The following is a 57671-nucleotide window of genomic DNA, read 5'->3' on the forward strand; positions in this document are numbered from 1 at the left end:
TCTCAGTCCCAGTGTGGCTGATCGTCCTCTCAGACCAGCTACTGATCGTCGCCTTGGTGGGCTTTTACCCCACCAACAAGCTAATCAGATATCGGCCGCTCTAATCGCGCGAGGCCTTACGGTCCCCCGCTTTCCCCCTCAGGGCGTATGCGGTATTAGCGCAGCTTTCGCTGCGTTATCCCCCACGATAAGGTACGTTCCGATATATTACTCACCCGTTCGCCACTCGCCACCAGGTGCAAGCACCCGTGCTGCCGTTCGACTTGCATGTGTAAGGCATGCCGCCAGCGTTCAATCTGAGCCAGGATCAAACTCTTCAGTTTAATCACTGTGAACCTTGCGGTTCGTCGCACTCATATTAGAAATTGACTTGGTTATAAAACCAAATCTTTTTACTGACATTGAGTACTGTTTATTTACATCTGTCCCGAAGGACTGGATGCGTTCACTCAGTACCCACAATTATCGATTGACTATTTTTTAAAGAGGGCCGAAACGCTTTAAATAAAAATGTTTCAGCAGAGAGGTGAGACTATGCCATGACTGTAGGAGGCTGTCAACATCTTTCGCACTCTTTTTCCTACTATTTCCGTGTTTTTTTGCAGGTTTATAGAAATACACATATAAATCAATAAGTTAAGAATTATAGATTTTTTGCAGAATTTTTAAAATTCTTCTTTCTTCTTACGCCATACAAATAAACTAGGGAAAACCCTGATTTATCTCCAGCATTCTGCTAGAGTGATCTGATCATGAAGCCCATCTCATCTGCTCCCGCCCGCAGTACAAGGCCGGCAGCCTATCTGGCGGCCCCAGTGCGCGAACTTGACGACACCAATCGTGCAGCCGTACTGTTGCATTTTTTGGCCCTAGGCGTCGACGATCGCCACCTGCGCTTTGGTTCGCCCACTTCGGATGCGGTCATCGAGCGCTATGTGGCAAATCTGGACTTCGGCCGCGATGCCTTGTTTGGTGTTTTCAATGACGCCCTGGATCTTGTCGGAATTGCGCATCTTGCATATGTACCAACCACCAAAGAAAATCCACGCACTGCAGAGTTTGGTGTTTCTGTATTGCACGACAGCCGCCATCGCGGTCTTGGCGCAGCGCTCTTAGCCCGAGCTGCTGTTCACGCACGCAATACGCACATCGATACTTTGTTTGTGCATTGTTTAGCGAATAACAAAGCGATGATGCACCTCGCACAGAAGCTTGGTATGCGTGTCGAATTTGCTTACGGCGATGCAGATGCATTTTTAATTTTGCCGCCAGCGACCGCGCAAAGTATTTTGTATGAAGCATCGCAAGAACACATAGCCGACCTCGATTACGCACTCAAGGCGAACCTAAAACAATCCAAACAAATTTGGCGCTGGTTTTATGGCATGCACAGCCAGTTATAAAAAAAATGCCCATGCATGCATGGGCATTGAGCTTACTAAACTACATTCAGCTTAATTGTTAACGTTGGTGTTAGGCTGCGATCTATCTGCTTTACCTTCTTGCTCAAGACGCAACCTTTCCGCATTGGAGATGATGTCAAAATATACGAACACTTGTTTTACGCCACTCGTATTGCTCGCCACTTTTTTAGCGAGCTCTGCCTCTTCTTTGGTGAGGATGCCCATCAAGTAAACATTGCTTGCCTCGACCACAATATTCATGGAATTGGATGGAAGGTCGCTCGTAAAGATCATTTGTGTTTTGATGCGTGAGGCAAGGTAAGCATCATTTGCGCGCGCCGTAAATGAACTATTGGGCCCAATGACAATTTCATTAAACACAGAGCGAACGTTTTTTAAGCTCTGCACATAGGCGCCTGCGCCACCCTTGATATCAGCGTCTTTTGCTTCGCCCGTCAACAAAACTTTTTGATTAAATGATGTAACTGTAATGTGTGCATTATCACCATAGCGCTTGATGAGCTGATTGCCCGCCTCTAACTGAATACCAACATCTATGGCCTGCACTCCGGGTGATCTGCGATCAGCAAGAATGGTAGTTGTGCCGGTGACCGCGCCCACCGCCAAAATTCCGCATCCGCTAAGCAGCGCTGCTGCCATAAACCCAAGAGACCACTTCAGCATGCTCGTCATGTGATTTCCTTTTTAATCCAATAGTAGATGATCTACACCATCGCACAGGCTATGCAGCAAAACCAAATGCGTTTCTTGAATGCGCGCGGTGCGTGTAGAAGGGGCGCACAAATGGACGTCGCGCTCTCCTAAAAGTTGTGCAATTTTTCCGCCACCGTTGCCGGTAAGCGCAATGATATGCATGCCAATTTTTTTGGCGGCCTCAATGGCTGCAAGAACATTTTTTGAATTTCCTGATGTCGATATTGCCAACAAGATGTCATCTTTTTTTCCAAGGCCGCGTACCTGTTTACTAAAAATCTCATCGTAGTGATAGTCATTGGCGATTGCCGTCAAAATCGACGAATCGGTGGTGAGCGCTATCGCCGCCAGCTCTCTGCGCTCTCGCTCAAAGCGGCCGACTAATTCTGCTGCAAAATGCTGCGCGTCTGCCGCAGACCCGCCATTGCCACAAGCCAATATTTTTCCACCCGACTGCAAGCAATTAGCCATGGCTACAACGCCTTTAGCAACCTGCTCTGGTAGCAACCTTAGGGCCTCTTGTTTTACAGCAATGCTCTCTACAAAATGTGCGGATGCGCGCTCGCTTAGCCGATTCAGTGTTTTTGTATCCATAGCAATATTATGCGCCAAACAAAGGCTTTCTTATCGGCTTTATGGCGACCTGCTATGTGCCATGAATTCCTTCTGCCTGCTGGCTTTTTTCTGCATAATCAGTCTCATGGTTAATACTCGCATGCCCAATACGTGGTCGACTGATTTTCTCAATCAACAAGACTTACCAACATCGACTTTGTATATGGTCGCAACCCCCATTGGGAACCTAGGGGACATTACATTGCGCGCGCTGCATGTACTAAATGCGGTAGATGGGATTGCGTGCGAGGATACGCGCCACAGCGCACCCTTGCTCAATCACTTTGGCATTCATAAAAAATGCGTAGCCTTGCATGCCCATAATGAAGCCGCTGCATCCGACGTCCTGATTGGGGGACTGCAACAGGGTGAACGCTGGGCCTATATATCGGACGCGGGCACGCCCGGCGTCTCTGACCCAGGAGCCCGCCTTGCCTGTGCTGTTGGCTTGGCTGGCTTTCGGGTTATCCCAATACCGGGAGCGAGTGCTGTTTCTTGCGCCGTATCGGTGGGCGGTTCGGCACTGCTTCCTTCGGACGGGCAGTTTCAGTTTCTTGGCTTTTGGCCTCATAAATTACGCGATCAGGAAGAATGGCTTCTGCAAATTGAGCATTGCAATAAGGCAACGGTCTTTTTTGAATCCCCGCATCAGATTTCAAATACCCTACTAAAGCTAGCGGCCTGCCTTGACGATAGTCGGATCGTGATGGTTGGGCGGGAGCTGACCAAAAAATTTGAGCAAGTGGTGCACCTAAAACCCAGTCAGCTCTCGAACTGGTTAAGCACGACCGAAAGCCTAAAAGGCGAATTTATCGTTGTTATTTCGGCGCATGAGCAAAGCAGCAATTCACCAGCTAGTCACGCAGAGATGTTGCGCTGGGTGGCGGCGCTGAAACCCTTCTTGGGCAGTAAAGAAGTGGCGAATGTCATCGCTACTATTGCTGGTATATCGAAAAAAGAGGCCTATCAGCTGGCACTGGAGGGGAAATAAAAAAGCCGGCGATTAAGCCGGCTTTTTTATTTGTAAACGCTTATTTTGCTGCAGCCTCGGCTGGGGCAACAGCGGGCGCCTTAGGCTCTGGAAACTTACCGCCAGCGGAGGCGGTCAAATAAACCACGGACAGGCCTAGCTCATAGTCGCTAATGTCGGCAGGGTTTGCGCCGCCACGTGCTGGCATGGCGCCCTTGCCTTTAATGACTGAAGTTAAAAGCGCATCGTAGCCTTTGCCAAGCCTGCCAGACCAGTCGCCCGCATTATTGAAACGGGGTGCTCCAGCGGCGCCATTGGCATGGCAAGAGGCACACGCCGCTTTATAAACTGCGGCTCCTGTCTTCATTTCCCGAGGGGCATTGGCATCGCGAAAATCCAGCTGTGCCACCGGCTTAATCAACAGGCTGGCCGATTTAGCGGACTCTTCGGCATCCCCGCCAGTTCGTTTGCTGTTATCAACATAAACCATTAATAACAAAATCACTATTAACGGTACAAAAAAGCTAACAAACACCATGATGATGAGTTGTTTGGGCGATTTGATCAGACTGCCGTGGTCGTTGCTCATGTTGGAGTGGACTTAATGGTTGGGGGTTAAAAAATAGACTAATGCGATTATAGCGAGTGGTTTTTGATGCAGCCACTTACAATAGAGTCCAGTTTCCACATTCTTGGCGCCCGTAGCTCAGTGGATAGAGTATTGGCCTCCGAAGCCAAGGGTCGCAGGTTCGATTCCTGCCGGGCGCGCCAGCTGATTTGGGGTTTTGCTCCAGTGTATGCAGAATAATGTGAAAACCTCTATTATTCATAGGTCTAACTACTGCTAATTACTGCTAACTACTGTGTCTACACACCTAAACTCCACGCTCACTGATCCGTCGATTGTGGCGCCTTTAGCGCCAACCGAGCCCTTGCCACACCGCAAAATCATTCGGAGCTGGCTCATTCCTATGGCGGAGGGTCAGACGGGCAGGGCATTATTCCTACTGCTGATCGATGCAGCCCTTTGGCTGGGAGCGATTGCGGCCACCATTTTTGTCGAAAGCATTCTCCTCAAAATCGTATTCGGTGTAATTGCTGGTTTTGTTACAGGTCGCATTTTCATCTTGGGGCACGACGCCTGCCACCAAAGCTTTACGCCAAACCGCGAGCTCAACAAGGTTTTGGGTCGCATTGCCTTTTTGCCCTCACTAACACCCTATAGCCTTTGGGACGTTGGCCACAACGTCGTTCACCATGGACAAACCAATTTAAAAGGCTTTGATTTTGTATGGGCACCCCTTTCGAAAGCGGAGTTCGATGCCTTGCCAAGATGGCGTAAAAGCCTTGAGCGCCTTTACCGTAGCGGCTGGGGGCCGGTTTTCTATTATTTGATCGAGATTTGGTGGAGACGTGAGTACTTCCCCAATGCGCAGAATAAGCCGGGCGACCGTCCGATTTTTCTCAAAGATAATTTGCTGGTCACCGGCTTTGCAATTATTTGGATTGCGTGCCTCATCGCTGGAGCCCTCGCAACCGGCCAGTCCATTTGGATTGGCCTCTTAACTGGATTTGTGCTGCCGTTCTTGTTTTGGAACGGCATGATCGGTTTTGTTGTGTATGTGCACCATACCCATCCATCCGTCTCTTGGTATGACAAAAAGTCAGAGTGGTTGCGCGCGCAACCCTTTGTGTCGACTACTGTACACCTGACGTTTGGCTTTTACTGGGGCGCTTTAATGCACCACATCATGGAGCATACCGCCCACCACGTCGACATGAGCGTGCCCCTATATCGCCTCCAAGAGGCCCAAAATACCCTCGAAACACTGCTACCAGAGCGTATTTTCATTCAAAAATTCTCATGGAAGTGGTATTTCGATACCGCCCGCAAATGCAAGCTCTATGACTTTGAAAATAAGGCTTGGCTGGACTTTGATGGCAACAAAACAGCGGATTCAGTGCGTGTGATGTTAACCCCTGCTCCCGTAGGGCAAACAGGGTAAAATAGAGCTTTAGTAGATTAGTTGGCCAGCTTACCCATGACTACCACCGCACCTGAATCAACGCAAGATACATCCCAGAGCTTAAAGTTTTGCTCTTCTTGCAGTCGAGAAAAGCGCCTCGAAGGCGGAACCTGGATCCCAACGAGCAACCGTAAGCAACGCTGGATTTGCGCAAGCTGCCTGTACAACCGAACCCACCGCACAGGCTCAGCCAAAACCTAAGTTTTGTTTTTCCTGGTTTACTCATTGCTGCTTTCGCGTAATCTGATTAGACCCATTACACCCCATTTATAGAATGAAACCTGCACCGTTGCAATGCGGGCAACCCAATACATGACTAGCGCGAAACCCAATTACCTTTTTGCTGAGACCCATGAGTGGGCAGATCTTCAATCCGATGGCCTGGTGTGGGTGGGCATTAGCGATCACGCTCAAATCGCATTAGGTGATGTTGTGTTTCTAGAGACTCCCGCTGTTGGGGCTGTCGTCGAACAAGGACAGGCTTGCGCTGTCATTGAGTCAGTGAAGGCAGCAAGCGACATTCATGCTCCGGTATCCGGAACAGTGGTTGCAGTAAATGCATCCGCGGTTGATGCGCCTGAATCGATTAATCAAGATCCCTATGGAACTTGGCTATTTAAAATCCAAGCCGTCAGTGCTGAATCACAAACGCACGATCTTGCGCGCCTTCATCCCCTTGCGCAATACGAATCCACATTAAATTAAGTTTGGGTCGCGCTCAATTAACCAGCGCACTCGGCTAGCAGCGCTGATGCGACCCTGCGACACAGCGCGCAACACTTGATCGATCTTTGTTAATGCGTGCTGTAAATTTTTACGGCTATCGCTTTCGATTACAAGCTGCGCCCTTTCCATACTACTAACGCGTACAATCGCTTTGGGCACAGGATCATACATCCGAACTCCGTCTGGAAAATCCGACTCACTCCGAACTGTTTTTTTAATGTCCGCTAAAAACTGAATTGCGCTACTAATATTTTTTGCTTCAGCATGGATTAGTGCCTGATAACTGTATGGCGGCAATAAAGCATCTTTTCGTTCAGAGGCAATATGCCCCAAAAACCCATCCACGTCATGACCTAATACATGATGAAAAACAGGCAGATCAGGATAGCGTGTTTCAATGTAAATCTCGCCTGCGTCTTGCGCGTCTTGTCCGGCGCGGCCGGCCCGCCCTGCAACTTGTACGAGCTGTGCAAATAAACGTTCCGCTGCCCGGTAGTCCTGTGAGAACAGCCTACTGTCGGCATCGATCACAGCAACTAAGCCGATGTTTTGATAATCATGGCCTTTGGCAACCATCTGCGTACCAACAATAATATCGGCACTGCCATCGTGTATTTGTTCAAACAATCCTTCGGCATGGGCGCTTTTTTTACTCGAGTCTGCATCGATTCGGAGCACTTTTGCATCTGGCCACTGGGCTTGTATGTAATCTTCCATCTTTTGGGTGCCCTGCCCAATCGTGCTGAGCTCTGCGTTGCCGCATTCTGGACAAAAGGGTGGGACCTCTTTGATCAGTCCGCAATGGTGGCAGTTCAATACTGCCTTTTTACCCAACATGCTGGACTTATGCATCACCATATACGAGGAGCATTTGCTGCACCCCGATAACCAGCCACATGCAGAGCAACTGAGGATGGGTGCATAACCGCGTCGATTGATTAATACCAGGCTTTGTTTTTTTTGTAGCAAGTTGCGTGTAATTGCATCGCGCACCTCGGATGATATGAGCTGAGCATCACCCTGAGAGCTCGGTGCGCTTTTTTTATTCAAGCGTACGAGTTTTACTTTGGGCATCACTGAACTCTGTGCACGCACATCAAGCCTGATGCGTTCATAGCGGCCGTCTTCTGCAGCGAGCCATGTTTCTAACGACGGCGTAGCCGATGCTAACACTACCGGTATTGCTAATTGATGGGCTCGCCACACGCATAGGTCTCTCGCTGAATAGCGCGTGCCTTCTTGCTGTTTATACGATGCGTCATGCTCTTCATCCACCACGATTGCCTTCAAATGGGGTATTGCTGCTAGCGCTGCTAATCGCGTACCTAGAATAATTTGTGCCTTGCCTAGGGTGGTTTCTTGCCATGCAATGCCACGGCGTTTTTCAGTGAGCCCGCTATGCATGACTGCAATGCGCTTCTCAGGGAAAAATTCTGCGACGCGCTTTTCTAGTTGCGGTGTTAGGTTAATTTCGGGAACCAAAATCAACGCCTGATCATCATCACTTTGCAGCGCTGCTTTAATCCAGTTTAGGTAAACGGCCGTTTTTCCGGAGCCGGTTTTGCCTTGCAATAGGATGGCGCGATATCCCTGTTCGGCGTTGGCATCACCTACGAGATGATTAAGTGCTTTAGTTTGCTCTGCGTTTAACTGGTCTTTCTGGATTCCGGAAGAGGGCACGTGCACAGGGGGCTTTTGTTCGAGAGCCGTCTTTCTTTTGCCGGCCTTTTTTTCGGGCTTTAACCCCTTACCGTCGGCTTTTTCTGCAAGTGCTTGCCATTTTTTTGGTTTTTTCCAATACGCAGGAATCGATGGCAGGGTAATTTCACCTAAGGTGCTGAAGTAATACTGACTGGCAAAGTTAAGCATGCCCAAGGTGTTGGCATCCAATGGGGGCAAGGGTGCCTGTTGACTTACTTTCCTTAATTTAGAATACTCATATTCTGAGTGATTACTCACTTTTATTACTATAGCGACTGTATTGGTTCTGCCAAATGGCACCTCAACTAGCTGGCCTATTGTAGGCATGCAGCCCAATTCATCTGCGTCCCAAATGTAATCAAAGCCTTGGACCAGCGGCTTATCGAGCACCACCTGCACGTAGCAATGTCGCGATGCTTTAGTGGTATCGCTCTGCTGCTGTTCTGTGGATAAGTCTGTGGATATCATTTGTTTGCGGTGCTTTTTAGCATTTTCACCTTGAAATGCACCAAGAATGCTCTTTTTAACTTAACTACTATAAATTCAATAAAATCAATTGCTTATCTCTTAATATGGATAAAGTAATTGAAAATTAACGCCAATCCCACTGAATTAATTTTTGTACTGCCAACTGTGTATAACCCGAGGTGGGTAGGTAAGTAAACGCTTCTTTACGTCAACAATTAGGATTATTGGCGTAGCTTTTGCGACTGCTCAATAACCGCCTGGGCTAGCGCAGTGACGCTTTCGGGAGGGGTAAATTGGGAAATGCCATGGCCTAGATTAAAAACATGGCCATCGAGGGGGTGCAGTCCGGGCTTTAACGCCGGCGCACTGGCTAAATCAGCCAGCAGCTTGCCTGCTTCTTGAGCAATCTTCTCTGGACTAGAAAACAGAATTAATGGGTCGAGATTTCCTTGAATGGCGAGCGGCTTGCCGGACGCCAAGAGGGCTTTACGAGCACGGCCTAAGGAAATAGTCCAATCGAGCCCAATCGCATCTGCGCCAACCTGGGCCATGTCTTCAATCCACAGACCGCCGCCTTTGGTGAAAATGATGACCGGGATGCGTTGACCTTCATATTCTCTGGGCAACAGGGCAATTACTTTTTGCATCGCGGCCAAGGATACCTGCTGGTACCAGCCGTCTGGCAACATACCGCCCCACGTATCAAAGATCATTAGGGCTTGCGCCCCTGCCTTCACTTGCTCTGTAAGGTAGGCTGCAACTGATTGAATATTAACCTCGAGAATGCGCTCCAATAAATCGGGGCGATCAAACATCATGGTTTTAGCGTGACGAAATTCATCGGCGCTCGAGCCATCAATCATGTAGCACGCCAAAGTCCAGGGGCTTCCTGAAAAGCCAATCAAGGGCACACGTTGCTTACCCTCCTGAATTAATGCTTTACGAATTTCAGATACGGCATCAAAAACATAGGTCAACTCACCCATATCTGCAACGCGTAGTTTTTTTACATCCGCCTCGGTGCGCAGTGGGTGCTTAAAGCTAGGGCCTTCGCCAGCCGTAAATTGCAATCCAAGCCCCATCGCATCCGGGATCGTCAAAATATCAGAAAACAAAATGGCCGCATCGAGTGGATAGCGATCCAAAGGCTGAAGGGTGACCTCAGTTGCATACGCAGGAGTTTTAGCTAGGCTTAAAAAACTACCGGCCTTTGCTCGCGTCGCATTGTATTCAGGGAGATAGCGTCCAGCTTGACGCATTAGCCAAAGCGGCGTGCGATCAACCGTCTGCCCAAGACAGGCCTTAATGAATCGATCGTTTAGCAACATTTGGTGCGTGCTTATTTTTTACGACGAAAACGGGCAATTGCCGCCAACTGCGCAGCAGCCATGGCAAATTCTGACTGCGCCAAGGCCAAATCGAAATCACTGCTGCGATTTTGCATAGCCTCTTCGGCGCGTTGTTTTGACTCGAGCGCTTTTGCCTCGTCTAAGTCATGACCACGAATGGCAGTATCGGCAAGCACTGTGACGTGATCGGGCTGCACTTCTAAGTAGCCGCCCGCAACGAATACAAACTCTTCATCGCCATCGGCTTTTTCAATGCGCACGGAACCAGGGCGAATGCGCGTGATTAGGGGAGTGTGCCCACGCAAAATGCCGAGCTCGCCATTTTCTCCAGGAAGAGCAACGAACTTCGCTTCTCCACTGAAGATGGATTGCTCAGCACTAACAACATCGACGCGAATGGTTGACATGGTTTCCTTGGTATCTGATTAAAGCTTCTTGGCTTTCTCAATGGCCTCATCAATTGAGCCCACCATGTAGAACGCCTGCTCTGGCAGATGATCTAACTCACCGCTTACAATCATCTTAAAGCCACGAATAGTTTCTTTTAGCGGAACGTATTTTCCTGGTGATCCAGTAAATACTTCAGCTACGTGGAAAGGCTGCGACAAGAAACGCTGAATCTTACGGGCACGGGCTACAGCCAACTTATCGTCTGGCGACAATTCGTCCATACCCAAAATCGCAATAATGTCACGCAACTCTTTATAACGCTGCAGCGTCATTTGCACACTACGTGCTACTTCATAGTGCTCTTGACCAACTACTTGTGGATCAAGCTGACGGCTGGTGGAGTCGAGTGGATCAACCGCTGGATAAATACCCAAAGCAGCAATGTCACGCGATAACACAACGGTGGAATCCAAATGCAAGAAGGTCGTTGCTGGGGATGGATCAGTTAAGTCATCGGCAGGAACGTAAACAGCTTGAATCGATGTGACAGAACCTGTCTTGGTCGATGTAATACGCTCTTGCAATTTACCCATTTCTTCAGCAAGCGTTGGCTGATAGCCCACCGCGGAAGGCATACGGCCGAGAAGCGCCGACACCTCAGTACCTGCGAGGGTGTAGCGATAAATGTTGTCAACGAAGAAGAGAATGTCACGGCCTTCATCACGGAAGGCTTCAGCCATGGTGAGGCCGGTTAAAGCAACGCGCAAACGGTTACCAGGAGGCTCATTCATCTGACCGAATACCATTGCCACTTTATCGACAACGTTGGATTCCTTCATTTCATGATAGAAGTCGTTACCTTCACGGGTACGCTCACCAACACCAGCAAACACCGATAAACCTGAGTGCTGCTTTGCAATGTTGTTAATCAATTCCATCATGTTTACGGTCTTACCCACACCCGCACCACCGAAGAGACCAACCTTACCGCCCTTAGCAAATGGGCAAACTAAATCGATCACCTTAATGCCGGTTTCTAACAAATCAACCGATGGGGATAATTCATCGAACTTAGGTGCTGGCTGGTGAATAGCGCGACGCTCTTCCGTTGCAATTGGGCCTGCATCGTCAATTGGACGGCCTAAAACGTCCATAATGCGGCCGAGCGTTGCTGGGCCAACAGGAACCGAAATCGCTTTGCCTGTGGAGGCCACTTCCATGCCACGACGCAGACCATCGCTTGCGCCCATGGCAATTGCGCGAACGACGCCATCACCAATTTGTTGCTGAACTTCAAAGGTCAAGCCTTTTTCAACAAATGACTTTTCGCCGCTCTCGACCAAGGTCAAGGCATCATAAATGTTTGGCATGCTGTCACGTGGGAACTGGATGTCCACCACTGGACCAATACACTGCACGATATTTCCGTTACTCATCGCATCTCTCCGATTCATTCCTAAATTCTGTCGTATTTCTAAATGCAGTCAGCTTAAACCGCTGCCGCTCCACCAACAATCTCTGAAAGCTCTTTTGTAATCGCGGCCTGACGGGTTTTGTTATATTCCAATTGCAACTCGCCAATGACATTCTTCGCATTGTCAGATGCTGCTTTCATGGAAACCATCCGCGCAGATTGCTCTGAGGCCATGTTTTCTGCCACTGCCTGATAAATCAAAGCCTCAACATAGCGCTTTAACAGGCCATCCAAAATTGACTCGGCGTCGGGCTCATATATGTAATCCCATGATGTGCCCTTACCCTCACCAGCTGTAATCGCATTGGGCGCTAGCGGCAAAATCTTTTCGAGTACAGGCTCTTGTTTCATTGCATTCACAAAGCGCGTATACGCCAGGTAAACCTCATCCACTTCGCCGCGCTCAAAGGCCTCAAGTTGTGCGGTAATCGCACCAATCAAGGTATCCATATGCGGCGTATCGCCCAATTGAATGGTCTGTGACAACAGCTTTGCTTTTGAGCGATTTAAAAATTGCAGGCCTTTTGATCCAATGGCTGTAAATTCAATGCTCAGTTTCTTTTCTTGCATTTCACGTACTTGGTTTGCAATCAAACGCAATACGTTGGTATTGAGACCGCCGCAAAGCCCTTTGTCCGTGCTAACCAAAATAGTGCCCACCTTTTTAACCTCGCGTACCACCATGTATGCAGGGCGGTACTCGGGATTCGCTTTAGCTAGGTTTGCAACAATTTCCCTAATTTTTTCAGAGTAGGGGCGCGCATTACGCATACGCTCCTGGGCACGCCGCATCTTCGATGCGGCGACCATTTCCATTGCCTTTGTGATCTTGCGCGTGTTTTGAACGCTCTTGATCTTAGACCGTATCTCTTTTGTGCTTGCCATGATGTATGCGCGTCCTCTTAGAAGGAGGCTGAGCGCTTGTAATCCTCAATTGCGGCACGTAAAGCAGCTTCATCATCTTTGCTCAAATCTTTGGTTTCTTCAATGCGACCTACTAAGTCGGCGTATTTTGATTTCAGATGATCTTGCAAGCCTTTTTCAAATGCCAATACATGCTTTACTTCGAGATCGTCAAAGTAGCCGTTATTCATGGCATACAGTGAAGCAGCCATTTCCCAAACTTGCAAAGGCTTGTACTGGGCTTGTTTGCAAAGCTCGGTTACGCGCTTACCGCGCTCGAGCTGTTTGCGTGTTGCATCATCAAGATCCGATGCAAACTGCGCAAACGCAGCGAGTTCACGGTATTGCGCCAAGTCGGTACGAATACCGCCAGATAGCTTTTTAATTACTTTAGTTTGTGCGGCACCACCCACGCGGGATACCGAAATACCGGCGTTAATCGCTGGACGTACGCCGGCGTTAAAGAGGTCGGTCTCCAAGAAGATCTGGCCGTCAGTAATCGAAATCACGTTGGTTGGAACGAAGGCAGAAACGTCGCCCGCCTGGGTTTCAATAATAGGCAGAGCGGTTAATGAACCAGTCTTTCCTTTAACAGCGCCGTTGGTAAATTTCTCAACATAATCTGCGTTCACACGAGCAGCGCGCTCTAACAAACGGGAGTGGAGATAGAACACGTCGCCAGGGTATGCTTCGCGACCTGGTGGACGACGTAGCAACAAGGAAATCTGACGATAGGCAACCGCTTGTTTGGTTAAATCGTCATACACAATCAAGGCATCTTCACCGCGATCGCGGAAGTATTCACCCATGGTGCAACCAGCATACGCGGAGAGGTATTGCATTGCGGCGGACTCCGACGCACTAGCAGCAACTACTACGGTGTATTCCATTGCGCCGAGTTCGGTTAGCTTGCGCACGACGTTTGCAATAGTGGATGCTTTTTGACCAATCGCAACATAGACGCAATAAACGCCTTTGCCTTTTTGGTTAATGATGGCATCGACAGCAACGGCAGTCTTACCAGTCTGACGGTCGCCAATGATGAGCTCGCGCTGACCACGGCCAATCGGAACCATGGCATCAATCGCCTTTAAACCGGTTTGTACTGGCTGACTAACGGATTGACGGGCGATAACGCCGGGAGCTACTTTTTCAATAAAGTCGGTTAACTTTGCGTTGACTGGGCCTTTTCCATCGATCGGCTGACCCAGGGCGTTTACTACGCGGCCAAGGAGCTCTGGACCAACTGGAACTTCCAAGATGCGTCCTGTGCACTTGACTGGATCGCCTTCTTTAATGTGGGTGTACTCACCGAGCACCACCGCACCAACGGAATCGCGCTCTAAGTTCAGCGCAAGGCCGATGGTATTGCCAGGGAACTCCAACATTTCCCCTTGCATCACACCAGACAAACCGTATACGCGGCAAATACCGTCGGTTACTGAAATAACGGTGCCTTGGTTGCGCAGTTGGGAATCAACTCCCATCTCGCTAATTCGGCTCTTGATCAGTTCGCTGATCTCGGAAGGGTTCAGTTGCATCAATTACTCCTGGATATTATTTCGTATGTTCTTAGTAAAAGGTTATGCGCTTAGGCTTGCTTGCATTGTGGCCAACTGGGCCTTAACTGTGCTGTCCAATACCTCATCGCCAACTTGAACGCGGACGCCGCCAATTAAGCTGGGGTCAACTTCAATCGTTGGGCGCAATTCCTTACCGCCAAACCGCTTTTTCAAACTTGCCAACAAACTGCTCAGTGCATCGCCTTCAAGTGGAAATGCACTGGTAATGAGCACTTCGGCAGCGCCTTCACTTTGATTTTTCAATAACTCAAATTGAGCTGCGATTTCAGGCATTGCGGCCAAGCGATGGTTTTGATTCACTAAACGCAAAAAAGCATTCACTTTGTTGTCTAGCTTCGTCTTCACCATGCCGCTCAGTAATTTGCTGAGATCGTCTGCGGAAATTTTGGGATTATTAGCCAACACTGCCACATCGGGCATGGCCGACAACTGCGCGAGTTCAGTTAACTGAACCAAAGAAGAGCCTAGTTCTGCAGGCTTAACGCTTGAGAAAAGGGCTTCCGCGTAAGGGCGTGCAATGGTTGCTAAATCAGCCATATTAGAGCTCTGCCTTGAGTTGATCTAACAATGCTGCATGTGCCTTTGGATCGACTTCGCGACGCAAAATTTGCTCGGCGCCGCGTACGGCTAAAGTCGCCACTTCAATGCGTAAGGCATCGCGAGCACGCGACACTTGCTGCTCTGCGTCTTGTTTCGCTTGCGCAATAATGCGCGCTGCTTCGGCTTGGGCATTGCTACGAATCTCGTCCGCAGTTAATTGTGCGCGCTTTTCTGCTTCGGCGACACGCTGTCCGCCTTCTTGGCGAGCGCGTGTGAGCTCTTGTTCAGCGAGCTTGGATGCGGATGCAAGATCAGCCTTACCACGCTCGGCTGCGGCTAGGCCTTCTGCAACTTTGGTAGCGCGCTCGTCTAAAGCCTTTACTAATGGCGGCCACACAAAACGTGCGACAACCCACCATAAGATAAAAAAGACGATCATTTGCGCGAATAGGGTCGCGTTCAGATTCACGGTATTCCTTTCAGTATTGTTAAGAGCATGCGGACAACACAGCGTTGCCCGCGTCAGAACAATTACTTAATAACGGCTAACAATGGGTTTGCAAATGCAAACAACATCGCAACACCAACGCCGATCAAGAAGGCTGCGTCGATCAAACCAGCCAACAAGAACATTTTGGTTTGGAGTGGCTCCATTAATTCTGGCTGACGTGCGCATGCTTCAATGTACTTGCCGCCCATGAGCGCAATACCTAAGCAGGCACCAATCGCGCCCAGGCCAATGATGATACCGATGGCGATTGCAGTGAAACCTTGGATGTTTGAGAGAAATTCTTGCATGATGACTCCTGAAGTTAAAAGGGGAAAGTTAAAAATGAAATCTTAGTGATGGCTATGCGCCTGACCGATGTAGACCAAGGTCAACATCATGAAAATGAATGCTTGCAACAAAATAACCAAAATATGAAAGATGGCCCAAGCAGAACCTGCGATCACATGCCCGACCAAGCCGAACATGCTGATATCTAGACTAAACGTCCAAATACTACCGAGCAGGGCGATTAATAAAAACACCAATTCGCCTGCATACATATTGCCGAAAAGTCGCATGCCTAAGGAAACACCTTTAGCAACGTATTCGATTAAATTAAGAACTAGATTAAATGGCGCCAAATACCACTTAGCACCAAATGGGGCTGTTAACAACTCATGCACAAAACCGCCCAAGCCCTTTACTTTAAAGCTGTAAAAAAATACGAGCAACAAGACCGACATGGACAGGCCCATGGTTGCATTGAGATCGGTGGTTGGAACCAGCTTGTGGTGTGGCACGTGAATGCCAAAGCTTTCGATGAAATGATTCACGCCAACAACCCAGTCGACCGGAACTAAATCGAGGGCATTGAGCAAAATAATCCAGCAAAAAACAAATAGGGCGAGCGGCGCAATGTACGAGCGGTCGCCATGCACAATGCTTTTCGATTGGGTTTCGACCATTTCAACCAACAACTCAACCATGGCTTGAAAGCGGCCCGGAACTCCGGGGGTTGCTCTGCGTGCTGCCAACAACAAGAAGGCAACCACGATCAAACCCATCAAGGTGGTCCAGAAAATGGTATCGAAATGGATGACGCTGAAATCAATAATGGCTTCTTGTTTGCCGCCAATATTGTTCAAGTTTTGAAGATGCTCCGCAATGTACGCGGTGGGTGTCAACGGCTCGGTAGCTGGATTTGCTGCGCTGGACATCGTTTATATAACCTTTACATTCAACATAACCGCCAGTTATTTCCAAAACCAAGCCAGCCATACGCATTTCAACGTAGCTAGATAGGTCAGCAATAGTGGCACCCATTTCACTTCGGGGTAGGTGTACGCAACCCCGATAAAGAGCAGAACGGTTAAGGTGATCTTTATAAACTCGCCCGAAACCAATGCTGCCAAAAACTTGCCTGGATTTAATTGGTGCAACCGTTTGGCCATCTCCAGTCGCAACACAAACAGCGCAGAAGGCAAGAAACCGATCAAACCACCCCAAAAGGCGGAGTAAGTATAAACGCTAATATGTCCGTCGTCCAAAAAAAATACACAAACTGCCATGCTCAAGATTGTTAAAGCCAGCTGGCTCGCTACCACCTTCCAAGGCGATACAAATGCATTGCTGACGATGCCGGCCTTTACGAGGGCCTGCATTTCGCCTTTGCTGTAGAGCCTGTGGGGCTCCTCTGGCTCGAGCCAGGGATCTTCAGGCTCGTATTGATTGGACTGGCGGGTCACGCTGGCAGTCGCAGTTGAGCACTATCAGAGCTCTGAATTAGCTGCATGGGCACCCCGCTTACGCTTCGATGCCCAGCTTCTTAAAGAGCGCATCAAGCTCATCTGCGCGGCTAAAGCGGATACGCAGCTCTCCGCCCTTGCCTTTCAACTTAAATTCGGCATTTAAGCCGATCAAATCAGCAATTTCGCGCGATAAGCGCTGTAGGTCAGGATCTGCGGCGGGCGAGTCAGCGCCTTTTTTGGACGGCTTTGCGCCCATTTGCCCACCAGCGCGTGCCAGCATGACTGAGAGCCGTTCGGCTTCCCGCACTGAAAGTCCTTGAGCCATGATTTTTTGTGCCAAAGCAACCTGGCTCGCGCCCGGCAGAGGGAGGAGGGCGCGGGCATGGCCCATGTCTATGTCGCCTGCCAACAGCATTGCCTGAACTGGCTTTGCTAATTGAATCAGGCGCAATAAGTTACTGACGGCGCTCCTTGACTTACCAACCGATTTTGCTGCCTGTTCGTGTGTAAACCCAAATTCTTCAATCAGGCGCGCCAGACCCTGCGACTCCTCTAGGGGGTTTAAGTCCTCACGCTGCATGTTTTCAATCAGGGCCATTGCCGCGGCGCCCTTGTCGTCTGCCAGGGATACCAGCACCGGAACCTCGGTCAGTCCAGCCAGGGTGGCGGCCCTAAAACGGCGCTCGCCCGCAATAATTTCGTATTTGCCTGCCGCAATGGCGCGCACCAAGAGAGGTTGCATGACGCCTTGCTCGCGGATACTTTCAGCTAGCTCCTGAAGTGGGCCTGCATCCATTTTTTGGCGTGGTTGGTATTTGCCAGCCTGCAACGCGCTTAAGGGGAGGCGGGATACCGCCGCCCCGTTCTCGGCCGGCTTTTGCTTTTCACCCAAGAGGGCCTCAAGGCCGCGGCCAAGGCCTTTTTTCTTCATTGTGCTCATGGTATTTGATCAATCACATTTGTTGAATTCGTTGAATCATTTCTGCACCAAAATCCAAGTAGGCCTTAGCGCCGCGCGATGATTTGTCAAAAGACACCCCCGGCAAACCATACGAGGGCGCCTCTGCCAAGCGAACGTTGCGCGGAATGATTGTTTTAAATACTTTGTCGCCAAAGTGCTCTAGCAATTGCTCTGAAACCTGTTGCTGCAAAGTCATGCGCGGATCAAACATCACCCGCAACAAACCAATAATCATGAGATCCGGATTGAGGTTTGCGTGCACCTGCTTGATCGTGTTTACCAAATCCGATAAGCCCTCTAGGGCAAAGTACTCGCACTGCATCGGCACAATCACGCCATTGGCTGCGCATAGGCCATTGAGCGTCAGCAAGGAGAGTGCAGGCGGGCAATCAATCAAGATAAAGTCATACTCGGCGCCTACCAAAGCCAATGCAGCCTTGAGGCGTAGCTCGCGCTCATCCAGATCAACCAACTCAATTTCTGCGCCCGCTAAGTCCCGGTTTGCTGGCAAGACATCATAGCCAGCGCTTTCGCAGCGCTTTACACAGGCCGCTACCGTTGCCTGACCAATCAATACTTGATACACGCTCATATCAAGCTCTGCTTTTTCAACTCCGGAACCCATGGTTGCATTGCCCTGTGGATCCAAATCAATCAGCAGCACCCGCTGCTGATGGCCCGCTAGGCCGGCGGCTAAATTCACGGCGGTCGTGGTTTTTCCAACGCCGCCTTTTTGATTTGCAATACAGAATATTTTGGCCATGGTTTTTATGTGCTCTTAATGTGTAATTTTCGCATGGGGCGTAAAGACCAAAAGTCGCCGCTCTGCTGTGCTGTTAGGTATAACTACAAAGCGGTCTGCTAAAAGCTGCCAGCGCTCGGCCGATACGGCCAAGAGCTCCTCGTCTGCTCGCTTTGCCTTCATAGCAAAAACCAAGCCGCCCGGCTTCAAGAACGGTTCTGCCAAATCTAAAAAGCGGTCTAGGCTTGTAAATGCTCTGGATATAACCGCATCGTACTTGCCTGGCTCTTGGCTGGCGACATGCTCCACGCGATCACTGTAAATCGATGCATTACCAAGACCGAGCTTGCCTTTTACGTTTTGCAAAAAGGCTGTTTTTTTGCGAACCGCCTCAATTAAGCTAATGCTCCAGTTGGGCTGCGCAATAGCAATCGGAATTGCCGGCAAGCCGCCGCCGGACCCAAGGTCTGCAATCTGTATTGGTGTGGAGGGTAAAAATTCACGCATTATTGGTAAAATTGCAATAGAATCAATAAGATGCAAATCGATACTAGCCTGCTCACCCTCAACCGAGGTTAGGTTGTGCACCCTGTTCCAGCGCTCTAACTCTTGCAAGAACGCATTTAAATCGGCTACCTGCTGCTGCGATAAGGTCAGACCAAGTTCAGCAACCCCAAGCGCGAGTGCTGACCCGCTCACACCGACTCCTGGGATTTGCCAATGCCCCGCTTTAAGTGCACCAACAACAATGAAATAGCGGCAGGCGTGACCCCCGATATGCGCGCAGCTTGACCCAAGGTTTCTGGTTTTTGCGCGGCCAGTTTCTGCTGAACCTCTTTTGATAGCCCCCGAACCAGGCCGTAATCTAAATAATCGGGCAGTGGATAGCCCTCATTAAACTCTTGGCGGGCGATTTCTAGCGCCTGGCGATCAATGTAGCCGGCATATTTAATTGAAATCTCAACCTGATCTTGAATTTGCTGATTTAAATTTGGGTCAGCATCGAGCGTAGGCGCAGCTCCATCAACCGCCTCGGAAAGCGATGCATACGTAATCGTGGGGCGCTTCAAAATGTCGGCCAAACTGGCCTCATGGGATAGCTCTTGCCCCAAAAGCGTGGCCAAGGATTGGGCGGCGGCATGTTTTGGGCTTACCCAAGACTCCTTCAAGCGCGTTGTTTCACGTGAAACAGCCTCTCTTTTTTTGCAAAAGAAGGTCCAGCGCGCGTCATCCACCAAACCAAGGGTTCTTCCAATCTCGGTTAGGCGTAGGTCTGCGTTGTCTTCTCTGAGGCTAAGCCTATACTCGGCTCGGCTTGTAAACATGCGATAGGGCTCTTGAACGCCCCGAGTAATCAGGTCGTCTACTAAAACCCCAATATAGGATTCGCTGCGCTTAGGCAGCCAGGGCGGGCAGCCTTTAGCGGCAAGCCCTGCATTCATACCGGCAAGCAGCCCTTGGGCTGCAGCCTCTTCATAACCGGTTGTGCCATTAATTTGGCCAGCAAAATAAAGTCCGTCGATGGCCTTGGTTTCTAAGCTGTGCCGTAATTGGCGTGGGTCAAAAAAATCGTACTCAATGGCGTAGCCGGGGCGCACGATATTGGCGTTCTCAAGCCCCCGAATACTACGCACCAAATCCCACTGCACATCAAAGGGAAGGCTGGTTGAAATTCCGTTGGGGTAAAACTCGTTGGTTGTTAGGCCCTCGGGCTCTAAAAAAATTTGATGGCTATTTTTAGAGGCAAAGCGATGAATTTTGTCTTCAATGGAAGGGCAGTAGCGCGGCCCAACACCCTCAATAACGCCGGTATACATGGGTGAACGGTCTAGGCCGCCACGAATAATGTCGTGGGTCGCTTCATTGGTATGGGTAATCCAGCACGGCACCTGTCTTGGATGTTGCTCGGGTCGCCCCAGATAAGAAAAACAGGGGACCGGGTCAAGATCCCCCGGTTGCTCTAGCATCACCGAAAAATCAATGCTTCTGCCATCAATTCTAGGGGGGGTGCCCGTTTTAAGTCGTCCCTGCGGCAAAGCAAGGTCCTTTAGTCGGGCTGACAGAGTGAGTGCCGCTGGATCACCAGCACGACCGCCCGAATGACTGTTAAGCCCTACATGTATCTTGCCATCTAAAAATGTGCCGGCCGTCAGCACAACCTGGCCAGCCGAAAACTCAAGGCCCGATTGGGTACGAACCCCTACTACGGCATTGCCCACAACCAGGAGGTCGTCCACAGCAGCCTGAAATAAGCTCAAGTTGGCTTGATTTTCGAGCCTGTGGCGTATTGCCGCCTTATAGAGAATACGGTCGCCTTGGGCGCGCGTTGCCCGAACGGCAGGGCCTTTGCTGCTATTTAATATACGAAACTGAATGCCGGCCTCATCGGTTGCCGCAGCCATTGCGCCGCCTAGCGCATCGATTTCTTTAACTAAGTGGCCTTTGCCAATGCCGCCAATCGAGGGGTTGCAGCTCATTGCCCCCAAAGTCTCAATGCTGTGGGTGAGTAGCAGGGTGTCGCAGCCCATGCGTGCAGAAGCTAACGCCGCCTCAGTGCCAGCATGCCCGCCGCCAATCACAATTACATCGAATTTTTTAGAGTACCGCATGGTTTGCCTCAATAAGGGCAATGATCATATCATTTTGCCTTGTTTCACGTGAAACAAGAACATACTGGTCTGTAAGAATAAAATCCTAACACTATGATTTAATTAGGAAAAATAGGCGTCCCAGGCGGTCTTTAAGATTAAGGCGGAAACAAGAACGAGGAAGGCTTTCCGCACAAAGCCACTTCCATGCTTGATTGCAAGACGGCTGCCAAAGTGACTACCAGCGATGTTTGCAATCATCAGCGCAAAACCAAGGGCCCAACTAATTTTGCCCAAGCCACCCAACATAATGATCGCCGCCAAGTTTGTTGCCACATTAACTAGCTTTGTGGCTGCAGACGCATGCAAAAAATCGAAGTGAAAAAAACGAACAAAACCAAACAGCAGAAAGCTTCCTGTGCCCGGCCCAAAAAATCCGTCGTAGAGGCCCAACACTAAGCCCAAAACAACCCCCTTCAGCTGTAACAAGCGGCTGTGAGCCTGTGGCTGATGGTTTTGACCAAGCGCTGGTTGAAGAATCGTATAGATCAGGAGAAAAAATAATAAAAAAGGAAGGGCCTTGCGCAGCGGCTCTGCGGGAAATGTACTGACTAAATTGGCCCCAAGAAGCGCACCAACGAAACCAGCAATAATCGCGGGAACAATCAATGCCCAAGGCAAGCGAACGTAGCGCAGGTATTTGCGAGCCGCGTTGATCGTGCCGCCAATAGCAGACACCTTGCCAGTGCCCAAAAGGTTGGCTGGCGGAACTTCGGGGTAAGCAGCAAAAAGAGCGGGAACTTGAATTAGGCCTCCACCGCCCGCTACCGCATCAACTAGGCCAGCAAAAAAAGAGGCTGCCAACAATAGGGGCCACAAGTACAAAGAAAATTCAATGGCCGTTTCAAGCAAGGCAAGCACCTGCCAACCTAATCAATCGCAGCCAAACAATACTACCGAGCAAGAAATACTTTCAGTGCGCTAAGGGCAGCTTCATCAAGAACATCCAGGGGAATGCGAGCTGAGCCCTGAACAATCATCATCGCGTATGGTTTTGCCAAGGCAGAGGCTTCGGCACACAACTGCAAAGCATCACCCGATGCGGGAGATTGATTACGCCAATAATTAATTGCCGCCTCTAATTCTTGAATGGATACAAACATAGTGCGGCCGTTTTACTTATCGCGCTTGGCAAGCATGGTGCCTCTGCAGCGCTTAGCGCCACAGCGACATTCATAATCTTTTTTCATTTGTTTGGTGCGGCGTCCCTCAACATCAAGCGAATAATCGTAAAACAACTCTTCGCCCGGCTCTAAGTCGCGCTTGGCAAAAATGAATACGCGCGGCATATCTTTGTATGAGCCCTCTTGTGCTTCGCAATTCGGTTTACATGAATGATTAATCCACCGCGCCGCATTACCACCGCGATTGGCATCGATCACGCGACCACTCTCCAAAGAAAAATAAAACGTGTGATTTGGCTCATCGGGGTTGTGTGGATGTCGGCGCTCAGCCTCTTTCCAACTAATGCGCTCGCCCTCGTACTCAATCAGAGCACTGCCTTTTTTAATGGCTACTTTTGCAAACACACCCTTGCCATGAATAGGAGAGGAGCGCACAACGATCGCGGCCCGATTCACCTTGGGTAAAGACAGCTTACTTTTTTTCATACATTACACATCAAGGTTGCGGGCAATCAATGCATTCTTTTCAATAAAGGCGCGGCGCGGATCTACCTCATCACCCATTAAGGTGGTGAACACCTGATCCGCCACAATGGCATCTTCAATTTGGACGCGCAACAAAGTACGGGTTGTGGTATCCATGGTGGTCTCCCACAACTGCTGTGGATTCATTTCACCCAAGCCCTTATAGCGCTGACGACTCACAACTCGCTCAGCTTCAGACAGTAACCACGCAAACGCCGCACGGAAATCAGTGACCACCTGCTCCTTCTGGGTTTTTTCAGGATCACCACGACGAACGCGCGAACCCGGCAACACTTTTCCACTGAGGGAGCGGGCCGCAGAAGTCAAACTCTGATAATCATCGCCGTGAATAAAGTCTGAACTAATAGCAGACAACTTTAAGTTTCCGTGAATTCGGCGCGACAAGAGAAGGCGAAAACGCTCGGTCCGATCCTCTTTTTGAACAATCACCTCTGGCGCAAGCGCCAGGGAATCTAAACTTTCTTTAAGGGCGATGCGCAAACGCTCCGCAGATTCCTGGGCGGCCGCCTCCGTATCAAGGTTCAGCGGAGTACCTGCCGCAATCGCGCGCAAGGCATCTTCATCCATGGTGCGTGATAAGCGATCTACAACAGCCTGAATCACTTGATAGTTGCGAGCCAACTCATCGAGCTCTGCACCTTGTATCAAATCACCGCCCGGCGTCTGAATTGAAGCAGACTCCAAAGCAATTTTTAAGAGCAACTGATTTAGCTCGGAATCATCTTTGATGTACTGCTCATTTTTACCGAACTTCACTTTATAGAGTGGCGGCTGGGCAATATAAATGTGCCCACGCTCAATCAACTCTGGCATCTGGCGATAGAAGAAGGTCAACAACAAGGTACGGATGTGACTACCGTCCACGTCCGCGTCGGTCATGATGATAATGCGGTGATAGCGCAGCTTATCGGCCTTGTATTCTTCAATGCCAATTCCGGTGCCCAGCACCGTGATTAAGGTGACCACCTCTTGGCTGGCAAGCATTTTGTCAAAGCGCGCTTTTTCAACGTTCAGAATCTTCCCCTTTAGAGGAAGAATTGCCTGAAAACGACGATCACGGCCCTGTTTTGCAGAACCGCCCGCAGAGTCACCCTCGACAATAAACAATTCGGATTTTTCAGGGTTTTTTTCTTGGCAATCAGCTAATTTACCTGGCAAGCCCAAACCATCGAGAACCCCCTTGCGGCGAGTCATGTCACGAGCCTTACGGGCGGCCTCGCGAGCGCGGGCTGCATCAACTATCTTGCCGCATAAAATCTTAGCGTCCGCAGGGCGCTCTTGAAGATATGCACTCAACGCCTCAGCGACAATTTCTTCTACCGGACCACGGACCTCACTGGAAACCAACTTATCTTTAGTTTGGCTAGAAAATTTGGGCTCAGGAACCTTTACCGATAAAACGCAAGTAAGGCCCTCGCGCATATCGTCGCCCGAGATTTCGACTTTGGCTTTTTTGGCAACCTCGTGCTCATCAATGTATTTATTGATGACGCGCGTCATGGCAGCACGCAAACCGGTTAAGTGGGTACCGCCATCCCGTTGCGGAATGTTATTCGTGAAACACAATACTTGTTCGCTAAAACTGTCATTCCACTGCATCGACACTTCAGCGGTAATTTGTCCACCAAGGTCCGACGGACGATTGCCTTCAGCATAGAAAATATTGGGGTGAAGAACGTTCTTGGTTTGATTGATGTATTCAACAAACCCCTTAACACCACCAGAATAAGCAAAATCCTCTTCTTGGCCAGAGCGTTGATCAATTAATCGAATGTGAACGCCATTGTTTAAAAAGGAAAGTTCGCGAATGCGCTTAACCAGAATTTCATAATGGAACTCAACTTTTCCAAAAATCTCTTCATCCGCCAAGAAGTGAACTTCGGTACCGGTTTTTTCGGTTTCGCCCGTAACAGATATTGGAGAGATGGCTACGCCTTGCGCCTCTTCGATATTGCGATTCTGAATAACGCCGCGGGCAAACTCCATGTAGTGGACTTTTCCATCACGACGAATGGTTAACTTTAGCCACTTTGAAAGTGCGTTAACGCAACTTACGCCGACGCCATGCAAGCCGCCAGATACCTTATAACTATTTTGATCAAACTTACCGCCCGCATGCAACTCCGTCATAACGATTTCGGCTGCACTGCGTTTTGGGTCGTGTTTGTCGTCGAACTTCACCCCGGTCGGAACACCGCGGCCGTTGTCAACGATCGATATCGAGTTGTCCGTTTGAATAACCACCGTAATTTCGGTGCAATACCCTGCGAGCGCTTCATCAATGGAGTTGTCTAGAACCTCAAAAACCAAATGATGCAGACCAGTTCCATCGGATGTATCGCCAATGTACATTCCAGGACGCTTACGAACTGCCTCTAAACCCTCAAGAATTTGAATGGATGATGCGCCGTACTGCTCTACTGCCTTTATATCTTCAGTCATATTTTTCTAATTTAAATGCGCATTGGCATTACAACGTACTTAAAGTCCTCGGAAGCGGGTAATGTAATTACGGCGCTGCTATTGGCATCGCCCAAACTAATCTGAATGCGCTCCACTTTGACGTTTGCGAGCACGTCAAGTAAATAACTTACGTTAAAGCCGATCTCTACTGAATCGCCAGCGTACTCTGTTTCAATGTCTTCTTGAGCCTCTTCTTGCTCAGCATTGGTCGACTGAATCGTAATGCGATTAGGTGATAAGGAAAAACGAACGCCTTTGAATTTGTCGGTTGTTAAAATGGCAGCTCTTTGCAGAGCTGCCTGGAGAGTTTCACGCGCAACAACTAGTGAGTTTTTATGACCTTTTGGAATCACCCGCTGGAAATCAGGGAACTTGCCCTCAACCAGTTTCGAGATGAGCTCAACATCACCAAAGTTAAATTTAATTTGATTGGCGGTCAAACTAACCTCCAACTCAGCATCGCTATCATCCAATAAATGCTGGCACTCTAAGATGGTTTTCCGAGGAATAATAATTTCTTGATGACCACCACTACCCGCTACCGGTTGTGCCAATTCAACCCGGCTATAGGCCAAGCGATGACCGTCCGTAGCCACCGCAACAACTTCCTTGCCATCAATGACCAACAACATACCATTCAGGTAATAGCGAATATCTTGCTGAGCCATTGCGAAATGTACCTGGCTAATGAGTTGCTTAAACGCCTTTTGTGGCATTTTCCAACTTGCAGTAACCTCACCCACCGATTGCATCACCGGAAACTCTGTGGCAGATAAGGTCTGAAGGGTAAAGCGACTTTTGCCACTTTGGACCACTAATTTCGAATCTTTTAAATTCAACGATACCGGGCCTTCAGGCAGCGCCCGCAAAATATCCAATAATTTTCTTGCTGCAACTGTCGTTGTCATGTCGGTATCACCAACACCAAAACTGGCGCTAGTTGCTATCTGTATTTCAATATCAGTAGAAACAAAAGAAACGCGCTCACCTGTTTTTTTAAACAACAGGTTTGCCAAGATAGGAAGGGTGTGACGACGTTCAACAATGCCGCTTACGATTTGAAGTGGTTTTAATAAACTATCGCGCGATGTATTTATAAGTTGCATTGCTTTTAAATCCTTGTATATATCTAACTAGTAATAGTAATAAGCCTTCAAAAAACAGTGGATAACCCATTAAAGACTTATACAACAACTACTTGTAACTAAAAAAACCTGTGCACAACTTCGGTATAAATGAAGGATAGATTCGGGATAACTTTTTCGACTAACTCTATTTTTGCATATCAGCGCTGTTTTCCCCAATTTATACACATGAATTTTGCCCAGTTATACACAGACTCATCCACACGTTTATCCACAGCCCATTTAAGCCTTCAGTGTCTGCTCGATCACATGAATTTCATGGTTTAGTTGGCTGTCGTGGGCACGCTCTTCTGTGATTTTGCGGACCGCATGCAAAACAGTCGTGTGATCGCGCCCACCAAACAGTTCACCGATCTCCGGAAGGCTTTTTTGGGTCAGCTCTTTTGCCATAAACATGGCAATTTGCCGCGGCCTGGCAATGTTCGCAGGCCTGCGCTTCGAGTACATATCCGCCACTTTCATATTGTAAAAGTCAGCTACGGATTTTTGGATGTTTTCAACTGAAATTTGGCGGTTTTGAATCGACAGAAGGTCTTTCAGGGCGGCACGGGCAACATCAATCGTTACATCACGCCCATGAAAGCGCACAAATGCCAAAATCTTGCGCAGCGCACCCTCAAGCTCGCGCACATTTGATCTGAGGTGTTTGGCCACAAAAAACGCAACATCTTCAGACATTGGTATGCCTTCTGCAGCCGCTTTTTTCATCAAAATGGCAACGCGCATTTCAAGCTCGGGTGGCTCAATTGCTACTGTGAGTCCAGAATCAAAGCGTGAGATAAGGCGGTCATCGATGCCGGCCATCTCTTTGGGGTAGGTATCGCTGGTAATGATGACTTGCGCACGATTACCTAAAAGGGCTTCAAACGCATAAAAGAACTCTTCTTGGGTACGTGATTTCCCACTAAAAAACTGAATATCATCAATTAATAGAAGGTCTAGAGAGTGGTAATAGCGTTTAAAGCGGTCAAATGCCTTCTGTTGATATGCCCTTACAACGTCCGACACATATTGCTCCGCATGAATATAGCGAATACGGGCGTTGGGGTTTTCTTTTAGAAGGTGATTGCCAATTGCGTGGATCAAATGGGTTTTACCTAGGCCGACGCCCCCATATAAAAACATGGGGTTGTATGACGTGCCAGGATTGTGCGCCACTTGAATTGAAGCGGCGCGCGCCAGTTGATTTGCTTTACCTGTAACGAAGGTTTCAAAAGTCAACATAGGGTTGAGTTTGGAGTGGTCCTCTAATTCAAAGGCAGACGACTCGCCCAACTCCGCTTCCGGCATGGTCTGTAAATAATCAGAAGATGCCGTATTAGCCTCTTGAGGCCTGCTTGTGGGAGTTGTGGCCAAGGCGCTTGCAGCCGATGCAGAGCCGCCATCATCCAACACAAACAGTAAAGTGAAGGACTTGCCAAAATAACTTTGAGCAAGCTCTTGAAATCGATCAGAAAACGTTTTTTTCGTCCAATCTAATTTAAAGCGATTGGGAGCAGATATTGTAAGCAAACACTCACTCTCATCCAAACCATTTAATTTAAGGGGTTGAATCCAGGTTTTAAATTGTTGCGGGGAAAGCTCACGCAGCAAGGTGGCGGTGGCGTGATCCCAAAAGCCCAGAGGGCTTAAGGAAGAGAGGGTGGTGTTGTTTTCTAGATTGCTCATTTTCGGAGGGTTGATTGTAGCGATTTTCTAAAGTTATCCACAAGCCATAAGTAGGTGGAAAAACTGTGGATAACTTGTGCCCAAATGATAAAAACCTATATAAATCAATGAACAAAGAAAAAGTCGAAAAATAAAATAAGGGAAAAACCCAATAAGAGCAGAACTAAGGTTGACCTTTTGGGCGGCACAAAGGAAAATACTTGGCTTTCCCGAGGTCAATCATGAAAAGAACGTATCAACCATCCGTAACCCGCCGCAAACGTACCCATGGATTTCGTGTCCGTATGAAAACACGTGGTGGCCGTACCGTATTAAATGCACGCCGCGCCAAAGGCCGTAAGCGCCTAGCAGTGTAAGTGTACTGGCTTGAATAGCGCGCGCATATCCGAATTACTTAAATCAAATCCCAAAACATCAAAGAACTGGGGTTTGTATTTAGGGGCTCGTAGTCAGGGCACGGATAGTGCTCTAGGAATTGCTGTTGCAAAAAAATTAGCCAAAAGAGCGGTAGATCGAAACAGACTAAAACGGTTTATTCGAGAAAGCACACGACAGCCGCACAGTGCGATATTAGAAGGTCACGATGTCGTCATTCGGCTTAAGAAACCCATTGGCCAAACAACGCGAGGCCGATTGCGTTCCGCAGAATTTAATGCATTGAAGCAGCAACTAGCGGAGCTAATTTAAGTGCAGATCATTAATCGCGCGGCAATCGCTTTAATCCGGATTTACCAAATCGCGTTAAGCCCTTTTTTTGGCTCTCAATGCAAGTTCGAGCCTAGCTGTTCCCAATACGCATGCGATTGTTTTAAAGCCCACGGCAGCGCTAAAAGTACCGGACTCATTGTCTGGCGGCTATTGCGTTGCAACCCTTGGAGTCATGGTGGCTATGACCCAGCAATTAACCCACGCAAGATAAAAGAATAAATACAACATGGACACAAAAAGAACCATCCTCTGGGCCGTTTTTTCAATAGCGGGGCTGCTCCTTTATAACAACTGGTTGGCCTACGAAGGCAAGACACCGCTGTTCGGATCACAAAGCATGAGCAAGCAGGAGGCCGCTCCAGTTAGTGGGAATGAAAAGAAAAGTGACGTACCGGTTTCAACTGCCAACACCAATAACACTGCGCCAGCCCTTGCCCCCAAGGCAATTCCAGCGAGCATGGCACAGCTGGCAAACAAAGAGCGCTTCACATTGCAAAACGATGTCCTCGCAATTGAGGTGAGTGCAGACGGCGCTAACGTGGTGAGCGCGACCTTATTAAAAGAACTAGAGGCCGATAAAAAACCAATCAAACTAATGCAGGTAACACCGGGCCATCAATATTTTGCGCGCTCCGGATTGATTGCTGCAGGCAACGCAGATTTACCGAACCACACCAGTGAATTCAAATTGCAAACGAGCGGTAAGGATGGATCGGGCCGCCCTTTCTTGGTTGTGGCTAGTGAGCGTGGTGGCGTAACCCTTGAAAAAACCTTCATCCTAAATCCGAGCAGCTATGTGATTGATGTGATGCACCGCGTCAGCAAAAATAACGCAGCAATAGGCCCTCTCGTTTTATATACCGAATTAGTACGCGACGGAAGCAAGCTCGATGAGAGTGAGTTCTACAGCACATTTACTGGCCCGGCGGTCTATACCAATAAAGAGAAATTTAATAAGCTCGAATTTACCGACATAGAGAAAAACAAAATCGCCATACCAAAGCAAGTTCCTGCTGGTGATCCTGCATGGGTGGCGATGGTGCAACACTATTACGCAAGCGCATGGATACCGAGCGATAAATTAAATCGCGATATTTATGCTGGAAAAATCGACACCAACGTCTATCGCGTTGGTATACAAACCCCGCTCGAAGATATTGCTCCTGGCAAAACAACCACCGAGACAGCACGTTTATTTGTAGGCCCACAACAAGAAAGTACTCTGGAGGCAATTGCACCTGGACTCGAGCTGCTTAAGGACTATGGCTATTTAACGATCCTAGCTAAGCCCATTTTCTGGACCCTAGAGCGTATTTATGAGTATGTACACAATTGGGGCTGGTCGATTGTTATATTGACCTTCTTAATTAAGCTCTTGTTCTACCCCTTATCGGCTGCAAGCTACAAATCAATGGCGCGCATGAAAGAGGTTCAGCCAAAAGTAATGGCGATGCGCGAAGCCAACAAAGGCAATCCGCAAAAAATGAACCAAGAAATGATGGCCCTTTACAAAAAGGAAAAGATCAATCCGCTTGGTGGTTGTTTGCCAATGTTGATTCAGATACCCGTATTCATTTCTTTGTATTGGGTGTTGCTGTCGTCAGTTGAAATCCGCAATGCGCCTTGGATTCTTTGGATTCATGATTTGGCTGTGCCGGATCCGTATTACATCTTGCCAGTCATTATGGCGGTTTCAATGTGGGTTCAAACCAAATTGAATCCAACGCCACCAGACCCAATTCAGGCAAAAGTGATGCTCTACATGCCGATCATTTTTTCCATCATGTTCTTTTTCTTCCCGGCCGGATTGGTGTTGTACTGGGTAGTCAACAACATATTGTCGATTGCGCAGCAGTGGCAGATCAATAAGATGATTATCAAACGAGCAATGTAGTACTACATCCACTATTCAAATGTCAGCAATGGGGCCCGCATCTAGAAAAATCCCCATTGTTGCTATCGCCACTGCGCCCGGCAAAGCCGGGGTTGGCATTATTCGCATCAGTGGTGAAGGCTTGCAAGAGTTAGCCTTTGCTATTACCAATACACGACTGCAGCCCCGCAAAGCCACACTGGTTGATTTGCGCAACCATGATGGCCGCATTATTGATTCGTGCCTTGCAATTTACTTTTCAGCGCCCCACTCGTTTACAGGCGAAGATGTTTTAGAGTTGCAGTGCCACGGCGGACCACAGCTTCTCGATTTAGTTGTGCAGCGCTGCCTACAATTAGGCCAAGGGGCCGGTTTAGCAATAGCCGAGCCGGGTGAATTCTCTCTGCGCGCTTTTTTAAATGAAAAAATTGATTTAGCCCAAGCGGAAGCCATTGCCGACTTAATCGATGCACAATCGCACGCCGCTGTCATGGGCGCGGCGCGGTCGCTGCAGGGTGCGTTCTCAGATGATATTCATCGTTTGGTTCAGGCCTTAACGGAATTGCGCATTTTGGTTGAGTCGACCCTCGACTTCCCAGAGGAAGAAATTGAGTTTTTAGAAAACGCCCACGCACGCCAACAGCTAAGCGATATTCAGGAACAGCTTCAGCGCTTACTTGGCGCTGCCAAGCAGGGACAGATATTGCGTGATGGTGTACAGCTAGTCTTGGTAGGCGCCCCTAATGTGGGCAAAAGCTCTTTGTTAAATTGCCTGGCTGGTGAAGAGGTAGCAATTGTTACTTCTGTAGCCGGAACAACGCGGGACAGGGTAAGGCAAAGCATCACACTCGACGGCGTTCCAATACACATTATTGATACGGCTGGTCTGCGGCAGACGAATGATGAGGTCGAGGCAATTGGGATTGAGCGCACCTGGGCATCGATACGCGCAGCCGATTTGCTTTTATACATAGAGGCCCCGGATGCGCAAACGGCCGATGAGATGCTTTATGCCGAAGTAGTGGCGGCATTACCTGCGGGTTGCACGTCTTTGCGATTAGTCAATAAAGCGGATTTACTTGGCGCGGCTAATAGCGCCACAGAGCCGGAGATGCTTTTTGTCTCTGCCAAAACAGGTGCCGGGATTCCAGAGTTAAAAAATGCCATCTTGACCCGCGTCGGTTGGCAAGCCGGCCAAGAAGATGTTCTTATTTCTCGGCAACGCCACATCGATTGTTTATTACATGCGGAAGCTGCTCTGAGTAAAGCAGGCATTTATGCGCTCCAAGGAAATCGCGCATTGGAACTCTTTGCAGAAGAGCTTCGGTTGGCACAAGAACATCTGGGCCAAATCACCGGCCGCCTATTGCCAGACGATTTATTGGGAAAAATATTTAGTCAATTCTGCATTGGAAAATAACAAGGCCATTAACCATTTTATTTCAGGGCACTTCTTCTTCTGCTTTTAAAAACAAGGGCTTGCAGCTATTCAGGCGATGAAAAACGCTGGCAGGAAAATGCTAAAATCGATCTATCCAAAATATTAAAAATGCGAGGGCTTTACATGAATCAACCATTAACGCACGATGCCATTTCAGTTGCAGCGCCAGAGTATGTGAAGAACCAAAAACTGATAGAGTGGGTTGCCGAAGTTGCTGCACTAACCAAGCCGGACAACATTCATTGGTGCGATGGTTCGCAAGCCGAATATGATCGACTGTGCGATTTAATGGTGGCCGCTGGCTCATTCAAGCGTTTAAATCCAGCCAAGCGAAAAAATTCTTTTTTAGCGATCTCGGATCCCCAAGACGTCGCTCGCGTTGAAGACCGCACCTTTATTTGCTCGCAGCGCAAAGAGGACGCCGGCCCTACCAACAACTGGGTTGCTCCGGACGAGATGCGCGCAACATTGAAGCCCTTATTTGCGGGCTGTATGCGCGGTAGAACTATGTATGTGGTTCCCTTTTCAATGGGCCCGATTGGCTCGCCGATTGCACACATTGGTGTTGAGTTATCGGACAGCCCATATGTGGCCATCAATATGCGCATCATGACCCGCATGGGGCGCGCTGTGATTGATCAACTCGGCAGCAACGGAGAATTTGTCCCTTGCATTCATACCGTAGGTAAGCCGCTTGAGGTTGGCGAGAAGGATGTTGTCTGGCCCAATAACCCAACCAAATACATTGTTCATTACCCCGAGACGCGTGAGATCTGGTCATTTGGTTCTGGCTATGGTGGCAATGCCTTGTTGGGCAAGAAGTGCTTTGCCTTGCGCATTGCGTCCACCATGGGACGAGACCAAGGCTGGTTTGCAGAGCACATGCTCATTCTCGGCGTTACCTCACCACAGGGAAAGAAATACCACATTGCGGCGGCATTCCCTTCGGCGTGTGGCAAAACCAACTTCTCCATGATGATTCCGCCCAAAGGGTTTGAGGGCTGGAAAGTGACCACCATTGGTGATGACATTGCTTGGATTAAGCCGCGTAAAGATGCTGCGACCGGCAAGACGCGTTTTCATGCGATTAACCCAGAGTCTGGTTACTTTGGCGTTGCTCCGGGCACCAATCGCAAAACAAATCCCAATTGCATCGACTCATTAAACCAAGACGTCATCTTCACCAATGTGGCGCTGACTGATGATGGCGATGTGTGGTGGGAAGGTTTGACCGAAACGCCACCAGCGCATTTGATCGACTGGCAAGGAAAAGATTGGACTCCAGCAGATGGAGCCGCTGGCAGAAAAGCTGCACACCCTAATTCGCGTTTCACCATGGCGGCAACCAATAATCCAGCAGTTGATCCCAACTGGAATGATCCAGACGGCGTGCCGATTGATGCATTCTTGTTTGGCGGTCGCCGCTCTACTACCGTGCCTTTAGTAAGTGAAGCCCGAGACTGGGAAGAAGGCGTTTATATGGCGGCTACCATGGGCTCGGAAACCACCGCAGCCATCACCGGTCAAGTCGGCGTTGTGCGTCGCGACCCTTTTGCAATGCTCGCATTTGCTGGCTACAACATGAGCGATTACTTTCAGCATTGGCTTAGCCTTGGCAAAAAATTAATGGCGTCGGGCGCAGAACTGCCGAAAATTTATTGCGTCAACTGGTTCCGCAAAAACGACGCTGGTCAGTTTGTCTGGCCTGGCTTTGGTGAAAACATGCGTGTCTTAGCTTGGATCCTCGAGCGCGTGGACGGCAAAGCCAAAGGCAAGGAAACGATTTTTGGCATCTGCCCTGAGTATCAGGATCTCCATTGGGACGGCCTTGATTTTTCAGCCGAGCAGTTCAGTGACGTGATGTCGGTAAGCAAGTCAGATTGGCAGGCCGAAGTGAAATTGCACTCGGAGCTTTTTGAGCAATTAAAGCATCGCTTACCAGCTGAGCTCTTAGCAACGCGCAGCAAGATTGAGCAACGCATCGGAAGCTGATTCCTGTTCACCATATGATCGCCCCCCAGCACCATGACATCGTGGTGATTGGGGCTGGCATCGCAGGCGCAAGCATTGCGTACGAAATCATCTCTCGGGGTCACGCAGTATGCGTTGTTGAGTCTGAATGTGGCCCTGCCACAGGATGTTCAAGTCACGCCTATGCCATTGCCCATCCCCATATCACCAGGGGATCAGCAAAACTACTCCAATTAACTCGCATCGCATTTGAGCTGGCATTAGCCCGTTGGGGCGATCAATGGGTGCACCGCGGCGCACTGCAGCCTATAAAAAATGGCCTTGATTTTGATGCCGATGCCATCGCGCTGCAACTGTCGGAGCTTGGCTTAAGACCAGAAATAGCGTTCCCTGTCTCCGCAGAACAAGCAAGTCAGTTGGCAGGAGTGGCACGAGCCGGCGTTTGGTTTCCCAATGCCGGAATGCTGAGCTTAGAAAAAACAAGTAAAGAGCTATTGCAACCCTGCGCGCAGTTAACGCAGATCAATCAGGTGCGGATAGACACATTGATGCGCGAAGGCAATCACTGGCTGCTAAGCGACACGACAAACAAAATCTCGATACGCGCAAATAAGGTGATCGTTGCGGCCGGCCTATCGTCAAAAAAATTACTGAGTAGCATCCAAATTAAGTTGCCCCTGAAGCCGGTACGCGGTCAGCTGAGCTTTTTTCAAATTGACTCGAAGAGTGATTGGATTACTCGCTTACCCCGAGCGATTATCTGTGGCGACGGTTACTGCATTCCAGCGAGTCGATTAGAAAATGGCAATATGCGCTGGATTGTCGGCTCGAGTTTTGATGAAAATGAAAGCGATCATCACCCCCGCTTTGAAAGTGATCGCTTTAATCAAGCGCAGGCAGCCGGTCTACTCAACTATGCCGAGGGCAACCAAAGTGAGCTGACGCCAGACGGCCAATTCGTTGGTATTCGTTGTGTAGCAGGCGATCGGCTGCCCATCATCGGCGCACTGCCGCAGCGACCCGGCATTTTTGTGGCTACTGCCCTTGGGTCGCGCGGTATTTTGTGGTCTGCCTTGGCAGCAAAACTAATTACAGATCAGGTTTTGGCAGGGGACTTTGCTTTGCTGACGCGCTTAGGTTTTACCTCTGCCTTGGCTGCAGCGCTTGCACCTGATCGTTTTTTGGCGGGCGGGGCAGCGCCCGCTTTGGGCGCTTTCGCTTCAAATTCAAATCCAATTTTGCCGCCTTCGCCAAGAGCCAGATAGGCCTTAAAGCCGCGCCCGGTGCGATTGGATTTAAAGTTGGTCAACAAGTCAGTTTTGCCGCTGGTCAGCAGTTTCTGAACTTGCTCCGTCGATATCTCTTGCTGCAAGACAACCTTGCCTGTTTTGAAATCACAGGTTTTGCTAGGCCCGGTATTGCGCTCACAAACATAACGCATGCCATCTTCATAGACTGCACCAGAACATTTTGGGCAAACGCCTAAAGCGGTGCGACCAGTAAAGTCGATGGCTTCCGCATCATCATCTTCAGTATTACCAAAGTCGAATTCCAATTTGAAGCCGGCGTTGGGATAGTCTTTATCGTCCTCCGGAATTTCAGTTAGCTGAATGATGGCCGCAAAAGGGCGGCCGATCTTGCTACGAAACCCCTGTAATGGTCCGATGGTCTTATCACGCAACAGCGTTTCAACTTCATCGTATTCAAATGCCCGCCCGCCTGGCGTTTTACTAATCGTAAAGCCACACTTCTCACAAGCAAAGCGCCGGTAGTTTTCTTTGACGGACCCTTTGCAATGGGGGCAGGGTGTGGTGAGGGTGGCGTAGTCGCCCGGAATGGTATCGCTATCGTATTCTTTGGCACGCTTCACAATGCGCTGCGTCATTTGTGCAATTTCCTGCATAAATGCATCGCGCTTCATTTTTCCTTGCTCAATTAGCGAGAGCTTATTTTCCCAATTGCCGGTAAGATCTGGGCGCGTTAATTCTTCGACATCGAGACCACGTAACAGGGTCATCAATTGGAATGCTTTGGCAGTGGGTATGAGCTCCCTCGCTTCGCGCACCATGTATTTTTCTGCTAGCAGCCCCTCAATGATGGCGGCGCGGGTCGCAGGAGTGCCAAGGCCCTTTTCAGCCATCGCCTCACGCATATCGTCATCATCAACCCACTTGCCGGCGCTTTCCATGGCCGAGAGGAGTGTTGCTTCGCTATAGCGGGCTGGTGGTTTTGTTTTTAGAGCCAGCGCCTCAATCGTGTCGCTTTGTACCGTTTCGTTTTCTTGTACCGCAACCAGTTCGTCGTCCGCTTGATTGCTGCGACCATAGACGGCTAGCCAGCCTGGGTGAACCAAAACGCGTCCTTCGGTTTTAAAGTGGTGCCCCGAACATTCGGTTATGCGAGTGGTGACACGGAATTCTGCGGCAGGAAAAAACACCGCTAAGAATCGCCGCACAACCAAATCGTAGAGTTTTTGTTCTGGCTCGCTGAGGCTCTTAGGGGATTCCAGCGTGGGAATAATGGCGAAGTGATCTGATATTTTAGAGTTATCAAAAATTCGCTTATTGGGCTTGATCCAGCCATACCCTTTTGTTTTGGCGGCGCTGTCTTTTCCATCGCCTTTCAATATGGCGTTGGCATGGGGTCGGTACTCATTGGAATTCGCGGCCAGATTTTCAACGGTTTGCTTTACGGTGTCCAAGTAGTCTTCTGGTAATGCTCTTGAGTCGGTTCGTGGGTAAGTAAGCACTTTATGGCGTTCGTATAAAGCCTGAGCAAGACCCAAGGTGTTTTTTGCCGAGAAACCAAAGCGGGCATTCGCCTCGCGTTGCAGGCTGGTTAAATCAAATAGCTGTGGCGCTAGCTGCGTCGCGGGTTTTGCCTCTTCGCGCACGCTGGCCTTCTTGTTGCGGCACGCGGCCACAATGCTGTTCGCAGCCGCTTCGCTCCATAGGCGGTTCTCGCGTAAATCTGGCTCCGCAGCGTCCTTCTTAAATTTAGGATCAAACCAGCGGCCCTCATAAACCCCAGCCGATGCCAGAAAATCAGCCTTTACTTCCCAGTAATCTTTAGAAATAAATTTACGAATGAGCTCTTCGCGCTCAACCACAATGGATAGGGTTGGTGTTTGCACGCGCCCCACTGTCGTCAAAAAGAAGCCACCACTTTTGCTATTGAAGGCTGTCATGGCGCGGGTGCCGTTAATGCCAACCAACCAGTCGGCTTCAGAACGGCAGCGCGCAGCATCAGCCAAAGGTTGCATGTCTGCATCAGAGCGCAGTGCGCTAAATCCTTCGCGGATGGCGTTGGGCGTCATCGATTGCAGCCATAAGCGCTTAATTGGCTGACTGGCCTTGGCGTGTTGTGCAATCAAGCGAAAAATCAGCTCACCCTCGCGACCCGCGTCACAGGCATTAACCAAGGCAGCAATGTCTTTGCGCTTAATCAGTTTTTGTAAAACCTTGAGTCGTGACTCCGTTTTTACAATCGGCCGCAGATCAAAATGGGGGGGAACCACTGGCAAATTGGCAAACGACCACTTTCCGCGCTTAACATCGTATTCCTCAGGGGCGGCAATCTCCAAAAGGTGGCCCACCGCCGAAGAAACAACATACTGCTCATTTTCAAAATAATCATCGTATTTAGTAAAGCCGCCTAGGGCCTTAGCGATATCGCTGGCAACCGACGGTTTTTCTGCAATGATCAGTGTTTTAGGCGTGCTGCCTGCAGTCGATTTGGATGCGGTTTTGGTAGTTGCTTTAGCCACGCGTGAACCTAAATTAAGTACAGATTAGTCAAATTACAGCCATCGATGCAGCCCCCTATTGCGGCGCATTCCCTTTTTTATTATTAACCGATAAATCAAGAACTGTCCAAAATGCCGACTTTTCCCCGCAATATCAGGCGATTTACGCCGCTTTTTAATTAGCAAGATCCGCTACAGGTTGGGGTTCCGGGGCAGTTCAGTCAAAATATCCCCCAAGGCGTGGACCAGTTTGGCGCCGTTTTGAATTAGGCTGTGGCAACCCTCCGAGTGGCCCCCAAGGATCGAGCCAGGCACGGCAAATACTTCCCGGCCCAGCTCTGCCGCAAGGCGTGCGGTAATCAATGACCCCGATCGATTGCTGGCCTCAACGACTACTACCCCTAAGGCAAGGGCCGCAATCAGGCGGTTACGCCTCGGGAAGTGAAAGGGTTTTGGACCAACCCCAGGGGGGAATTCCGATATGAGAAGGCCTGAATGGGCGACGGCCTCTGCCAGGGCAAGGTGTTCGTAGGGGTAGACACGATCCAGCCCGGTTCCGCAAATGGCGCCAGTTTTGCCGACGGGGGATTTTAGGGCGGCACGGTGTGCTGCCCCATCAATGCCCCGTGCAAGCCCAGAAACGATCAAAAAACCAGCCTCTGCGAGCCCCTTTGACAACTCGGAAGCAATATAGAGGCCTTGAAGGCTGGCTTTACGTGACCCGACAATAGCAATGGCAGGACGTTTAAATAAGGCAGCATCACCGTATATATATAGAGGGCTAGGTGGATCACGTAAATCGAGTAGGCGCTTTGGATAGCCCGGCTTGCCGGGATAGAGTAACTGCATGGAGGGATGGTTTTGCATAAACCAATTCTTGAGCACGGGCTTTTGTTTGCCAATCAGCCCAGCCTGATTAGTCTGTAAGATAATTCTGATATGACTTTGTTAACCGTTCTCCATTACCCCGACCAGCGATTGCATAAGGTAGCAAAGCCTGTTGCCGTCGTGGACGATCGTGTGCGCAAGATCGTTGCCGACATGGCGGAGACGATGTATGACGCCCCCGGCGTGGGTTTGGCTGCGACCCAAGTAGATATACATGAGCGCATTATTGTGATTGACGTATCAGAGGAGCAAAACCAGCTGATGGTCTTCATCAATCCGGAGCTCGTTTGGGCTAGCCCGGAGAAAAAAGCATGGCGCGAAGGTTGCCTGTCGGTACCCGAGTTCTTTGATGAAGTAGAGCGACCTGATCAGATTCAAGTAAAGGCGCTTGACGTGAATGGCAAACCATTTGAAATCAAAGCCGACGGCTTGCTTTCGGTTTGCTTGCAACACGAAATGGATCACTTGCTTGGAAAGGTGTTCGTGGAATACCTCTCTTTCCTAAAGCGCAACCGCATCGCCCTCAAAATGAAAAAGCGCGCCAAAGAGCTGGTAGGACAACGCTGAGAAGGCGCCCACGATGAGGGTCGTTTTTGCTGGCACCCCCGAGTTTGCTGCGCATGCCTTACAAGCCATAGAGGCAGCTGGGCATACGATTGCATTGGTTCTAACTCAGCCCGATCGACGTGCCGGCCGCGGCATGCATTTACATGCGAGCCCCGTTAAGGAGTTTGCGCTGAGCAAGGGCATTCCGTTGCTCCAGCCGACATCCCTCAATACCAATAGCGCCGACGATGCAAAAAGAGCGGAAGCAATCGCGGCCTTGCACGTCTTGAGCCAAACCCAGTTTGATGCCATGGTAGTGGTTGCCTATGGCCTGATCATCCCGCAGTCAATATTGGACCTAGCGGAGCAGCTTGGGCGGCACGGCGCATTCAACATCCATGGCTCGCTATTGCCACGTTGGCGCGGAGCCGCACCCATTCAGCGAGCCATTGCTTCAGGAGACGAGCGAACGGGCATCACCATTATGCAAATGGATGCGGGATTGGATACGGGGGATATGGTGCTAAGCGAAGCAATTGATATCGCGCCCGATGAAACCAGCAGCAGTTTGCACGATCGCCTTGCCGACATGGGCGCGAGGCTAATGGTGCGCTGCCTCGCTATGCTGGATGCGCAAGCAGAAATGCCGCGCATTCCTCAGGGCGAAGACGGGATGTGTTACGCCGAAAAAATACAAAAAGCCGAGGCTGAAATTGATTGGTCGCAAAGCGCAATCACTATTGATCGTCTGATTCGGGCATTTAACCCATTTCCTGGAGCAAGCTCTACGCTTAATGGCCAAAGCCTCAAGTTTTGGCGTGCTCGCCCTTTGACACAAGTGCAAGCAGACCAATACCAAGAGCAAGCAAGCAATCGTCCTGGCTTGGTTGTGGGTAAAAGCAAAGATGGTTTTGTGGTGTGGTGCAAGGACGGCGCATTAGAGGTGTTAGAGATACAAAAGCCCGGCGGTAGGCGTATGTCAGCAGCACAATGGATTCAAGCAGAAAAGCCGGCGGGCGCATTGCAATTTACGAAAGCGACTGCCTAAGCCGTGGATAAAAAAAAGGAAGTGGTGATGTCATCAAAAGCGCCGCCCCAGAACCTGCCCTTATCGCAAGCGATCACGATTGCAGCGCAGGCGATAGGCGAAGTCATGTCGGGCAGGTCCTTGACTCAGGTGCTAGAAGAGCTCGAGCCGCAAGAGCGGCCCATCGTTCAAAGCATTACGTTTGACACATTTCGGCGCTGGACCCGTTCACATGCGTTAATTAAAGAGTTCGTGCCAAAGCCACCAAGCAAGCCAGTGGAGCATGTGCTAGCAGTGGCTATCACGCTCCTGCTGGATCGGACTGATGTGGCTAAGAAAGGCTATGCAACCCATACCATCGTCAACGAGTCCGTGAAGGCGTGTGGTGAATACGATGAAACACTGTATGCCAAAGGCTTGATGAATGCCGTGCTGCGAAAAGTCAGCACCGCCTTGGATGCGCAAGGTGTAAAACGCCCAGACCACAATAGCGTGGGTGAGTCTTACTTTCCGCCCTGGTGGATTGCTAATTTAAGAAAAAATTACCCAAAGAGCTGGCAATCCATTTGCTTGCAACAATCGCAGCGCCCACCCCTAACCCTGCGCGTTAATCGCCGCGCAATTTCTCTTGCGGATTACGCCGCTGTATTGCAGGCCGCGCAGATTGAGGCCGAAGTAATAGAGCAAGTTGCCAATGTCGGACTAGATGCTGCTTTGCTTATCAAAGAGCCAGTACCGGTCGCAAGTATCCCCGGATTTTTTGATGGCCTAGTTTCGGTTCAGGATGCGGGGGCGCAGCTTGCAGCTACGCTCTTGGATCCGACCTCGGGCGAGCGTGTTCTTGATATGTGTGCGGCACCGGGCGGTAAGGCTGCTCATATGCTGGAGTGTGCTGATATCAATCTAGTGGCGATTGATGTAGATCGAGAGCGATTAAAGCGCGTGAGCGAGACCTTTGGCCGCTTGAAGCTGAGTGCTGTGCCCGGGCAAAGCGTCGAGTGCATCGCTGCCAACGCTGCCTCACTCGACTGGTGGGATAAGCAGCCCTTTGACAAAATACTGATTGATGCACCATGTTCTGCTTCTGGGATTGTGAGTCGGCATCCCGACATTCCTTTTTTGCGCCGCGCGGATGATATTGCTGAGCTGCAAGGGCGCCAGCGTGCTCTGTTGGAGGCCGGCTGGCAGGCTCTAAAGGACGGCGGCTTGTTGCTTTATATCACCTGTTCTATTTTTCCAGAAGAGGGCAAAGACCAGGCAGAATGGTTTATGGCGGGACGCCAGAATGCGTTACGATTAGATGCGCCCGGCCAAATATTGCCCGGCCACCTGCACGACGGTTTTTACTATGCTCTCTTTAAAAAGAATGGGCCATGACCCAGCGCTTTAAGCAACTCCTTTTATCGGTCATTGTGCTGATAGGCGCTGTGCTGGCGCCTGCCGCAAACGCAGAGGGCATTAAGGTTAAGTTTTTTGAGCTTGAGCGGGTTGAGTCCGAGTGGTTTTTAAATGCAGGCTTTCAGATTGAGCTATCCCCCGGGCTCGAAGATGCCATTCAAAAAGGAGTGGTGCTGCACTTTCAAACCGAATTTGAGTTAACCCGATCACGGTGGTATTGGTTTGATGAGCGGCCCGTTTTGGCTGTTCGGCAAACGCGGCTCTCCTATCAACCCTTAACTAAGCAGTTTCGGATTGCTTCTGGCGGCCTAACATTTACAGCGCAAACCATTGCAGAGGCATTACAAGTAGTTGGAAGCATTGGTGGCTGGCGCGTCATTGATGGGCCGGGCCTGGATCCCAGCAAGCCGTATTCTGCGGCCCTGCGCATGAGCCTTGATTTGAGTAAGTTGCCCAAGCCGTTCCAAGTCAACGCCCTCAACAATAAAACATGGAACGTTTCTAGCGATTGGACTCGCTTTACGTTTACACCCGATGCGCAATCTGTACTAAAGCGCCAAGAGTGAGCATCATCACATGAGCTTACTTCGTTTTGATCGGCCCGCTTGGAAGCGTCGCGCACTACCGATAGCAACTGCCGCCACCGGCATCTTTGCACTTGCCTTGTTAGTGTTGCTATCCACAGCGACTTCAAACACAAGCTTTTTCGATAATTACTTTATCTGGCTTTACGCTGCCAACGTGGTGGTTGGTATTTGTTTGCTGCTGGTTATCGTGACTTTGGTGGTGGTGATCACCATACGCTGGAAAAAAGGCCGCTTTGGTACGCGCTTAATTGCCAAGCTGGCGATGATTTTTGGTTTGGTAGGGGTGGTCCCGGGCCTCATCCTGTATGGCGTCTCCTTGCAGTTCGTCTCACGTAGTATTGATACTTGGTTTGACGTGAAGGTGGAGTCAGCTCTAGAGGCCGGTCTCGAGCTGGGGCGCGCTACCTTAAGCACCTCCTTGCAAGAATTACAAGATGAGGGCCGTATTGTGGCCGATCAACTGCAGCGCATTCCAAATCAAGCCAGCCCAGCAGAGCTCACGCTCTTGCTCTCTCGTATGCGTGATCAGTTTGGCATTCAAGAAATTACCATTTTCAATGCCCGTCAGGCCGTGGTTGCCACGGCATCATCCGGCGTGACCTCGAGCGTGGCAGTGGCGCCTAGCGCAGAGATCATGAGTCAAGCGAACAAGGTAAATGGCGTTGGCTTTATAGAAGAGCTGCAGGGCACTCAGGACTATCGATTAAAAGCAGTTATTCCGCTCGTCAAAGAAAAGTCTAGCGGCCAAGGTTTTGGGCTTAGCCTGCAGTATCAACGCGAGCTCTGGTATTTGCAGCTGATTAAGCGAGTTCCGGACGAAATTACAAAAAATACGCTCGCTGTACAGGCAGCGTATAGCGATTACCAAGAAAAATCCCTGGGCCGAACGGGCCTGCGCCAAATGTACATTGGCACGCTCACCCTCACCCTCTTTTTTGCTTTATTTGTGGCGGTTACCTTGGCTCTTTTGCTGGGCAGGCAGCTGGCCCGCCCATTGCTCATGCTGCTGCGCGGAACGCAGGCGGTGGCGCAAGGCGATCTTTCACCCAAGCCCGAACTAGATACGGGCGATGAGCTGGGCATGTTGACGCGTCAATTTAATGTCATGACGCGGCAGCTGGCGGATACTCGCACGTCGCTGCAGGAATCAAAATCATTTCTAGAGACAGTATTAAGCAACCTGACCGCTGGTGTATGTATCTTTGACGATGCCTTTAAGCTGGTTTCGAGTAATGCCGGCGCCGATGCCATTTTTAGGCATGACCTCACTCAGCTCACGGGCAAAGCGCTGAGCCAAATTCCTGCTTTAGCTGAATTTGAGACGGCGGTAAAAGAGGGGTTTGCTGCCATGCAAATGACGGTAGGGCCGCGAGTGGGCGATGACCTACCCGCCACAAAGGGCCTAGATCAGACAAGTGCTCGGGTATGGCAAAAGCAAATTCAGCTGCATGCTAGTAGTGAGTTTGACCAAGAGCTTGGCGTCACTATTTTTGTGCGCGGAACAGAGCTCGCTCCAGGGCTCAATATGATTGTGTTTGATGACATCACCGATGTGGTTACGGCACAGCGCTCGATTGCCTGGAGTGAAGTTGCGCGCCGCCTAGCCCACGAGATTAAAAATCCGCTGACCCCAATACAGCTGTCTGCTGAGCGTCTGCAGCAAAAATTGGCAGGGAAGGTAAGCCCCGAGCAGGAAGACATGATGAATCGGAGTACCGCCACCATCATTGGTCAAGTAGAGGCGATGAAGCAGATGGTGAATGATTTTCGGGATTTTGCAAAGACGCCGGCGCCACAGCTCCGCGCGGTTTCGATTAATCAGTTAATACAAGAAATTCTGGTGCTGTATGAGGGCAGCCCTATGGAGGTGTCGCTCGATTCAGCCTGCCCCGATATCTTGGGCGATCCCACGCAATTGCGCCAAGTAATTCATAATCTCTTGCAGAACGCACAAGACTCTACCTTGGAAGGGCAACGCACAGGGGCGTCAGTTGCGATTACAACTGAAGCAGTGCCCTATAAACAGGCCAATGGTGTGATGCAAAAAGCGGTGCGATTTAGCATTACTGACTCGGGGGCGGGATTTCCGGCTAAGATACTAGCAAGAGCGTTTGAGCCGTACGTCACAACAAAAACCAAAGGCACGGGCTTGGGCTTAGCAGTGGTGAAGAAAATTGTGGATGATCATGGTGCAAAAATTGAGATTCGGAATCGAATGCAAGGGGACGTCGTAGTGGGGGCACAAGTGTCTATTTTGTTTATGAATCTAGCGAAAGAGGCAGTTTAGTCATGGCTAGCATCTTGGTGGTCGACGATGAAATGGGAATTCGTGAGCTTCTCAATGAGATTCTGACGGATGAGGGCCATACCGTCTATGCAGCAGAAAGTGCGATACAAGCACGAACAGTGCGCGAGCAAATGCGGCCCGATTTGGTTCTCTTGGATATTTGGATGCCCGATACCGACGGCATTACTCTGCTAAAGGAATGGTCCAATAGCGGGCAGCTCACTATGCCAGTGGTGATGATGTCGGGCCATGCCACGATTGATACTGCAGTGGAGGCAACCCGGATTGGTGCCCTTAACTTTTTAGAAAAACCCATTGCCCTTCAAAAGCTGCTCAAGACAGTAAATAAGGCGCTGGAAAGTGCGCCCAAACAAGTACAAATCGAAGAGGCAGCAGTGATGCCGCCCTCGTCAAGGCCTGCCGCTGAAGTAAAGCCGATAGCTGCAGTAGTGGTCCCGCCGTCAGGCGAGTACATTAGTGGTATCGCGAAGATGTATTTTGATTTGCCTTTGCGCGAGGCGCGAGACCTATTTGAAAAAGCCTATTTTGAGCATCAGATGCAAATCATGGGCGGAAGCATGACTCGCATTTCTGAATACACGGGGCTAGAGCGTACGCACCTGTACCGCAAACTCAAGGCGCTGGGTGTGGACGCTACCAAAAGCAAAGGCGAAGTAGTACCAGAGTCTGCGCCAGTTAAGCAGTAAATCAATTTAATTCAGTCGGCTGGCAAAGGCGACCTACTCAGCATGGAATGCAAGCAAGGCTGCTCTAAAAATAATGCATGACAAAAGTAAGCTAGTCATTATTGGCGATGGCTTTGCCGCTGCAGTAACGGCCATTCATCTCTTGCGTAAAGGCATCGCGGCAGACTCGTTCACCATCATCGGCCCCGGCCCCTTAGGTAAAGGCCATGCTTACGGTTGTGAAAGCCCATCTTTTCGGCTCAATGTGCGCGAAGATTTGCCCATTGTTTTTTCAGACGATCCATTGCATTTTGCGCGCTGGGCCAAAACAAACATCGATGACTCAGAAGCAAAAACAAGTGCGGGCAATTTTTATCGTCGCGCCGATTTTGGGCGCTACGTTTCTGAGCTCGTTGCCGCAGAAGTAGGGTTCGATCAAATTCAGCGAATCCCTAGTAAAGTATCGCGCTTAAACCAAGTGCACGATGGCTTGTGGAGGCTCGACACTACTGATGGGCATTGCATCCACTCTGAGAGGGTGATTATTGCAACTGGCAATTCACCGCCAACGTGGCCGTGTGCCATAAAGGCTGGCCCAGGAGAGCACGCCGCTTCGAGGTTAATAGAAAACCCATGGACCGGACAGTACCTTGCTGCCATTGGCGCAGAAGAGCATGTTGTGTTGCTTGGCGGAGGCCTCACTGCATTGGATGCAATCTACGCACTAGCAACGCAAGGGCATCGCGGCCCGATTACGATAGTGGGACCAAGATCAGTATTCCCCCCGACACAGGCGCAATGGACCAGACAAAAGCAGCCGAACTGGCCCGAAAAATTAAGCCCGGCCAAGCTGCTGCGCTTTATGCGCCAATACCTGCCATCTGCGCCTACAACCAGTTCAGAGTGGCAGTGCGCCTGGGAAGAGTTAAGACCCAATCTCAATACGATTTGGCAGCAATTGACACCGCATCAACGGCAAATCCTATTCAAGCGACTGGGGTGGGCTTGGTCTTTGTATCGGTTTCGTGCCTCTCCACAAACAATCAAAGCCTATGAACAGCTGAGGGCAAATCATCAAGTCCAGTTTGCCGTAGGGCGGGCAAAGCAAGTCGAGTGCTCTGAGGGCGCGATAATGGTTCAACTGAATAATGGTCAAGGCATTCAAGCTGATCGGATTGTGAACTGCACTGGCGTTGGAAGAGATGTATTTTTAGATAGATTAGTCGCAGATTCAATTGCGCTTCCAGACCCCCTAGGTCATGCTGTTGGTGTCAACACAAAACTCAATGTCATTAAGCCAAATCTGCAAGCCTGGAACAATTTATGGATGCTGGGCCCAGCTACGATGGGCAGTTTGGGCGATGTTATTGCTGCTAGCGCTATTTCAAAGCAAGCCGAGGAGCTGGCCCTGCAAATAGCAAGCCTAGACTAGAGCAATCTGGGCAACCAAGAATAAACTCAGAATTGATTGGTTTGAGCGGCTTAATACGATGGTGCTCTCCCAAGGGGGTGTGCCGCTATTCCGTGCGCGTCTCAATAGAGGCAAATACTTTTTTCAGTGCCGTTGATTTAACCGAAGTACTTCCCTTAAATGGCTGATCAAAAATAATTAACAAGCCCAGCATTGATCCATAAATAATTGGAAAAACTGTAATAGCAAAATTGAGTTCATTGCCTGGCATAACTAGCGATGTAATACTGCTGATGGCAATAAATATAAATAAGATTGAAATCCAGAAGATGGCGGGAAGCTTTTGCGTAGAACGATCAATCCGTATTTCGCGTGACTCCGAAACGTTCTCTGCTACATCCAAAATATCGGAGTAGATGGCAATTTGCTTGGGGGTCACCGGCTCTAGCTTAAACAGCATTTGCGATATCGTGCGCCAGAGCAAGTGCGTTTGTTGAGAGCCCTGCTCTAATCTCAGCTCGGGCCACTCATTTTGAATAATAGACTCGATATACAGCTTTAATTTGGCGCGGATCTCCAGGGAATAGGCGTCACCAAAGCGCAGCAGTAGTCGATCTAGATTATTAATTTGACTAGCCTCCGCTGCAACCAATGCAGAAGCCGCTTGAAAGTTGCTTTGGGCCTGGTTCAATAAAAACCCAATAAACATCCCGATGGTTGCACCCAGTAATGCAAATAAAGACTGCGCAATCTTGACTGTTTCTTCCGTTGGATGAATAAGAAATAGACTCTTAACTATCGATGGCATGACGTGCGCCAGCAGATTGATCATCGCAATGCACAGCAAAATGATGAGTAAGTTAGGCAGCTTATAAATGAGTTTTGGCATGGCACAGAAAAATAATGGGGTAACTCAATATACGACAAGTGACCAAAAGAGGCTATTCCAAAAAAGACGAGGGTGACCAGCGCGCAACATCAGCCCACTTTCAGCAAAATGACGCCAAGAATGATCAAGGCGGCGCCAAGCCAGCGGATTGGAATATTCGGGTCACCAAAAACCAATACACCAATCGCAAAGGTGCCAACGGCCCCAATCGAGGTCCATACGGCATACGCCGTACCAATCGGAATGCCTTTTAATGAATACCAAAGTAAGAATCCGCTGAGTGCCATGCTAGTGCCAGCCAAAGCCAGCCCCGCGATTTTCATATTCGGGTTGCTCGATAGCTTTAGGCCAAGTGGCCAGCCAATTTCACAAACACCTGCCAATAGGAGAGATAACCAGTACATGCGGAGCCAAGAGTGAAGTAAAGAATCCACTGTATCAAAAGTGGGGGGCGTGATTCACCTTGTTTTTGGAGGCGCTTACAACAAGGCGCGCTGCAAAGAAACCACCCTCAATTCATGGATAGATTGGGGCGATGCCATTAATTGCCCGTTGGATATAAAGTTATTTACTCGGATAACCGAACTGATTAGACTGCCAATAATGATCGGCAGCATTGATCTTATGGGCAATAAATACTAAAGATGAGTAAAACCAATCCGAAGCGGCTCGACTTACTGGATCGGGCTTCGGCCATGTTGCAGGGCAAAGCTCTCCGAGATGCCAGCCCCTTACAAGACCAGCGCATTCTTCCGCCTCGCCCAAAGCGGTTTAGTTCCATTGCGGTTTTAGAAAAATCCAACCATGATCGGCTTGAAGATCTCATTCCGATACGCTACAGCCGAATGCTAACAAGCCCGTTTAGTTTTTTGAGGGGCTCTGCTGCATTGATGGCAGATGATTTATCGAGAACTCCTAGCAGCGGGATTTATGTACAAGCCTGTGGCGATTGCCATTTACTCAATTTTGGCGCGTATGCAACGCCCGAACGCAAACTCGTATTTGATATCAATGACTTTGATGAAACCCTGCCTGCCCCCTGGGAGTGGGATGTAAAGCGCCTAGCCACTAGTTTTGTGGTGGCGGCAGAAGACAGTCAGCTTAGTAAATCAAGCGCACAGCGCATCGCAAAGATATGCGCTCAGTCTTACCGTGAAAATATGCGCGCGTATTCCAAGCAAAGCCCATTAGAGGTTTGGTACGGACACCTCGACTTGGCTAAATTTGCGAAAGAGGCACCCAATAAATCAAGCAGATTGCATCGTGAAAGCCTAATCAAAAAAGCAGAGAAGCAAGTTGCCGAATACCTTTTTCCAAAAATTACGACCGAGGTCAATGGCGATAAGCGCTTAATCGATAATCCGCCGCTGATTTACCATTTGGATGATCGGTGGATAGAAAAGATCGGTAAAACTGCAGTTGAGAGTTATCGCGCCTCCCTCTCGCATGACCGCAAAGTGCTGCTGGATCGCTATCAACTCAAAGACATTGTGGTTAAGGTAGTCGGAATTGGTAGTGTGGGCACGCGCTGTTTTGTTGCTCTATTCATGACCCCAGATGGCGACCCCCTCTTGCTGCAGATCAAAGAGGCACGCAACTCCGTGCTGGAGCCCTATGCTGGAAAAAGTCAATATCACCAGCATGGTGAGCGCGTGGTGGTTGGTCAGCGATTAACACAGTCATCGAGCGATGTCTTTCTAGGCTGGATGCGCGGACCCAAAGGGAAAGATTTTTATGTGCGGCAACTAAGGGATATGAAGGTATCGTTTTCAGTCCAAGACATTACGCCAACACGTCTAAAGCGCTATGCAGTCTATTGTGGGCAAGCACTAGCAAGATCCCATGCCAAGTCTGGCAATGCAGCGCTTATTTCTGGCTACCTCGGAAAGTCCGATGTTTTTGATGAGGCAGTCAGTCTGTTTGCTATGGAATACGCCGAACAAAATAAGCGGGATTACGAAGAGCTCGTGCAGGCAGCTAAAACAGGCAAGATTACTACCGCCTAAAACCGCTCTACGTTGTGTAGCCCTCTAGTCCAAACGTTTCAGGATAGCCAAACAAAGCGGCACTACCGCCGGTGTGTAAAAAAATCACTGTGTCGTCTTTAGTAAATCGGCCATGACGAACCCAATCAATTAAGCCGGAGAGCCCTTTGCCTGTATAGACGGGGTCAAACAAAAGACCTTCTATTTCAGCAAGCATTTTTACAGCCTCAACCATACCTTCGGTGGGTAAGCCGTAGCCGGCCCCTACATAGTTGCAGTCGGCAAAAACATCTTCGCGCTGGACTGCCCCTTCGTGCCCAAGCATTGCAGCGGTTTTGCAAGCAAGGTCATAGACCATTTGCTCTTGTTTCTCTTTGGGCGCGCGTACGCCAAAACCAATCACTTTGAGTGGGCTATTGAGTATCTTGAGTCCGGCAATGAGTCCAGCATGAGTACCTGCGCTGCCGGTTGCGAGCACGAGGTGAGTGGCCTTCAGTCCCATCTCATTCATCTGGTAGGTCAACTCCAGCGCTGCATTGACGTAACCTAGGGCGCCCAGCGGATTAGAGCCGCCGCCAGGAATCACATACGGTTTTTTGCCAGCAGCTTTTAATGTTTCGGCAAAAGACTCCATTTCGGTTTGCATGTTTGCGCCAGCAGGTCTTGACGATACGCTAGCACCATGAAGGCGGTCTAACAAAACGTTGCCACTCAGTCGATAGGCTTCATCTTTAAAGCCCGTGCGGTCTTCCAGCAAGATATGGCAAGTGAGCTTCAGTTTGGCGCACAGAGCAGCAGTCTGGCGGGCATGGTTTGATTGCACCGCGCCTTGCGTAATCACTGTATCAGCACCCTTAGCAAGGGCATCAGCAAGCAGGTATTCCAGCTTGCGCGTTTTATTGCCGCCCGTAGAAAGTCCTGTGCAGTCATCGCGCTTAACCCAAAGAGCAGGGCCGCCTAGCTCAGAGGACAGGTTCAGCATAGGCTCAAGCGGTGTAGGCCAGTGACCACAGCGGATTCGGGGGTAGTGAGTGAGATCCATGACGCCTCCTTAAATTTGATTCATGTATTAAAGCAAGGGTAGCATGGGTATGGGCCAGACAAGGAGCGTTAACACCAACACATTGACAATCAGGGGAATCAAGGATCAGCCATCCCCGCTAGATAGGATTTCCAGCAAATCAACCTGAGTTGACGGAGTTATCTGAATTTTCTAAGCCTAAAAACAGTTCCGCTATAATTCAAACACTTGGCCTGGTAGCTCAGTCGGTAGAGCAGAGGATTGAAAATCCTTGTGTCGGTGGTTCGATTCCGCCCCGGGCCACCAAGAATCTCAATAGCCCACTTGTTGGGCTATTTTCTTTTCAAGCCTTCTTAAGAGTCCAGGCGCTTGGGTGCTGTTCAAAACCAAGCGGCCCATAATATTCTCGTGCCTTTGGGGCGGCCAGCAAAACCAACATACAGTCTTGATCAAGGTGTGCTTTGGTTTCTTGAATCAATCTTTTGCCAATCCCCTGCTTTTGGTATTGAGCGTCCACCGCTAAGTCCGATAGATACGCCACGTATGAGAAATCTGTCAATGTTCTAGAGATCCCAACTAACTTATCGTCATCCCACGCTGAAATAATCAAATTGGCATGTTTATACATATTTTCAAATGCTTTGCGATTATGAATGGGGCGCCTTTCCCCAAGTGTCGATCTAATGTATAAATCAATCGCTTGATCAGCAGAGATATTGGTCGAACTGGAATAGGAGATTTTCATAGCTTTACACTGAATAAAAATACCAGTCTATAGAGACGTCATAAAAAAGTAAAACCGGGATCAAGTATCCTGAGCCCTGGTCGATTCCGCCCCGGGCCACCAAGAAATACCAAAACCACCTTCGGGTGGTTTTTTCATTTATGCTTTTGTAACAAATTACTTTTTCAAGGAAGCTTTATGAATTTTCTTGTATGGAGACATGCGGATGCCGCTCCCGGTGAACCAGATGAGTTGCGACCATTAACCCCCTTGGGCATTCAACAGGCTCAGTACATAGGTGCATGGATTAAAAAAAATGTCCCAGGACCTTACCGCGTATTTGGAAGCTCGGCCTTAAGAGCGTCCCAAACTGCGTCCTTTTTTAGCGAGCATTACGACCCCATCGATGATTTTGGCTATATGAAAGATACCGCGACAGGAAGTGCTGTTCTCAAGCATGCAAACTGGCCATTGGCAGATATCACCACCATTTTTGTTGGACATCAGCCCACTGTAGGCCGGATTAATTCAATCCTTCATAGTGATATTGAGAAAGACACCAATATGGAGGGCGGTAGCGTATGGTGGTTTACTTCTGACCATGACAATAAAAACCGCTTAGCAATGCTCAAAGCAGTGATCTCAGCAAATGGAGATTCGACAATCAATACTTCATTCTGCAGGGTTGAATAGTAAGGGCTAACTCAGATAGTCAGGTGCTTAGACCGCTTTGACGTCAAAATCTTTTCAATAAAAAAGAGGTAGCAATTGCTACCTCTTAAAAGTAATCCTCAGCAATCTTAAATAAACATATCAGCGTTCATCACTTTAGTCCATGCAGCAACAAAATCATTTACAAACTTCTCTTTGTTGTCGTCCTGCGCATAAACCTCTGCGTAAGCACGAAGCACTGAATTAGATCCAAAGACTAAATCAGCTCGAGTTGCTGTCCACTTAGCTTTGCCTGTGTCGCGATGAACAATATCGTAGCTATTACGACCAGTCGGCTTCCAAATGTAGTTCATGTCAGTCAAATGGACAAAAAAGTCATTACTTAGTGCGCCCACCTTATTTGTAAATACCCCATGCTTGCTTCCGCCATGATTTGTTCCTAGTACTCGCATTCCACCAACTAAGACTGTCATCTCTTGTGCTGTCAGCCCCATTAATTGAGTGCGATCGAGTAGTAACTCTTCCGGCATGACCACATAGTTTTCTTTTAACCAATTACGATAACCATCGGCTAAGGGCTCCAAAACCTCAAACGATTCAATGTCAGTCATCGCCTGCGAGGCATCGCCACGACCCGGGGTGAATGGCACTTTGATCGTAAAGCCACCCGCTTTGGCCGATTGTTCAATCCCAAGGTTGCCCGCGAGAACAATAATGTCCGCAATACTCGCACCTGTTTTTGTGGCAATCCCTTCGTAGATGCGGAGTGCTTTAGATAAGCGCTTAGGCTCATTGCCAACCCAATCTTTTTGCGGAGCCAACCGGATGCGAGCACCATTAGCACCGCCGCGCTTATCTGATCCTCTATAAGTGCGGGCGCTATCCCAGGCGGTAGCAATCATCTCGCTATTCGACAAGCTACTGGCTTTCAGCTTGGCCCGCACTACTTTGACGTCATATTTTTTAGGGCCCTTTGGAACCGGATCCTGCCAAATTAAATTCTCTTTGGGTACATCTGGCCCAAAGTATCGTGCTTTAGGTCCCATATCGCGGTGAGTCAGCTTAAACCAGGCCCTAGCAAATGTTTCAGAAAAGTAGGCTTGATCTTTGCTGAACTTTTCCGAAATTTTGCGATATTCAGGATCCATTTTCATGGCCATATCAGCATCGGTCATCATGGGCATAGTGCGAATCGAAGGATCTTCCACATCAACAGGCTTATCTTTTTCTTTAATGTTGATGGGTTGATATTGCCAAGCCCCTGCTGGGCTCTTAGTTAACTCCCAGTCGTAATTGAGTAATAAGTTGAAGTAGCCGTTATCCCATTGAGTTGGGTTGCTTGTCCAAGCACCCTCAATGCCGCTGGTAACCGTATCACGGCCAATGCCCCGAGTCTTGTGGTTCATCCAGCCAAGACCTTGTTCTTCAAGCGGCGCGGCCTCGGGCGCTGGGCCTAAGTTTGCCGCATTGCCATTGCCGTGGGCTTTACCGACGGTATGTCCGCCAGCAGTCAGCGCAACGGTTTCTTCATCGTTCATAGCCATGCGAGCAAATGTCACACGAATATCGTGGGCTGTTTTTAAAGGATCAGGCTTCCCATCTACGCCTTCTGGGTTTACATAGATGAGGCCCATCATGACTGCGGCTAATGGGTTGGCTAAGTCCCGCTCACCGGAGTAGCGACTTCCTTTGCCACCACTTTTTTGGAGCCACTCTTTCTCGGAGCCCCAGTAAATATCTTTTTCTGGATGCCAAATATCTTCGCGTCCAAATGAAAAGCCAAAGGTTTTAAGGCCCATGGACTCATAGGCAAGTGTGCCCGCCAGAATCATGAGGTCTGCCCAACTAATCTTATTGCCATATTTCTTTTTGATGGGCCATAAGAGACGACGGGCTTTATCTAAGTTGGCGTTATCTGGCCAAGAATTAAGCGGCGCAAAGCGTTGATTACCTGTTCCTGCCCCACCCCGTCCATCGGCAATACGATAGCTACCAGCGGAGTGCCAAGCCATACGGATCATTAAGCCGCCGTAATGCCCCCAATCTGCTGGCCACCAATCCTGACTGGTGGTTAGTAATTTTTTAAGATCTTTTTTAAGTGCCTTGACATCAAGCTTTTTTAATTCTTTTCGGTAGCTAAACGATGGCCCTAATGGATTTGTTTTTGTATCGTGCTGGTGCAGAATATCCAGATTGAGTGACTTCGGCCACCAAGCCATTGGGGTGTTGCCAGATTCGGTATTCGCTCCATGAGCGACGGGGCATATGCCTTTTGATGCCATAGTGATCTCCTTTAAAGTAAATCATTTTCTTTGACTATTTCAGCTTAACTGATTCAGCGGAAATAGGTTCATTCTGATGCTAATCATTTTTTTATGACGTCTATACGCTTCCCATGAAATGATTGAAAATAGCCCTGATAGAGCTATTTATTGGCTTTTCGTAGGGGGTTTGTGGGCAATGCCAAATCCTTCTGGTAGATGTGGTTAATGAAGTGAAGCATTCAGCCATCTGCGAATCAATTTTTAATCTTCATTTTTGATTCCTGCTGTGGGTGGTTCGATGCCGCACACAGAAGAAAATAAAGTAGTGCCAAGCCATATGCTGAGCATTTTGGGCTTGGGGGTCAATGCCGAAAAATACTTGAGACATCGTGCCGCTCAAATCGGTTACGCTTGTAGCCGACTCATATGGGTGAATGAATCTCCTGAGTAAACTTGGCTAATTGCCAAGGCGACCGAACCGTCGCATCAATTCTACGGTGGCGCCATCGGCCATGAGGTCGCGTTCCAGCCGATAAGTCTCTCCAAAAAATGCCTGGCTGGCCACACGGTCATTTAGAACAGTTCTAAGAACGCCTAGAGCTGCCTCTCGATCAAAAATGCTTTCCATGTAAAGTACTCGCGTGCCAGCAGAGCCAGCACCAAATGCATACACAAAATATTGGAATTGCAGATTGCCCTCGCGGGGCGTCTTTGGGCCGGTAATAACGGCAATCGCGTTGTCGAACTCTCCCGGCTTCAGTTTTTTACTGAGTTCGCGCACAGCGTGATCTAGGGCCTCAATCTGGACAGTTGCCGCATCCGCAGCATTGGCTAGTAGAAGTGGTGCAACCGTGCGCGAGTAACGGTTAATCGACGCAATATCGGTATTTCCGCGCAACAAAATAGCATCGAGATAGGTGCGTGATAGGGACAGGATTTTCTGCTGACGGGCTCTTTGCTGCTCGGTAAATGATGTTTTTGGAAGATCTGTCTGGGCACTATTTAACTCTGTGCGTAATACCCTTAGCCGATCCATCCAGCGTTTATCCGCTGGGTTCTCAAGTAGTCCTATCGAAGCAGAGTAGACCCCTAGCGGCAGATGAGAAATAGACTTTAAGTACTGATAAAGGGCTGGCGTATACGGTAGAGAGCCCAAATCCTCACCTCTAATCAGGGTGACGGTATCCGTCACTAGAAAGACGGGTTGGTCACTCTTTAATGCAAGGGCTCGAGACGCAGCGTAAGACTCTCTTGCCGCTGTATTGAGATCATTGAATAGGAGGGGTGTTGGACTCTGGGCAAATGCAGGCAGAATGAATGCAAAAAAGATCGAAATAGTTTTAAGTGGGATTCTGTACATGGCAGCACCAACATCAGAGTGAATGAACTTGTGTGAAATCGTTAAAGATGGCCTTATGAGACTATGCCATGTTTTGTATCTAAAGTGACAACATAGTACAAAACAGTTCGCGCCTAAGCCTAGGCACAAAACGTGGCAGGCTCGTCTTTAGTCAATTCTGCCTTGGGCCACCAAGAAATACCAAGCCACCTTCGAGTGGTGATTTGATTTGGACCGCTTGCCGATGAGTTGTTTATGAAGACAGCTTAGGTAATAGGCAATCGAATGACAAAGCATGCTCCGCCGTTGATAGCGTTGTGGGCGGTAATTTCACCATCGAAGCGATTGATGATATTTTTTGAGAGCCAAAGACCAATACCAGAGCCGGCTTCCTTACTGCTAAACATCAGGTCAAAAATTTTCGACTCTTGACCAGCCTGTATGCCAGGCCCATTGTCTTCAATAAAAATCGTTAGAAGCTGGTTCTCTTGTTTGACGCTAATTTCGATTCTTTTTTGATCGGGATTAGCTTCATCCAGGGCCTGGATCGCATTATTGATTAAGTTAATTAATACCTGTTGCCATTCGCTCATATTGACACTAATTTGATAGTGGCTGGCGCAGTCAAGATTAATAGTAGTTTTCGAGGATCGTAACTTTCCTTTGGAGATTTCAATAACTTGATTAATTGACTCAGCAAGATTGACATAAGTAACGCTACTGCTTTGATTGGAGCTGAGTCGCGACAGATTTTTAACAATGGTCGAGGCCCTATTAATATCGTCCAATATGTTTTTGACAAGCCCCCTAAGGAGAGGAACATTACTTGGATCAGACTGAAGTTTCATTTCAGCAAATTGTGCATTGAGTCTTGATGCCCCTAAAGGCTGATTTATCTCGTGCGAGATTGTGGAAGCTAAGGCATTGATTGATGCCGATCTATTCAGTTTTTGCAGAGAGAGAATCATTTCATTGCGCTCTTCTAAAACATCGGAGAGTCTCAAGTTCATGCTATTTAAGCGAGTATGTTCGTTAAATCCCAAATGCAGTCGGAGCACAATATAAGCAAGGTTTCTAATGGATCCAAATAAAAAGAGCGCAAACCATACGATGACATTGAGTGTTTTAGTGTCAAATGAGTGCCCACTATAGCCGCTCAGAATAATAAAAATTCGCATGAAATATAAGGCGGCAACAACCCCGAAAACAAGAATTAAAAAATTGAAAAAAGTTTTATTTTCAAATTCATTCTTGACTCGCATTGTCTGGTAGAGACAAAAGATATTTGCGATAGCGAACGTCAATGTAGTTGATGCAGATATGACTGGGGTTATTTCTCCATTGGCCATCTGCCTACAAAGTTCAACAACAGAAAAAAGAATGATTGGAATGGCAAATGTCAGCCAGCTCAACTTAATTTTTGAATTCGTTATTGACAACCGTTTTAACGATTCACTAAACAAAAGAACGGAAAGAGCCTCAATAGAAACCATCAGGCTATAGCTAATGGTTAGGGGAATACTGCCTCGGTTAACCGTGATTACAGTAGCAATTGCTGTTAACAGGCAGCCCCAAAGCCAGAGCTTTGCAGATTGATCGTTGCGTTTCCAAAATAATGTGCCAATCAGGGTTGCAGATAAAAAACTCAGGGCGCTGTAAAACAGAAAAAGGGTTTGAATTGTAAAAGGCGTCATGCACGAGAGTGTATGGGAATAATTGAGGATTGCAATTGGCTGCTTATTCACCCTAAAGCTAATAAACAAAGGCTCTTTGCGCCTCAAAATGCGTTTACAAAATCAACGTAGCTCATG

The 57671-nt window shown here is 49.1% G+C and carries 53 protein-coding genes, 2 tRNA genes, 1 rRNA gene and 1 pseudogene; 23 read left to right on the forward strand and 34 right to left on the reverse strand.

Going from position 1 to position 57671, the window contains the following annotated elements:
• Positions 1-323, reverse strand: a 16S ribosomal RNA gene (locus Q8M75_RS02730); the annotation flags it as partial.
• Positions 324-752: 429 nt separating this feature from the next.
• On the opposite strand from Q8M75_RS02730, the gene Q8M75_RS02735 reads away from it, so the two are divergent.
• Complete coding sequence (locus Q8M75_RS02735; protein ID WP_305485957.1) at positions 753-1403, forward strand: GNAT family N-acetyltransferase; 651 nt, start codon at positions 753-755, stop codon at positions 1401-1403.
• 51 nt (positions 1404-1454) lie between these two features.
• Here the strand turns inward: Q8M75_RS02735 and Q8M75_RS02740 are convergent, their stop codons facing one another.
• Entirely contained in the window at positions 1455-2096 is a 642-nt protein-coding gene (locus Q8M75_RS02740; protein WP_305485959.1) for a BON domain-containing protein, read from the reverse strand.
• Positions 2097-2108: 12 nt separating this feature from the next.
• A complete protein-coding gene (locus tag Q8M75_RS02745) occupies positions 2109-2711 on the reverse strand; it encodes a phosphoheptose isomerase (protein WP_305485961.1) in 603 nt (200 codons plus the stop codon).
• Positions 2712-2817: 106 nt separating this feature from the next.
• On the opposite strand from Q8M75_RS02745, the gene rsmI reads away from it, so the two are divergent.
• Positions 2818-3723 (forward strand): 16S rRNA (cytidine(1402)-2'-O)-methyltransferase, encoded by a 906-nt coding sequence (rsmI, locus tag Q8M75_RS02750; RefSeq protein WP_305485963.1) that lies wholly within the window; start codon positions 2818-2820, stop codon positions 3721-3723.
• 40 nt (positions 3724-3763) lie between these two features.
• On the opposite strand, the gene Q8M75_RS02755 is transcribed toward rsmI, so the two are convergent.
• Positions 3764-4291, reverse strand: coding sequence for a cytochrome c5 family protein (locus Q8M75_RS02755; RefSeq protein WP_305485964.1), 528 nt, complete (start codon positions 4289-4291; stop codon positions 3764-3766).
• Positions 4292-4397: 106 nt separating this feature from the next.
• Between Q8M75_RS02755 and Q8M75_RS02760 the strand changes: the two genes are divergently transcribed.
• The 4 genes from Q8M75_RS02760 (at position 4398) to gcvH (ending at position 6434) form a co-directional block, all read left to right on the forward strand.
• Positions 4398-4473 (forward strand) — tRNA-Arg (locus tag Q8M75_RS02760).
• 200 nt (positions 4474-4673) lie between these two features.
• Positions 4674-5708: a fatty acid desaturase gene (locus Q8M75_RS02765; protein WP_305488139.1), complete on the forward strand. Its 1035-nt coding sequence runs from the start codon at positions 4674-4676 to the stop codon at positions 5706-5708.
• A 36-nt stretch (positions 5709-5744) separates the two neighbouring features.
• Complete coding sequence (locus Q8M75_RS02770) at positions 5745-5930, forward strand: hypothetical protein (protein ID WP_305485965.1); 186 nt, start codon at positions 5745-5747, stop codon at positions 5928-5930.
• A gap of 111 nt (positions 5931-6041) precedes the next feature.
• Positions 6042-6434 carry a glycine cleavage system protein GcvH gene (gene gcvH, locus Q8M75_RS02775; protein WP_305485966.1) on the forward strand — a complete coding sequence of 131 codons (393 nt, stop codon included), beginning with the start codon at positions 6042-6044 and terminating at the stop codon, positions 6432-6434.
• Here gcvH and priA read toward each other — a convergent pair.
• From priA to dnaA, 21 genes are all read right to left on the reverse strand, one after another.
• Positions 6426-8624, reverse strand: coding sequence for a primosomal protein N' (gene priA / locus Q8M75_RS02780; protein WP_305485967.1), 2199 nt, complete (start codon positions 8622-8624; stop codon positions 6426-6428). The two genes, gcvH and priA, sit on opposite strands and share 9 nt — an antisense overlap.
• A 221-nt stretch (positions 8625-8845) precedes the next feature.
• A complete protein-coding gene (gene hemE, locus Q8M75_RS02785; RefSeq protein ID WP_305485970.1) occupies positions 8846-9952 on the reverse strand; it encodes a uroporphyrinogen decarboxylase in 1107 nt (368 codons plus the stop codon).
• An 11-nt stretch (positions 9953-9963) separates the two neighbouring features.
• A complete protein-coding gene (locus Q8M75_RS02790) occupies positions 9964-10380 on the reverse strand; it encodes a F0F1 ATP synthase subunit epsilon (RefSeq protein ID WP_305485972.1) in 417 nt (138 codons plus the stop codon).
• An 18-nt stretch (positions 10381-10398) separates the two neighbouring features.
• On the reverse strand, positions 10399-11799 hold the full coding sequence (gene atpD / locus Q8M75_RS02795) for a F0F1 ATP synthase subunit beta (RefSeq protein ID WP_305485974.1): 1401 nt from the start codon (positions 11797-11799) through the stop codon (positions 10399-10401).
• A 53-nt stretch (positions 11800-11852) separates the two neighbouring features.
• Entirely contained in the window at positions 11853-12722 is an 870-nt protein-coding gene (gene atpG / locus Q8M75_RS02800) for a F0F1 ATP synthase subunit gamma (RefSeq protein ID WP_305485976.1), read from the reverse strand.
• A 17-nt stretch (positions 12723-12739) separates the two neighbouring features.
• Positions 12740-14281, reverse strand: a complete 1542-nt coding sequence (gene atpA, locus Q8M75_RS02805) for a F0F1 ATP synthase subunit alpha (RefSeq protein ID WP_108468218.1) — start codon at positions 14279-14281, stop codon at positions 12740-12742.
• 42 nt (positions 14282-14323) lie between these two features.
• Positions 14324-14860, reverse strand: coding sequence for a F0F1 ATP synthase subunit delta (locus tag Q8M75_RS02810; protein WP_305485981.1), 537 nt, complete (start codon positions 14858-14860; stop codon positions 14324-14326).
• Position 14861: 1 nt separating this feature from the next.
• Entirely contained in the window at positions 14862-15332 is a 471-nt protein-coding gene (locus tag Q8M75_RS02815) for a F0F1 ATP synthase subunit B (protein ID WP_305485983.1), read from the reverse strand.
• Between the two features lie 62 nt (positions 15333-15394).
• Entirely contained in the window at positions 15395-15661 is a 267-nt protein-coding gene (gene atpE / locus Q8M75_RS02820; protein ID WP_305485985.1) for a F0F1 ATP synthase subunit C, read from the reverse strand.
• A 42-nt stretch (positions 15662-15703) separates the two neighbouring features.
• A complete protein-coding gene (gene atpB / locus Q8M75_RS02825) occupies positions 15704-16570 on the reverse strand; it encodes a F0F1 ATP synthase subunit A (RefSeq protein ID WP_305485987.1) in 867 nt (288 codons plus the stop codon).
• Positions 16571-16606: 36 nt separating this feature from the next.
• Entirely contained in the window at positions 16607-17098 is a 492-nt protein-coding gene (locus Q8M75_RS02830) for an ATP synthase subunit I (RefSeq protein WP_305485990.1), read from the reverse strand.
• A gap of 58 nt (positions 17099-17156) precedes the next feature.
• Positions 17157-18041 carry a ParB/RepB/Spo0J family partition protein gene (locus Q8M75_RS02835; RefSeq protein ID WP_305485992.1) on the reverse strand — a complete coding sequence of 295 codons (885 nt, stop codon included), beginning with the start codon at positions 18039-18041 and terminating at the stop codon, positions 17157-17159.
• 13 nt (positions 18042-18054) lie between these two features.
• Positions 18055-18825, reverse strand: coding sequence for a ParA family protein (locus tag Q8M75_RS02840; protein ID WP_305485994.1), 771 nt, complete (start codon positions 18823-18825; stop codon positions 18055-18057).
• Between the two features lie 15 nt (positions 18826-18840).
• On the reverse strand, positions 18841-19503 hold the full coding sequence (gene rsmG / locus Q8M75_RS02845; protein ID WP_305485996.1) for a 16S rRNA (guanine(527)-N(7))-methyltransferase RsmG: 663 nt from the start codon (positions 19501-19503) through the stop codon (positions 18841-18843).
• Positions 19500-21413: a tRNA uridine-5-carboxymethylaminomethyl(34) synthesis enzyme MnmG gene (gene mnmG / locus Q8M75_RS02850; RefSeq protein ID WP_305485998.1), complete on the reverse strand. Its 1914-nt coding sequence runs from the start codon at positions 21411-21413 to the stop codon at positions 19500-19502. Before mnmG ends, rsmG begins: the two co-directional genes overlap by 4 nt.
• Before the next feature lie 102 nt (positions 21414-21515).
• Positions 21516-22304 (reverse strand): TSUP family transporter, encoded by a 789-nt coding sequence (locus Q8M75_RS02855; RefSeq protein ID WP_305486001.1) that lies wholly within the window; start codon positions 22302-22304, stop codon positions 21516-21518.
• Between the two features lie 41 nt (positions 22305-22345).
• Positions 22346-22555, reverse strand: coding sequence for a DUF3717 domain-containing protein (locus Q8M75_RS02860; protein WP_305486004.1), 210 nt, complete (start codon positions 22553-22555; stop codon positions 22346-22348).
• Positions 22556-22567: 12 nt separating this feature from the next.
• Entirely contained in the window at positions 22568-23062 is a 495-nt protein-coding gene (locus Q8M75_RS02865; protein WP_305486007.1) for an SET domain-containing protein, read from the reverse strand.
• A 3-nt stretch (positions 23063-23065) separates the two neighbouring features.
• Complete coding sequence (gene gyrB / locus Q8M75_RS02870) at positions 23066-25564, reverse strand: DNA topoisomerase (ATP-hydrolyzing) subunit B (protein ID WP_305486009.1); 2499 nt, start codon at positions 25562-25564, stop codon at positions 23066-23068.
• A gap of 11 nt (positions 25565-25575) precedes the next feature.
• A complete protein-coding gene (dnaN, locus tag Q8M75_RS02875; protein WP_305486012.1) occupies positions 25576-26691 on the reverse strand; it encodes a DNA polymerase III subunit beta in 1116 nt (371 codons plus the stop codon).
• Positions 26692-26952: 261 nt separating this feature from the next.
• Positions 26953-28398, reverse strand: coding sequence for a chromosomal replication initiator protein DnaA (dnaA, locus tag Q8M75_RS02880; RefSeq protein WP_305486014.1), 1446 nt, complete (start codon positions 28396-28398; stop codon positions 26953-26955).
• Positions 28399-28619: 221 nt separating this feature from the next.
• On the opposite strand from dnaA, the gene rpmH reads away from it, so the two are divergent.
• The 7 genes and pseudogenes from rpmH to mnmC all read left to right on the forward strand — a co-directional run.
• The gene (rpmH, locus tag Q8M75_RS02885; RefSeq protein ID WP_108469945.1) at positions 28620-28754 is read left to right on the forward strand and encodes a 50S ribosomal protein L34; all 135 of its coding nucleotides are present in this window, start codon (positions 28620-28622) and stop codon (positions 28752-28754) included.
• Between the two features lie 10 nt (positions 28755-28764).
• Complete coding sequence (gene rnpA / locus Q8M75_RS02890) at positions 28765-29085, forward strand: ribonuclease P protein component (RefSeq protein WP_305486017.1); 321 nt, start codon at positions 28765-28767, stop codon at positions 29083-29085.
• Positions 29086-29325, forward strand: a complete 240-nt coding sequence (gene yidD / locus Q8M75_RS02895; protein WP_305486019.1) for a membrane protein insertion efficiency factor YidD — start codon at positions 29086-29088, stop codon at positions 29323-29325.
• Between the two features lie 7 nt (positions 29326-29332).
• Positions 29333-31000: a membrane protein insertase YidC gene (gene yidC / locus Q8M75_RS02900; RefSeq protein WP_305486021.1), complete on the forward strand. Its 1668-nt coding sequence runs from the start codon at positions 29333-29335 to the stop codon at positions 30998-31000.
• 28 nt (positions 31001-31028) lie between these two features.
• Positions 31029-32399, forward strand: coding sequence for a tRNA uridine-5-carboxymethylaminomethyl(34) synthesis GTPase MnmE (gene mnmE / locus Q8M75_RS02905; RefSeq protein ID WP_305486024.1), 1371 nt, complete (start codon positions 31029-31031; stop codon positions 32397-32399).
• 144 nt (positions 32400-32543) lie between these two features.
• Complete coding sequence (locus Q8M75_RS02910) at positions 32544-34412, forward strand: phosphoenolpyruvate carboxykinase (GTP) (RefSeq protein WP_305486027.1); 1869 nt, start codon at positions 32544-32546, stop codon at positions 34410-34412.
• A 14-nt stretch (positions 34413-34426) separates the two neighbouring features.
• A pseudogene (mnmC, locus tag Q8M75_RS02915) lies at positions 34427-35428 on the forward strand (FAD-dependent 5-carboxymethylaminomethyl-2-thiouridine(34) oxidoreductase MnmC); the annotation flags it as partial.
• Between the two features lie 59 nt (positions 35429-35487).
• Here mnmC and Q8M75_RS02920 read toward each other — a convergent pair.
• Both Q8M75_RS02920 and dprA read right to left on the reverse strand, forming a co-directional pair.
• Positions 35488-38157: a DNA topoisomerase III gene (locus Q8M75_RS02920; protein ID WP_305486029.1), complete on the reverse strand. Its 2670-nt coding sequence runs from the start codon at positions 38155-38157 to the stop codon at positions 35488-35490.
• 171 nt (positions 38158-38328) lie between these two features.
• On the reverse strand, positions 38329-39003 hold the full coding sequence (gene dprA, locus Q8M75_RS02925) for a DNA-processing protein DprA (protein ID WP_305486031.1): 675 nt from the start codon (positions 39001-39003) through the stop codon (positions 38329-38331).
• 72 nt (positions 39004-39075) lie between these two features.
• On the opposite strand from dprA, the gene def reads away from it, so the two are divergent.
• The 7 genes from def (at position 39076) to Q8M75_RS02960 (ending at position 46987) form a co-directional block, all read left to right on the forward strand.
• On the forward strand, positions 39076-39591 hold the full coding sequence (def, locus tag Q8M75_RS02930; RefSeq protein WP_305486033.1) for a peptide deformylase: 516 nt from the start codon (positions 39076-39078) through the stop codon (positions 39589-39591).
• A 13-nt stretch (positions 39592-39604) separates the two neighbouring features.
• Complete coding sequence (gene fmt / locus Q8M75_RS02935; RefSeq protein ID WP_305486034.1) at positions 39605-40618, forward strand: methionyl-tRNA formyltransferase; 1014 nt, start codon at positions 39605-39607, stop codon at positions 40616-40618.
• A 3-nt stretch (positions 40619-40621) separates the two neighbouring features.
• Entirely contained in the window at positions 40622-41974 is a 1353-nt protein-coding gene (gene rsmB / locus Q8M75_RS02940; RefSeq protein ID WP_305486035.1) for a 16S rRNA (cytosine(967)-C(5))-methyltransferase RsmB, read from the forward strand.
• Positions 41971-42561 (forward strand): DUF4390 domain-containing protein, encoded by a 591-nt coding sequence (locus tag Q8M75_RS02945; RefSeq protein WP_305486037.1) that lies wholly within the window; start codon positions 41971-41973, stop codon positions 42559-42561. The genes rsmB and Q8M75_RS02945 overlap by 4 nt, the downstream gene beginning before the upstream one ends.
• Positions 42562-42571: 10 nt before the next feature.
• A complete protein-coding gene (locus tag Q8M75_RS02950; protein ID WP_305486039.1) occupies positions 42572-44869 on the forward strand; it encodes an ATP-binding protein in 2298 nt (765 codons plus the stop codon).
• A 2-nt stretch (positions 44870-44871) separates the two neighbouring features.
• On the forward strand, positions 44872-45576 hold the full coding sequence (locus Q8M75_RS02955) for a response regulator (RefSeq protein WP_305486040.1): 705 nt from the start codon (positions 44872-44874) through the stop codon (positions 45574-45576).
• Positions 45577-45649: 73 nt separating this feature from the next.
• Positions 45650-46987 (forward strand): FAD/NAD(P)-binding protein, encoded by a 1338-nt coding sequence (locus tag Q8M75_RS02960; protein WP_305486041.1) that lies wholly within the window; start codon positions 45650-45652, stop codon positions 46985-46987.
• Positions 46988-47072: 85 nt separating this feature from the next.
• Here Q8M75_RS02960 and Q8M75_RS02965 read toward each other — a convergent pair whose 3' ends face one another.
• Both Q8M75_RS02965 and Q8M75_RS02970 read right to left on the reverse strand, forming a co-directional pair.
• Positions 47073-47855, reverse strand: coding sequence for a DUF4239 domain-containing protein (locus tag Q8M75_RS02965; RefSeq protein ID WP_305486042.1), 783 nt, complete (start codon positions 47853-47855; stop codon positions 47073-47075).
• Positions 47856-47944: 89 nt separating this feature from the next.
• On the reverse strand, positions 47945-48259 hold the full coding sequence (locus tag Q8M75_RS02970; protein ID WP_305486044.1) for a multidrug efflux SMR transporter: 315 nt from the start codon (positions 48257-48259) through the stop codon (positions 47945-47947).
• Between the two features lie 240 nt (positions 48260-48499).
• On the opposite strand from Q8M75_RS02970, the gene Q8M75_RS02975 reads away from it, so the two are divergent.
• The gene (locus tag Q8M75_RS02975; protein ID WP_305486045.1) at positions 48500-49861 is read left to right on the forward strand and encodes a DUF2252 domain-containing protein; all 1362 of its coding nucleotides are present in this window, start codon (positions 48500-48502) and stop codon (positions 49859-49861) included.
• 7 nt (positions 49862-49868) lie between these two features.
• Here the strand turns inward: Q8M75_RS02975 and Q8M75_RS02980 are convergent, their stop codons facing one another.
• A complete protein-coding gene (locus Q8M75_RS02980) occupies positions 49869-50882 on the reverse strand; it encodes a D-cysteine desulfhydrase (protein WP_305486046.1) in 1014 nt (337 codons plus the stop codon).
• Between the two features lie 209 nt (positions 50883-51091).
• Between Q8M75_RS02980 and Q8M75_RS02985 the strand changes: the two genes are divergently transcribed.
• A tRNA-Phe gene (locus Q8M75_RS02985) sits at positions 51092-51167 on the forward strand.
• A gap of 37 nt (positions 51168-51204) precedes the next feature.
• Here the strand turns inward: Q8M75_RS02985 and Q8M75_RS02990 are convergent.
• Entirely contained in the window at positions 51205-51606 is a 402-nt protein-coding gene (locus tag Q8M75_RS02990; protein ID WP_305486047.1) for a GNAT family N-acetyltransferase, read from the reverse strand.
• Positions 51607-51783: 177 nt separating this feature from the next.
• Here Q8M75_RS02990 and Q8M75_RS02995 point away from each other — a divergent pair, with 177 nt between their 5' ends.
• Complete coding sequence (locus Q8M75_RS02995) at positions 51784-52278, forward strand: histidine phosphatase family protein (protein WP_305486048.1); 495 nt, start codon at positions 51784-51786, stop codon at positions 52276-52278.
• Positions 52279-52385: 107 nt separating this feature from the next.
• Here Q8M75_RS02995 and katG read toward each other — a convergent pair whose 3' ends face one another.
• The 3 genes from katG to Q8M75_RS03010 form a co-directional block, all read right to left on the reverse strand.
• The gene (katG, locus tag Q8M75_RS03000; protein ID WP_305486049.1) at positions 52386-54539 is read right to left on the reverse strand and encodes a catalase/peroxidase HPI; all 2154 of its coding nucleotides are present in this window, start codon (positions 54537-54539) and stop codon (positions 52386-52388) included.
• A gap of 439 nt (positions 54540-54978) precedes the next feature.
• Entirely contained in the window at positions 54979-55881 is a 903-nt protein-coding gene (locus tag Q8M75_RS03005) for a hypothetical protein (RefSeq protein ID WP_305486050.1), read from the reverse strand.
• A 245-nt stretch (positions 55882-56126) separates the two neighbouring features.
• Positions 56127-57554 (reverse strand): sensor histidine kinase, encoded by a 1428-nt coding sequence (locus tag Q8M75_RS03010; RefSeq protein ID WP_305486051.1) that lies wholly within the window; start codon positions 57552-57554, stop codon positions 56127-56129.
• Positions 57555-57671: the final 117 nt, after the last annotated feature.

This window comes from Polynucleobacter sp. (assembly GCF_030693775.1).
Lineage (GTDB): Bacteria > Pseudomonadota > Gammaproteobacteria > Burkholderiales > Burkholderiaceae > Polynucleobacter.

What these genes read in the sequence shown, in the direction of transcription:
- Q8M75_RS02735 (WP_305485957.1), top strand. Translation starts at nt 753, where the DNA reads ATGAAGCCCATCTCATCTGCTCCCGCCCGCAGTACAAGGCCGGCAGCC.
- Q8M75_RS02740 (WP_305485959.1), bottom strand. Translation starts at nt 2,096, where the DNA reads ATGACGAGCATGCTGAAGTGGTCTCTTGGGTTTATGGCAGCAGCGCTG.
- Q8M75_RS02745 (WP_305485961.1), bottom strand. Translation starts at nt 2,711, where the DNA reads ATGGATACAAAAACACTGAATCGGCTAAGCGAGCGCGCATCCGCACAT.
- rsmI (WP_305485963.1), top strand. Translation starts at nt 2,818, where the DNA reads ATGGTTAATACTCGCATGCCCAATACGTGGTCGACTGATTTTCTCAAT.
- Q8M75_RS02755 (WP_305485964.1), bottom strand. Translation starts at nt 4,291, where the DNA reads ATGAGCAACGACCACGGCAGTCTGATCAAATCGCCCAAACAACTCATC.
- Q8M75_RS02765 (WP_305488139.1), top strand. Translation starts at nt 4,674, where the DNA reads ATGGCGGAGGGTCAGACGGGCAGGGCATTATTCCTACTGCTGATCGAT.
- Q8M75_RS02770 (WP_305485965.1), top strand. Translation starts at nt 5,745, where the DNA reads ATGACTACCACCGCACCTGAATCAACGCAAGATACATCCCAGAGCTTA.
- gcvH (WP_305485966.1), top strand. Translation starts at nt 6,042, where the DNA reads ATGACTAGCGCGAAACCCAATTACCTTTTTGCTGAGACCCATGAGTGG.
- priA (WP_305485967.1), bottom strand. Translation starts at nt 8,624, where the DNA reads ATGATATCCACAGACTTATCCACAGAACAGCAGCAGAGCGATACCACT.
- hemE (WP_305485970.1), bottom strand. Translation starts at nt 9,952, where the DNA reads ATGTTGCTAAACGATCGATTCATTAAGGCCTGTCTTGGGCAGACGGTT.
- Q8M75_RS02790 (WP_305485972.1), bottom strand. Translation starts at nt 10,380, where the DNA reads ATGTCAACCATTCGCGTCGATGTTGTTAGTGCTGAGCAATCCATCTTC.
- atpD (WP_305485974.1), bottom strand. Translation starts at nt 11,799, where the DNA reads ATGAGTAACGGAAATATCGTGCAGTGTATTGGTCCAGTGGTGGACATC.
- atpG (WP_305485976.1), bottom strand. Translation starts at nt 12,722, where the DNA reads ATGGCAAGCACAAAAGAGATACGGTCTAAGATCAAGAGCGTTCAAAAC.
- atpA (WP_108468218.1), bottom strand. Translation starts at nt 14,281, where the DNA reads ATGCAACTGAACCCTTCCGAGATCAGCGAACTGATCAAGAGCCGAATT.
- Q8M75_RS02810 (WP_305485981.1), bottom strand. Translation starts at nt 14,860, where the DNA reads ATGGCTGATTTAGCAACCATTGCACGCCCTTACGCGGAAGCCCTTTTC.
- atpE (WP_305485985.1), bottom strand. Translation starts at nt 15,661, where the DNA reads ATGCAAGAATTTCTCTCAAACATCCAAGGTTTCACTGCAATCGCCATC.
- atpB (WP_305485987.1), bottom strand. Translation starts at nt 16,570, where the DNA reads ATGTCCAGCGCAGCAAATCCAGCTACCGAGCCGTTGACACCCACCGCG.
- Q8M75_RS02835 (WP_305485992.1), bottom strand. Translation starts at nt 18,041, where the DNA reads ATGAGCACAATGAAGAAAAAAGGCCTTGGCCGCGGCCTTGAGGCCCTC.
- Q8M75_RS02840 (WP_305485994.1), bottom strand. Translation starts at nt 18,825, where the DNA reads ATGGCCAAAATATTCTGTATTGCAAATCAAAAAGGCGGCGTTGGAAAA.
- mnmG (WP_305485998.1), bottom strand. Translation starts at nt 21,413, where the DNA reads ATGCGGTACTCTAAAAAATTCGATGTAATTGTGATTGGCGGCGGGCAT.
- Q8M75_RS02860 (WP_305486004.1), bottom strand. Translation starts at nt 22,555, where the DNA reads ATGTTTGTATCCATTCAAGAATTAGAGGCGGCAATTAATTATTGGCGT.
- Q8M75_RS02865 (WP_305486007.1), bottom strand. Translation starts at nt 23,062, where the DNA reads ATGAAAAAAAGTAAGCTGTCTTTACCCAAGGTGAATCGGGCCGCGATC.
- gyrB (WP_305486009.1), bottom strand. Translation starts at nt 25,564, where the DNA reads ATGACTGAAGATATAAAGGCAGTAGAGCAGTACGGCGCATCATCCATT.
- dnaN (WP_305486012.1), bottom strand. Translation starts at nt 26,691, where the DNA reads ATGCAACTTATAAATACATCGCGCGATAGTTTATTAAAACCACTTCAA.
- dnaA (WP_305486014.1), bottom strand. Translation starts at nt 28,398, where the DNA reads ATGAGCAATCTAGAAAACAACACCACCCTCTCTTCCTTAAGCCCTCTG.
- rpmH (WP_108469945.1), top strand. Translation starts at nt 28,620, where the DNA reads ATGAAAAGAACGTATCAACCATCCGTAACCCGCCGCAAACGTACCCAT.
- yidC (WP_305486021.1), top strand. Translation starts at nt 29,333, where the DNA reads ATGGACACAAAAAGAACCATCCTCTGGGCCGTTTTTTCAATAGCGGGG.
- mnmE (WP_305486024.1), top strand. Translation starts at nt 31,029, where the DNA reads ATGGGGCCCGCATCTAGAAAAATCCCCATTGTTGCTATCGCCACTGCG.
- Q8M75_RS02910 (WP_305486027.1), top strand. Translation starts at nt 32,544, where the DNA reads ATGAATCAACCATTAACGCACGATGCCATTTCAGTTGCAGCGCCAGAG.
- dprA (WP_305486031.1), bottom strand. Translation starts at nt 39,003, where the DNA reads ATGCAAAACCATCCCTCCATGCAGTTACTCTATCCCGGCAAGCCGGGC.
- def (WP_305486033.1), top strand. Translation starts at nt 39,076, where the DNA reads ATGACTTTGTTAACCGTTCTCCATTACCCCGACCAGCGATTGCATAAG.
- fmt (WP_305486034.1), top strand. Translation starts at nt 39,605, where the DNA reads ATGAGGGTCGTTTTTGCTGGCACCCCCGAGTTTGCTGCGCATGCCTTA.
- Q8M75_RS02945 (WP_305486037.1), top strand. Translation starts at nt 41,971, where the DNA reads ATGACCCAGCGCTTTAAGCAACTCCTTTTATCGGTCATTGTGCTGATA.
- Q8M75_RS02950 (WP_305486039.1), top strand. Translation starts at nt 42,572, where the DNA reads ATGAGCTTACTTCGTTTTGATCGGCCCGCTTGGAAGCGTCGCGCACTA.
- Q8M75_RS02955 (WP_305486040.1), top strand. Translation starts at nt 44,872, where the DNA reads ATGGCTAGCATCTTGGTGGTCGACGATGAAATGGGAATTCGTGAGCTT.
- Q8M75_RS02960 (WP_305486041.1), top strand. Translation starts at nt 45,650, where the DNA reads ATGCATGACAAAAGTAAGCTAGTCATTATTGGCGATGGCTTTGCCGCT.
- Q8M75_RS02965 (WP_305486042.1), bottom strand. Translation starts at nt 47,855, where the DNA reads ATGCCAAAACTCATTTATAAGCTGCCTAACTTACTCATCATTTTGCTG.
- Q8M75_RS02970 (WP_305486044.1), bottom strand. Translation starts at nt 48,259, where the DNA reads ATGTACTGGTTATCTCTCCTATTGGCAGGTGTTTGTGAAATTGGCTGG.
- Q8M75_RS02975 (WP_305486045.1), top strand. Translation starts at nt 48,500, where the DNA reads ATGAGTAAAACCAATCCGAAGCGGCTCGACTTACTGGATCGGGCTTCG.
- Q8M75_RS02980 (WP_305486046.1), bottom strand. Translation starts at nt 50,882, where the DNA reads ATGGATCTCACTCACTACCCCCGAATCCGCTGTGGTCACTGGCCTACA.
- Q8M75_RS02990 (WP_305486047.1), bottom strand. Translation starts at nt 51,606, where the DNA reads ATGAAAATCTCCTATTCCAGTTCGACCAATATCTCTGCTGATCAAGCG.
- Q8M75_RS02995 (WP_305486048.1), top strand. Translation starts at nt 51,784, where the DNA reads ATGAATTTTCTTGTATGGAGACATGCGGATGCCGCTCCCGGTGAACCA.
- katG (WP_305486049.1), bottom strand. Translation starts at nt 54,539, where the DNA reads ATGGCATCAAAAGGCATATGCCCCGTCGCTCATGGAGCGAATACCGAA.
- Q8M75_RS03005 (WP_305486050.1), bottom strand. Translation starts at nt 55,881, where the DNA reads ATGTACAGAATCCCACTTAAAACTATTTCGATCTTTTTTGCATTCATT.
- Q8M75_RS03010 (WP_305486051.1), bottom strand. Translation starts at nt 57,554, where the DNA reads ATGACGCCTTTTACAATTCAAACCCTTTTTCTGTTTTACAGCGCCCTG.